General features: G+C 61.1%; 47 protein-coding genes and 1 other RNA gene (1 of these 48 running past the window's edge). 16 read left to right on the top strand and 32 right to left on the bottom strand.

What is annotated here, in order from left to right; translation table 11 throughout:
• Positions 1-3 precede the first annotated feature (3 nt).
• A complete protein-coding gene (locus BLV20_RS15915; RefSeq protein ID WP_092302998.1) occupies positions 4-1,194 on the bottom strand; it encodes a benzoate/H(+) symporter BenE family transporter in 1,191 nt (396 codons plus the stop codon).
• 298 nt (positions 1,195-1,492) lie between these two features.
• On the opposite strand from BLV20_RS15915, the gene BLV20_RS15910 reads away from it, so the two are divergent.
• Positions 1,493-2,257, top strand: coding sequence for a GntR family transcriptional regulator (locus tag BLV20_RS15910; protein WP_092302996.1), 765 nt, complete (start codon positions 1,493-1,495; stop codon positions 2,255-2,257).
• 153 nt (positions 2,258-2,410) lie between these two features.
• On the opposite strand, the gene guaD is transcribed toward BLV20_RS15910, so the two are convergent.
• The 4 genes from guaD to xdhA form a co-directional block, all read right to left on the bottom strand.
• Positions 2,411-3,715 carry a guanine deaminase gene (gene guaD, locus BLV20_RS15905; RefSeq protein WP_092302994.1) on the bottom strand — a complete coding sequence of 435 codons (1,305 nt, stop codon included), beginning with the start codon at positions 3,713-3,715 and terminating at the stop codon, positions 2,411-2,413.
• 24 nt (positions 3,716-3,739) lie between these two features.
• Positions 3,740-4,582: a xanthine dehydrogenase accessory protein XdhC gene (gene xdhC / locus BLV20_RS15900; RefSeq protein WP_092302992.1), complete on the bottom strand. Its 843-nt coding sequence runs from the start codon at positions 4,580-4,582 to the stop codon at positions 3,740-3,742.
• 125 nt (positions 4,583-4,707) lie between these two features.
• Positions 4,708-7,107: a xanthine dehydrogenase molybdopterin binding subunit gene (xdhB, locus tag BLV20_RS15895; protein WP_092302990.1), complete on the bottom strand. Its 2,400-nt coding sequence runs from the start codon at positions 7,105-7,107 to the stop codon at positions 4,708-4,710.
• Complete coding sequence (gene xdhA, locus BLV20_RS15890; RefSeq protein WP_092302988.1) at positions 7,100-8,554, bottom strand: xanthine dehydrogenase small subunit; 1,455 nt, start codon at positions 8,552-8,554, stop codon at positions 7,100-7,102. The genes xdhB and xdhA overlap by 8 nt, the downstream gene beginning before the upstream one ends.
• Before the next feature lie 268 nt (positions 8,555-8,822).
• On the opposite strand from xdhA, the gene BLV20_RS15885 reads away from it, so the two are divergent.
• From BLV20_RS15885 to BLV20_RS15865, 5 genes are all read left to right on the top strand, one after another.
• A complete protein-coding gene (locus BLV20_RS15885; protein WP_009042939.1) occupies positions 8,823-9,482 on the top strand; it encodes a GntR family transcriptional regulator in 660 nt (219 codons plus the stop codon).
• A gap of 2 nt (positions 9,483-9,484) precedes the next feature.
• Complete coding sequence (gene smc, locus BLV20_RS15880) at positions 9,485-12,973, top strand: chromosome segregation protein SMC (protein WP_092302986.1); 3,489 nt, start codon at positions 9,485-9,487, stop codon at positions 12,971-12,973.
• Between the two features lie 260 nt (positions 12,974-13,233).
• Positions 13,234-14,082, top strand: coding sequence for a cell division protein ZipA (gene zipA / locus BLV20_RS15875; protein WP_007922364.1), 849 nt, complete (start codon positions 13,234-13,236; stop codon positions 14,080-14,082).
• 128 nt (positions 14,083-14,210) lie between these two features.
• Positions 14,211-16,577: an NAD-dependent DNA ligase LigA gene (ligA, locus tag BLV20_RS15870; protein ID WP_092302984.1), complete on the top strand. Its 2,367-nt coding sequence runs from the start codon at positions 14,211-14,213 to the stop codon at positions 16,575-16,577.
• 202 nt (positions 16,578-16,779) lie between these two features.
• Positions 16,780-17,946, top strand: a complete 1,167-nt coding sequence (locus tag BLV20_RS15865; protein ID WP_092302982.1) for a zinc-binding metallopeptidase family protein — start codon at positions 16,780-16,782, stop codon at positions 17,944-17,946.
• A 112-nt stretch (positions 17,947-18,058) separates the two neighbouring features.
• Here the strand turns inward: BLV20_RS15865 and BLV20_RS15860 are convergent, their stop codons facing one another.
• Positions 18,059-18,445: a DUF6124 family protein gene (locus BLV20_RS15860; RefSeq protein WP_092302980.1), complete on the bottom strand. Its 387-nt coding sequence runs from the start codon at positions 18,443-18,445 to the stop codon at positions 18,059-18,061.
• A gap of 893 nt (positions 18,446-19,338) precedes the next feature.
• Here BLV20_RS15860 and ffs point away from each other — a divergent pair.
• Positions 19,339-19,435: signal recognition particle sRNA small type (ffs, locus tag BLV20_RS15855), an RNA gene on the top strand.
• 738 nt (positions 19,436-20,173) lie between these two features.
• Here ffs and BLV20_RS31015 read toward each other — a convergent pair.
• The 3 genes from BLV20_RS31015 to BLV20_RS15840 all read right to left on the bottom strand — a co-directional run bounded on the left by BLV20_RS31015 (position 20,174) and on the right by BLV20_RS15840 (position 23,456).
• A complete protein-coding gene (locus BLV20_RS31015; RefSeq protein WP_139192710.1) occupies positions 20,174-20,914 on the bottom strand; it encodes a DUF5343 domain-containing protein in 741 nt (246 codons plus the stop codon).
• A 573-nt stretch (positions 20,915-21,487) separates the two neighbouring features.
• Positions 21,488-22,057, bottom strand: coding sequence for a recombinase family protein (locus BLV20_RS15850; RefSeq protein WP_092302978.1), 570 nt, complete (start codon positions 22,055-22,057; stop codon positions 21,488-21,490).
• Positions 22,058-23,234: 1,177 nt separating this feature from the next.
• The gene (locus tag BLV20_RS15840) at positions 23,235-23,456 is read right to left on the bottom strand and encodes a helix-turn-helix domain-containing protein (protein ID WP_092302974.1); all 222 of its coding nucleotides are present in this window, start codon (positions 23,454-23,456) and stop codon (positions 23,235-23,237) included.
• A 124-nt stretch (positions 23,457-23,580) separates the two neighbouring features.
• On the opposite strand from BLV20_RS15840, the gene BLV20_RS15835 reads away from it, so the two are divergent.
• A complete protein-coding gene (locus tag BLV20_RS15835; protein ID WP_092302972.1) occupies positions 23,581-23,889 on the top strand; it encodes a hypothetical protein in 309 nt (102 codons plus the stop codon).
• Positions 23,890-24,203: 314 nt separating this feature from the next.
• Here the strand turns inward: BLV20_RS15835 and BLV20_RS15830 are convergent, their stop codons facing one another.
• The 3 genes from BLV20_RS15830 to BLV20_RS15820 form a co-directional block, all read right to left on the bottom strand.
• Positions 24,204-25,688 (bottom strand): helix-turn-helix domain-containing protein, encoded by a 1,485-nt coding sequence (locus BLV20_RS15830; protein ID WP_092303178.1) that lies wholly within the window; start codon positions 25,686-25,688, stop codon positions 24,204-24,206.
• Between the two features lie 448 nt (positions 25,689-26,136).
• On the bottom strand, positions 26,137-27,429 hold the full coding sequence (locus tag BLV20_RS15825; protein ID WP_092302970.1) for a site-specific integrase: 1,293 nt from the start codon (positions 27,427-27,429) through the stop codon (positions 26,137-26,139).
• Positions 27,430-27,766: 337 nt separating this feature from the next.
• Complete coding sequence (locus BLV20_RS15820) at positions 27,767-28,633, bottom strand: LysR family transcriptional regulator (protein WP_092302968.1); 867 nt, start codon at positions 28,631-28,633, stop codon at positions 27,767-27,769.
• Between the two features lie 102 nt (positions 28,634-28,735).
• On the opposite strand from BLV20_RS15820, the gene BLV20_RS15815 reads away from it, so the two are divergent.
• The gene (locus BLV20_RS15815) at positions 28,736-29,716 is read left to right on the top strand and encodes a DMT family transporter (RefSeq protein WP_092303174.1); all 981 of its coding nucleotides are present in this window, start codon (positions 28,736-28,738) and stop codon (positions 29,714-29,716) included.
• On the opposite strand, the gene BLV20_RS15810 is transcribed toward BLV20_RS15815, so the two are convergent.
• The gene (locus BLV20_RS15810; RefSeq protein ID WP_175540208.1) at positions 29,650-30,024 is read right to left on the bottom strand and encodes a VOC family protein; all 375 of its coding nucleotides are present in this window, start codon (positions 30,022-30,024) and stop codon (positions 29,650-29,652) included. The genes BLV20_RS15815 and BLV20_RS15810 overlap by 67 nt on opposite strands.
• A gap of 140 nt (positions 30,025-30,164) precedes the next feature.
• Positions 30,165-30,479, bottom strand: a complete 315-nt coding sequence (locus BLV20_RS15805) for a helix-turn-helix domain-containing protein (RefSeq protein ID WP_007922376.1) — start codon at positions 30,477-30,479, stop codon at positions 30,165-30,167.
• A gap of 601 nt (positions 30,480-31,080) precedes the next feature.
• Between BLV20_RS15805 and BLV20_RS15800 the strand changes: the two genes are divergently transcribed.
• Positions 31,081-32,781: a putative bifunctional diguanylate cyclase/phosphodiesterase gene (locus tag BLV20_RS15800; protein WP_092302966.1), complete on the top strand. Its 1,701-nt coding sequence runs from the start codon at positions 31,081-31,083 to the stop codon at positions 32,779-32,781.
• Positions 32,782-32,784: 3 nt separating this feature from the next.
• On the opposite strand, the gene BLV20_RS15795 is transcribed toward BLV20_RS15800, so the two are convergent.
• Positions 32,785-33,558: a substrate-binding periplasmic protein gene (locus tag BLV20_RS15795; protein WP_092302964.1), complete on the bottom strand. Its 774-nt coding sequence runs from the start codon at positions 33,556-33,558 to the stop codon at positions 32,785-32,787.
• Between the two features lie 138 nt (positions 33,559-33,696).
• Between BLV20_RS15795 and dnaX the strand changes: the two genes are divergently transcribed.
• The 5 genes from dnaX (at position 33,697) to BLV20_RS15770 (ending at position 39,466) form a co-directional block, all read left to right on the top strand.
• On the top strand, positions 33,697-35,796 hold the full coding sequence (gene dnaX / locus BLV20_RS15790; protein WP_092302961.1) for a DNA polymerase III subunit gamma/tau: 2,100 nt from the start codon (positions 33,697-33,699) through the stop codon (positions 35,794-35,796).
• Positions 35,797-35,862: 66 nt separating this feature from the next.
• On the top strand, positions 35,863-36,201 hold the full coding sequence (locus tag BLV20_RS15785) for a YbaB/EbfC family nucleoid-associated protein (protein WP_009047931.1): 339 nt from the start codon (positions 35,863-35,865) through the stop codon (positions 36,199-36,201).
• Positions 36,202-36,470: 269 nt separating this feature from the next.
• Positions 36,471-37,505, top strand: a complete 1,035-nt coding sequence (locus tag BLV20_RS15780) for an NADP-dependent oxidoreductase (protein ID WP_092302959.1) — start codon at positions 36,471-36,473, stop codon at positions 37,503-37,505.
• A gap of 66 nt (positions 37,506-37,571) precedes the next feature.
• A complete protein-coding gene (gene recR, locus BLV20_RS15775) occupies positions 37,572-38,174 on the top strand; it encodes a recombination mediator RecR (RefSeq protein WP_009047933.1) in 603 nt (200 codons plus the stop codon).
• Positions 38,175-38,317: 143 nt separating this feature from the next.
• On the top strand, positions 38,318-39,466 hold the full coding sequence (locus tag BLV20_RS15770) for an acyl-CoA dehydrogenase family protein (protein WP_092302957.1): 1,149 nt from the start codon (positions 38,318-38,320) through the stop codon (positions 39,464-39,466).
• Between the two features lie 85 nt (positions 39,467-39,551).
• Here the strand turns inward: BLV20_RS15770 and BLV20_RS15765 are convergent, their stop codons facing one another.
• The 16 genes from BLV20_RS15765 to ccoN (BLV20_RS15690) form a co-directional block, all read right to left on the bottom strand.
• Positions 39,552-40,100: an adenine phosphoribosyltransferase gene (locus BLV20_RS15765; RefSeq protein ID WP_092302955.1), complete on the bottom strand. Its 549-nt coding sequence runs from the start codon at positions 40,098-40,100 to the stop codon at positions 39,552-39,554.
• A gap of 83 nt (positions 40,101-40,183) precedes the next feature.
• A complete protein-coding gene (gene fnr, locus BLV20_RS15760; protein ID WP_009042954.1) occupies positions 40,184-40,918 on the bottom strand; it encodes a fumarate/nitrate reduction transcriptional regulator Fnr in 735 nt (244 codons plus the stop codon).
• Positions 40,919-41,226: 308 nt separating this feature from the next.
• Positions 41,227-42,609, bottom strand: coding sequence for an oxygen-independent coproporphyrinogen III oxidase (gene hemN / locus BLV20_RS15755; RefSeq protein WP_092302953.1), 1,383 nt, complete (start codon positions 42,607-42,609; stop codon positions 41,227-41,229).
• 156 nt (positions 42,610-42,765) lie between these two features.
• The gene (locus tag BLV20_RS15750) at positions 42,766-43,449 is read right to left on the bottom strand and encodes a sulfite exporter TauE/SafE family protein (protein WP_092302951.1); all 684 of its coding nucleotides are present in this window, start codon (positions 43,447-43,449) and stop codon (positions 42,766-42,768) included.
• Positions 43,442-43,672 (bottom strand): cbb3-type cytochrome oxidase assembly protein CcoS, encoded by a 231-nt coding sequence (gene ccoS / locus BLV20_RS15745; protein WP_092302949.1) that lies wholly within the window; start codon positions 43,670-43,672, stop codon positions 43,442-43,444. The genes BLV20_RS15750 and ccoS overlap by 8 nt, the downstream gene beginning before the upstream one ends.
• A 24-nt stretch (positions 43,673-43,696) precedes the next feature.
• Positions 43,697-46,147: a heavy metal translocating P-type ATPase gene (locus BLV20_RS15740; protein WP_092302947.1), complete on the bottom strand. Its 2,451-nt coding sequence runs from the start codon at positions 46,145-46,147 to the stop codon at positions 43,697-43,699.
• A gap of 87 nt (positions 46,148-46,234) precedes the next feature.
• Positions 46,235-46,774 carry a FixH family protein gene (locus tag BLV20_RS15735; RefSeq protein WP_092302945.1) on the bottom strand — a complete coding sequence of 180 codons (540 nt, stop codon included), beginning with the start codon at positions 46,772-46,774 and terminating at the stop codon, positions 46,235-46,237.
• Positions 46,775-46,785: 11 nt separating this feature from the next.
• Positions 46,786-48,201 carry a cytochrome c oxidase accessory protein CcoG gene (ccoG, locus tag BLV20_RS15730; RefSeq protein ID WP_092302943.1) on the bottom strand — a complete coding sequence of 472 codons (1,416 nt, stop codon included), beginning with the start codon at positions 48,199-48,201 and terminating at the stop codon, positions 46,786-46,788.
• Positions 48,202-48,501: 300 nt separating this feature from the next.
• A complete protein-coding gene (ccoP, locus tag BLV20_RS15725; RefSeq protein ID WP_092302941.1) occupies positions 48,502-49,479 on the bottom strand; it encodes a cytochrome-c oxidase, cbb3-type subunit III in 978 nt (325 codons plus the stop codon).
• On the bottom strand, positions 49,476-49,661 hold the full coding sequence (locus BLV20_RS15720; RefSeq protein ID WP_003175465.1) for a CcoQ/FixQ family Cbb3-type cytochrome c oxidase assembly chaperone: 186 nt from the start codon (positions 49,659-49,661) through the stop codon (positions 49,476-49,478). The genes ccoP (BLV20_RS15725) and BLV20_RS15720 overlap by 4 nt, the downstream gene beginning before the upstream one ends.
• A 5-nt stretch (positions 49,662-49,666) precedes the next feature.
• Positions 49,667-50,275, bottom strand: a complete 609-nt coding sequence (ccoO, locus tag BLV20_RS15715; protein ID WP_092302939.1) for a cytochrome-c oxidase, cbb3-type subunit II — start codon at positions 50,273-50,275, stop codon at positions 49,667-49,669.
• Positions 50,275-51,717: a cytochrome-c oxidase, cbb3-type subunit I gene (ccoN, locus tag BLV20_RS15710; RefSeq protein WP_092302937.1), complete on the bottom strand. Its 1,443-nt coding sequence runs from the start codon at positions 51,715-51,717 to the stop codon at positions 50,275-50,277. Before ccoN (BLV20_RS15710) ends, ccoO (BLV20_RS15715) begins: the two co-directional genes overlap by 1 nt.
• Positions 51,718-52,198: 481 nt before the next feature.
• Positions 52,199-53,149 carry a cytochrome-c oxidase, cbb3-type subunit III gene (gene ccoP, locus BLV20_RS15705; RefSeq protein WP_092302935.1) on the bottom strand — a complete coding sequence of 317 codons (951 nt, stop codon included), beginning with the start codon at positions 53,147-53,149 and terminating at the stop codon, positions 52,199-52,201.
• Positions 53,146-53,370 carry a cbb3-type cytochrome oxidase subunit 3 gene (locus BLV20_RS15700; RefSeq protein ID WP_092302934.1) on the bottom strand — a complete coding sequence of 75 codons (225 nt, stop codon included), beginning with the start codon at positions 53,368-53,370 and terminating at the stop codon, positions 53,146-53,148. The genes ccoP (BLV20_RS15705) and BLV20_RS15700 overlap by 4 nt, the downstream gene beginning before the upstream one ends.
• 3 nt (positions 53,371-53,373) lie before the next feature.
• On the bottom strand, positions 53,374-53,982 hold the full coding sequence (ccoO, locus tag BLV20_RS15695; protein WP_062823107.1) for a cytochrome-c oxidase, cbb3-type subunit II: 609 nt from the start codon (positions 53,980-53,982) through the stop codon (positions 53,374-53,376).
• Positions 53,983-53,992: 10 nt separating this feature from the next.
• The gene (gene ccoN / locus BLV20_RS15690) at positions 53,993-55,417 is read right to left on the bottom strand and encodes a cytochrome-c oxidase, cbb3-type subunit I (protein WP_092302932.1); all 1,425 of its coding nucleotides are present in this window, start codon (positions 55,415-55,417) and stop codon (positions 53,993-53,995) included.
• A 99-nt stretch (positions 55,418-55,516) separates the two neighbouring features.
• Between ccoN (BLV20_RS15690) and BLV20_RS15685 the strand changes: the two genes are divergently transcribed.
• On the top strand, positions 55,517-56,215 hold the full coding sequence (locus BLV20_RS15685; RefSeq protein ID WP_092302930.1) for an alpha/beta family hydrolase: 699 nt from the start codon (positions 55,517-55,519) through the stop codon (positions 56,213-56,215).
• Positions 56,216-56,400: 185 nt separating this feature from the next.
• Here the strand turns inward: BLV20_RS15685 and BLV20_RS15680 are convergent, their stop codons facing one another.
• Positions 56,401-57,414, bottom strand: the 3' portion of a protein-coding gene (locus BLV20_RS15680; protein ID WP_092302928.1) for a methyl-accepting chemotaxis protein. The gene runs 552 nt beyond the window's last position; 1,014 of the gene's 1,566 nt are visible here — the last part of the coding sequence; the start codon falls outside the window, past its right edge; its stop codon occupies positions 56,401-56,403.

The raw sequence follows: 57,414 nt of genomic DNA, 5'->3' as shown, positions 1-57,414 counted from the left end.
GGCTCATTCCTTGTTCCAGTTGAGGATCGCCAGGGTCAGCACGCCGGCCACGATGCCCCAGAATGCCGAGCCGATGGAAAACAGGGTCAGGCCTGAGGCGGTCACCATAAAGGTGATCAGCGCTGCCTCGCGCTCCTGCACTTGGCTCATGGCGATACTCAAGCCGTTGATGATCGAGCCGAACAGCGCCAGGGCGGCGATCGACAGCACCAGTTCCTTGGGCAATGCCGCGAACAGGGCCGCCAGGGTCGCGCCGAAAATGCCGGCGATGCCGTAGAAAATCCCGCACCAGACCGCCGCGGTGTAGCGCTTGTCGCGGTCTTCATGGGCATGCGGGCCGGTGCAGATTGCCGCGCTGATGGCTGCCAGGTTGATGCCGTGGGAGCCGAACGGTGCCAGCAGCAGCGAGGCGACGCCGGTGGCGGTAATCAGCGGCGAGGCCGGGACGTTGTAGCCGTCGGCGCGCAGCACGGCGACCCCGGGCATGTTCTGCGAGGTCATGGCCACCACGAACAGCGGGATGCCGATGCTGATGGTCGCCGCCAGGGAGAAGTGCGGGGTGGTCCAGACCGGCGTGGCGACCTGCAGGTGGAATTCGCTGAAGTCCAGCAGGCCCATGCCCCCGGCCAGCAACGTGCCGATCAGCAGCGCAGCCAGCACCGCATAGCGTGGCGACAGGCGCTTGACCAGCAGATAGCTGAAGAACATGCCCAGCACCAGGCCGGTGCGGTGCTGCGCGGCGACGAAAATCTCGCTGCCGATCTTGAACAGGATGCCCGCCAGCAGCGCCGCGGCGAGGGAGGCCGGGATGCGCTTGACCAGGCGTTCGAAACTGCCGGTGAGGCCGCAGAGGGTCACCAGCACGGCACAGGTGATATAGGCACCGATGGCTTCGCCGTAGCTGACGCCGGACAGGCTGGTAATCAGCAGCGCGGCGCCGGGGGTCGACCAGGCGATGGTGATCGGCGTGCGGTAGCGCAAGGACAGGCCGATGCTGCACACGGCCATGCCGATGGAAATGGCCCAGATCCACGAGGAGATCTGCCCGCTGGTCAGCCCGGCGGCTTGCCCGGCCTGGAACATCAGCACCAGGGAGCTGGTGTAGCCGGTCATCATGGCGATGAAGCCGGCGACTATGGCCGAGGGCGAAGTATCGGCCAGGGGGCGTAGCGGCGCGAGGGAGGCGTCGGACATGGAGCGCTATTCCTTTTCTGATGAAGACATCTGTCACCTCAAAGCCCGGCGCAGGGGCATTGGCTGACGAAAGCAGGGCCCAAGCCTAAACGTAAAAGTAACCATTCATTGCAATACAGCCAGGGCGGCAAATGGCCGTACAGTCGCGGCGAAAGCCTGCTGGCCATACAGTTATTGCGAATGCACCCCGTGGGTTGTGTACAATGTGCCATTGTTTTTACGCGATACTTGTCAGCGACCCACTGTGCCGTATTACAGTCACGGTCTATTCGCCGCAGTTCTCCCGACTCGAGTGCCCATGAACGAACAGTTGCAACCCCTCAAGAAACAACCGCGAGCCGGCAAGGCCGGTCGCAGCGGGACCCAGGACGATATTGTCTACGCGCATATCTTCGAGGCCATCCTCGAACAGCGCCTGGCGCCCGGCACCAAATTGAGCGAAGAGGCGCTGGGGGAAATTTTCGGGGTCAGCCGTACCATTATTCGTCGCGCCCTGTCGCGCCTGGCCCATGAGGGTGTGGTGCTGCTGCGGCCCAATCGCGGCGCGGTGGTGGCCAGTCCGAGTGTCGAGGAAGCCCGCCAGGTGTTCATGGCGCGCCGCCTGGTGGAGCGGGCGATTACCGAACTGGCGGTGCAGCACGCCACGGCCGAGCAGCTTTCCGAGCTGCGGCAGATGGTCAACGAAGAGCGCGACAGCTTCTCGCGCGGCGACCGCGGCGCCGGTATCCGCCTGTCTGGCGAGTTCCACCTGAAGCTTGCCGAAGCGGCGAAGAATGCACCGCTGATCAGCTTCCAGCGCAGCCTGGTGTCGCAGACATCACTGATCATCGCCCAGTACGAAAGCGGCAACCGCTCGCATTGTTCCTACGACGAGCACACCCAATTGATCGACGCCATCGAAGCCCGTGACGCGGAACTGGCGGTGAACCTGATGATGCATCACATGGATCACATCGACAGCAAGCTCAACCTCGACGAGGAAAGCGCTTCGGACGACCTGCACGCGGTGTTCTCGCACCTGCTGCAAACCAAGAAGCCGGGCCGCTCTCCCGCCAAGCTCTGAGGCATTGCAGCGGGCCCTTCGCGGGCAAGCCTCGCTCCTACGCGAACGTTGTAATCCGTAGGAGCGAGGCTTGCCCGCGATGACGGCCTGAAAGGCACAAAAAATCCCCCGGAATCCAACGATCACGGGGGATTTTTTTATGCCTGGAACAACCTAGCGCTGGTGCACCAGGTTGCCCGCGGCATAGGTCTGCGCCACGGTGCGGTCGTCGCCCAGGGTCATCAGCACGAACAGCGTTTCGGCGATGCTCTTGGACTGTTTCAAGCGATAGCTCAGCAGCGGCGTGGCGTTGTAGTCGAGCACCAGGAAGTCGGCGTCGGTGCCCGGTTGCAGGGTGCCGATCCGCTCTTCCAGGCGCAGTGCGCGAGCGCCGCCGAGGGTGGCCAGGTACAGCGACTTGAGCGGGCTCAGGCGCGCGCCCTGCAGCTGCATGACCTTGTAGGCTTCGTTCAGCGTCTGCAGCAGCGAGAAGCTGGTGCCGCCGCCAACGTCGGTGCCCAGGCCGACATTCAGCTTGTGCTTCTCGGCCATCGGCAGGTTGAACAGGCCGCTGCCGAGGAACAGGTTCGAAGTCGGGCAGAAGGCCACGGCCGAACCGGTCTGCGCCAGGCGTGCGCATTCGTCGTCGCACAGGTGCACGCCGTGGGCGAACACCGAGCGCTCGCCCAGCAATTGATAGTGGTCATACACGTCCAGGTAGCCCTTGCGCTCCGGGAACAGCTCCTTGACCCACTCGATTTCCTGCAGGTTTTCGCTGATGTGGGTCTGCATGTACAGGTCGGGGTATTCACCGAGCAATTGCCCGGCGAGGGTCAGTTGTTCCGGGGTGCTGGTCGGCGCGAAGCGTGGTGTCACCGCGTAGTGCAGGCGACCCTTGCCGTGCCAGCGCTCGATCAGCGCCTTGCTTTCCAGGTAGCTGGATTCGGCGGTGTCGGTCAGGTAGTCCGGGGCGTTGCGGTCCATCATCACCTTGCCGGCGATCATCCGCAGGTCGAGCTTCTGCGCCGCTTCGAAAAAGGCATCCACCGATTGCGGGTGCACGCTGCCGAACACCAGGGCGGTGGTGGTGCCGTTGCGCAGCAGTTCCTTGATGAAAATCTCCGCCACTTGCTCGGCATGGGTCGCGTCGGCGAACTGGCTTTCGCAGGGGAAGGTGTAGGTGTTGAGCCAGTCCAGCAGTTGCTCGCCATAGGCACCGATCATGCCGGTCTGCGGCAGGTGGATATGGGTGTCGATGAAGCCGGGGGTGATCAGCGCATCCTGGTAGTGAGTGATCTCGATATCGGCGGGCAGGCTGGCGAGTAGTTCGCTGGCGTGGCCGAGGGCGCTGATCTGGCCGTTGTCGACCACCAGCAAGCCATCCTCGAAGTACTCGTAGGAGGCTTCGATGCCGACCTCGGCGGGGTCGGCGATGCTGTGCAGGATGGCGGCACGGTAGGCTTTGCGAGTCAGAGGCATGAGGCAGTCTCGGTTCGTGGCTTTTTAATGGGAGGCATGGCTGCGGCGCGAAGCCGGCAGCAGTTTGGCAATGGGTTCGGCGCGGGCGCTGTGCTGGCCGAAATTGGCGTTATAGGTGGCGATGATTTCGCCGGCGATGGAAATGGCGATTTCCACCGGCAGCTTGCCTTTGACTTCACCCAGCCCCATCGGGCAGCGCATGCGTTGCAGCACGCCGCTGTCGAAACCGCGTTCGCGCAGGCGGTGTTCGAATTTTACCCGCTTGGTCTTCGAGCCGATCAGGCCGAAGTAGGCGAAGTCGTTGCGCTTGAGAAGCGCGGCGGTTAGCTCCAGGTCGAGCTGGTGATTGTGGGTCATGACGATGCAGTAGCTGCCAGGGGGCAGGTCATCGATTTCATCGACCGGCTCTTCGCTGACGATCTTGCGCACGCCATGGGGGATCTGTTCGGGGAATTCCTGTTCCCGCGAGTCGATCCAGCGCACTTTGCACGGCAGGCTGGCCAGCAGCGGCACCAGCGCACGGCCGACATGGCCGGCGCCAAAGACCGCGATCTGCGCCTGGACCTGGCCCATGGGTTCGAACAGCAACACCGTCACCCCGCCGCAGCACTGGCCGAGGCTGGCGCCGAGGCTGAAGCGCTCCAGGTGGGTGTCCTGCTTGCCGCTGGCGAGCATCTCGCGGGCGATCTGCATGGCCTTGTATTCCAGGTGCCCGCCGCCAATGGTGTCGAAACTCTGGCTGGCGCTGATGACCATTTTCGAGCCGGCGTTGCGTGGCGTCGACCCCAGCTCTTCGATGATGGTCACCAGCACGCAGGGTTCGCCGCGGGTTTGCAGGTCGGCGAGGGCGCTGATCCAGTTGTACATGTTTCACCTCAGCATTCGCTGTTGTCTGTTCGGCCGTCATCGCGGGCAAGCCTCGCTCCTACGGACGCGCGAATGGCGCACAACCTGTAGGAGCGAGGCTTGCCCGCGATGCGGCGCACCTCGATCTAGAGCGGGGCCAGTTCAGACTCGGCCTCGACGGCCTTCTTCACCTTCAACTGGCGCATCTGCTCGCAGCCCCACAACACCCGTTCCGGCGTGGCCGGGGCGTCGATCTTCGGCTGGTGCCGGTAATCGCCGAGGCTGGCCACGGCGTCCTTGATCGCGCACCAGGCGGCGATGCCGAGCATGAACGGCGGTTCGCCCACGGCCTTGGAGTGGAACACCGTGTCTTCCGGGTTCTTGCGGTTTTCCACCAGTTTCACGCGCAAATCCAAAGGCATGTCGGCAACGGCTGGAATCTTGTAACTGGCGGGGCCGTTTGTCATCAGCCTGCCCTTGGCGTTCCACACCAGCTCTTCCATGGTCAGCCAGCCCATGCCCTGGATAAAGCCGCCTTCCACCTGGCCGATGTCGATGGCCGGGTTCAGCGAGGCGCCGACGTCATGCAGGATGTCGGTGCGCAGCATCTTGTACTCGCCGGTCAGGGTATCGACTATCACCTCGGCACAAGCGGCGCCGTAGGCGAAGTAGTAGAACGGCCGGCCACGGGCCTGGGCACGGTCGTAATAGATTTTCGGAGTCTTGTAGAAGCCGGTGCTGGACAGCGAGACCTGGGCGAAATAGGCCTGCTGGATCAGCTCCTCGAAGCTCAGGATCTGGTCGCGGACGCGCACATGGCCGTTGTGGAATTCCACATCTTCCTCGCTGACCTTGTACTGCCGGGCGGCGAATTCGACCAAGCGCTTCTTGATGGTTTCGGCGGCATTCTGCGCGGCCTTGCCGTTCAGGTCAGCGCCGCTGGAGGCCGCGGTCGGCGAGGTATTGGGCACCTTGTCGGTGTTGGTCGCGGTGATCTGCACCCGGTCGATTTCCACCTGGAATACCTCGGCCACCACCTGCGCCACCTTGGTGTTCAGGCCCTGGCCCATTTCCGTGCCGCCGTGGTTGAGGTGGATGCTGCCGTCGGTGTAGACGTGCACCAGCGCACCGGCCTGGTTGAGGAAGCTGGCGGTGAAGGAAATACCGAATTTCACCGGTGTCAGCGCCAGGCCCTTTTTCAGGATCGGGCTGTTTGCGTTGTAGCGACGGATCGCCTCGCGGCGCTCGGCGTACTGGCTGCTGGCTTCCAGTTCGGCGGTCATTTCCTCGAGCATGTTGTGCTCGACGGTCTGGTAGTAATGGGTGACGTTGCGTTCGGTCTTGCCGTAATAGTTGGCCTTGCGCACCGCCAGCGGGTCGAGGGCCAGATGGCGGGCGATGGCGTCCATCACTTCCTCGATGGCGACCATGCCTTGCGGGCCGCCGAAACCACGGTAGGCGGTGTTCGACGCGGTGTTGGTCTTGCAGCGATGGCCGTTGATGGTGGCATCGCCCAAGTAATAGGAGTTGTCGGCGTGGAACATCGCCCGGTCGACGATCGAGGCCGACAGGTCCGGCGAGCAACCGCAGTTGCCGGCCAGCTCCAATTGGATGCCGTGCAGGCGACCGCTGCTGTCGAAACCGACGTCGTACTCGATATAGAAGGGGTGGCGCTTGCCGGTCATCAGCATGTCTTCGACCCGCGGCAGGCGCATCTTGGTCGGCTGGCCGGTGAGGTGCGCGATCACGGCGCACAGGCACGCTGGGCTGGCGGCCTGGGTCTCCTTGCCGCCGAAACCACCGCCCATGCGGCGCATGTCGACCACGATCTTGTTCATCGACACGTCCAGCACCTCGGCCACCAGTTTCTGCACTTCGGTGGGGTTCTGGGTCGAGCAGTAGACGATCATGCCGCCGTCTTCGGTGGGCATCACCGAGGAAATCTGCGTTTCCAGGTAGAAGTGTTCCTGGCCGCCGATGTGCAGCGTGCCCTGCAGGCGATGCTCGGCACTGGCCAGGGCCTTGGCCGAGTCGCCGCGCTGATGGGTGTGGCTGTCGAGGACGAAGTGGCGTTTGCGCAGGGCTTCGACCACGTCCAGCACCGGTTCCAGGTCCTGGTATTCGATGATCGCCGCCATGGCCGCCTTGCGCGCGGTGTCCAGGTCGCGGGCGGCCACGGCCAGCACCGGCTGGCCGACGAACTGCACGTCGTCGATGGCCAGCAGCGGGTCGCCGGGCAGCAGCGGGCCGATGTCCTTCAGCCCCGGAATATCCTTGTGGGTGATGACGATGCGCACACCGTCGAAGGCGTAGCAGGGGGTGGTGTCGATGCTGAGGATCTTGGCGTGGGCACGGTCCGAGAGGCGCGCATACACATGCAGCTGGTTGGGGAATTCCAGCCGGTCATCGATGTACACCGCTTCGCCGGACACATGCTTGGCGGCGCTGTCGTGCTTGACGCTGCGCCCGACGCCGGTGGTCAGGTCCTGTTGAAACAGGGCGCTCAGTTCGGCTTGAGTCTTCTCGACTTTGTGATGATTAGACATAAGCGGTCACCCGAGTCTCGATGTGCGGTGTTTGCAGTTCGATGAAGTATTTGCGCAGCAGGTTCCGGGCGCTGAGCAGGCGGTATTCCTTGCTGGCGCGGAAGTCCGAAAGCGGGGTGAAGTCCTCGCCCAGGGCGGCGCAGGCACGCTCGACTGTGGTCTCGTTCCAGGGCGCGCCGAGCAGCGCGGCTTCACAATGCTGGGCGCGTTTCGGGGTGGCGGCCATGCCGCCGAAGGCCACGCGGGCGTCGGCGATCACACCGTTTTCGATGCGCAGGTTGAACGCCGCGCAGACCGCGGAAATGTCGTCGTCCAGGCGCTTGGACACCTTGTAGGCGCGGAACAACTGCTGGGCGCTGGCCCGCGGCACGATGATCTTCTCGATGAACTCGCTGTCCTGGCGCGCGGTGACGCGGTAGTCGATGAAATAGTCTTCCAGGGCCAGGGTGCGGCGGGTGTTGCCTTTGCACAGGACGATCTGCGCGCCCAGGGCGATCAGCAAGGGCGGCGAGTCGCCGATGGGCGAGGCGTTGCCGATGTTGCCGCCCAGGGTGCCCTGGTTGCGGATCTGCAAGGAGGCGAAGCGCTGCAGCAGTTCGCCGAAGTCCGGGTACTCGGCCTTGAGGGCGTCGTAGCAGTCGGAGAGGGGGGTGGCGGCACCGATTTCCAGACGGTCGTCGAAGCGCTCGATGCGTTTCATTTCGGCGACGTTGCCAACGTAGATCATCACCGGCAGTGGACGGTGGAACTGCGTGACCTCCAGCGCCAGGTCGGTGCCGCCGGCCAGCAGCCGGGCTTGCGGATAGGCGTCATACAGGTCGGCCAGGTCGCTGATGGTCAGCGGCACCAGGCAGCGTTTGTCGCCACTGTTGAGCTCGCCGGTGTCGCTGGGGGCGATGGCCTTCAGGCGGGCGATGGTCTCGGCTTCGCGGGCGTCGAACTGGTCCGGCTGCTTGGCGCAACAGGCCTGCTCGGCGGCGGCGAGGATCGGGCGGTAGCCGGTGCAGCGGCACAGGTTGCCGGCCAGGGCTTCGTGGGCCTTGTGCGAATCGGGCTGCTCGGAGTTCTTTTGCAGGGCGAACAGCGACATGACGAAACCCGGTGTACAGAAGCCGCACTGCGAGCCGTGGCACTCGACCATGGCTTTCTGCACGCTGTGCAACTGGCCCTGGTGCTTGAGGTCCTCGACGCTGATCAGCTGTTTGCCGTGCAGCGACGAGACGAAGGTCAGGCACGAGTTGAGGCTGCGATAACGGATGTGCTCCGTGCCCGCGTCGTCGGTCTGCAATTCGCCGACCACCACGGTGCAGGCACCGCAGTCGCCACTGGCGCAGCCTTCTTTGGTGCCGGGCTTGCCCAGGTGCTCGCGCAGATAATTGAGCACCGTCAGGTTCGGGTCCAGGGTGTGCTCGCTACGGAGTTCCTGGTTGAGTAAAAACTGGATCACGGAAGGCCTCGCAGACTCATTATTGTTGTTAACCGACTTGGGCCGAATTTAGTCATGTCTGACTTTTCGGTCAACGATTTTCTGACTTAAGGGTCAGGAAATTGCTTTTTGCCGATCAACACGCGCTTTCAAACAGTATTGACCCTCCCGGGTCACCGTGCTTTTTGCTTATTCCGTGCCAAATTCAGGCCCTTGGGCACTCCGCGATGGGGTAGCAATTGCGCTACACTGCGCCGCTTGTACAGATCGATCAGTTTGAAGGAAAACCATGACGTTCAAGGCGCCGGACAGCCTCGCCGAGCAAATCGCTCACCACCTCGCCGAACGCATCATTCGCGGCGAGCTCAAGCCTGGGGAGCGCATTCAGGAACAGAAGGTCACGCTGGCCCTCAACGTCAGCCGCGGTTCGGTCCGCGAGGCCCTGCTGATCCTCGAGCGCCGTCACCTGATCGCGATCCTGCCGCGTCGTGGCGCCCATGTGACCGAGCTCACCCCGCACAAGGTGCAGAGCCTGTGCACGCTGATGAGCGAGCTGTACATCCTGCTGGGCAATTCGGTGGCCAACGGCTGGGAACTGCAAGCCGACATGGCGCCGTTCCTGCAGATCCAGCAACGGCTGATCGCCGCCTACGAGCGCCAGGACATCCGCAGCTTCGTCGAAGACAGCTTCAACGTGATGCGCGCCGCCTATCCGTTCGCCGACAACCCGTACCTGCAGGAAACCGTCGAGAACCTGCAGCCGGCGATGAGCCGTGCCTATTTCCTGGCCCTGGAGCAGCGCAAGGCGGAAATGAGCGAATTCCTCGACCTGTTCGAGCAACTGCTGGCCGCCGTGCTGGCCCGTGACCTACCGACGATCCGCCTGGTGCTGACGGCCTATGCCCGGCGCAGTTGCGATCTGGTGGTCGCCGCCTTGACGGTTGCCTGAGCGTGCGGCTCAAGTGCATCAAGCTGGCGGGGTTCAAATCCTTCGTCGACCCGACCACGGTGAACTTCCCCAGTAACATGGCGGCGGTGGTCGGGCCCAATGGCTGCGGCAAGTCGAACATCATCGACGCCGTGCGCTGGGTGATGGGCGAAAGCTCGGCCAAGAACCTGCGCGGCGAGTCGATGACCGACGTCATCTTCAACGGCTCCACCAGCCGCAAGCCGGTAAGCCAGGCCAGCATCGAGCTGGTCTTCGACAACTCCGACGGCACCCTGGTCGGCGAGTACGCGGCCTACGCGGAAATTTCCATCCGCCGCAAGGTCACCCGCGACAGCCAGAACAGCTATTTCCTTAACGGCGCCAAGTGCCGCCGTCGCGACATTACCGACATCTTCCTCGGTACCGGCCTGGGGCCGCGCAGCTACTCGATCATCGAGCAGGGCATGATCTCCAAGCTGATCGAGGCCAAGCCGGAAGACCTGCGCAACTTCATCGAAGAAGCCGCCGGGATTTCCAAGTACAAGGAGCGCCGCCGGGAAACCGAAAACCGCATCCGCCGTACCCACGAAAACCTGGCGCGCCTGACCGACCTGCGCGAAGAGCTGGAGCGCCAGCTCGAACGCCTGCACCGCCAGGCCCAGGCTGCCGAGAAGTATCAGGAATACAAAGGCGAGGAGCGTCAGCTCAAGGCCCAGTTATCGGCGCTGCGTTGGCAGGCGTTGAACGAGCAGGTCGGGCAGCGCGAGTCGATCATCGGTAACCAGGAAGTCAGTTTCGAAGCGCTGGTGGCGGAGCAACGCAATGCCGATGCCGCCATCGAGCGCCTGCGTGACGGTCACCATGAGCTGTCCGAACGCTTCAATCTGGTGCAGGGGCGCTTCTATTCGGTCGGCGGCGATATTGCCCGGGTCGAGCAGAGCATCCAGCACGGCCAGCAGCGTTTGCGCCAACTCCAGGATGATTTGCGCGAGGCCGAGCGCGCGCGCCTGGAAACCGAATCTCACCTGGGCCACGACCGCACCTTGCTGGCCACCTTGGGCGAAGAGCTGGAAATGCTCGAGCCCGAGCAGGAAGTCACCAGCGCCGCGGCCGAAGAAGCGGCCGCGGCCCTGGAAGAAGCCGAAACCACCATGCACGGCTGGCAGGAGCAGTGGGACAGTTTCAACCTCAAGTCCGCCGAGCCGCGGCGCCAGGCCGAGGTGCAGCAATCGCGCATCCAGCAGCTAGAGGGCAGCATGGAGCGTCTGGGCGAGCGCCAGCGACGCCTGGTGGAAGAGCGCGCCTTGTTGGCCGCCGATCCAGAAGACGCGGCGATCCTCGAGCTCAACGAACAGCTCGCGGCCAGCGAGGCGACCCTGGAAGATTTGCAGGCCAGCGAAGACGGCCAGGTCGAGCGCCTGGAGCAGCTGCGTCAGGAGCTGCATCAGGCGACCCAGGCCCAGCAGCAGGCCCAGGGCGAATTGCAGCGTCTCAACGGTCGCCTGGCTTCGTTGGAAGCCTTGCAGCAGGCGGCGCTGAACCCGGGGACCGGCGCGGCGCAATGGCTGCAGGAGCAGCAACTGGCCGATCGTCCGCGCCTGGCCGAAGGCTTGAAGGTCGAGGCAGGTTGGGAGCTGGCGGTGGAAACCGTGCTCGGCGCCGACCTGCAGGCGGTACTGGTCGACGATTTTGCCGGTTTCGACCTGGCCGGCTTCGAGCAGGGCGACCTGCGCCTGCTCCAGCTGGCGGGCGAGGGCGCGCGGATACCCGGCAGCCTGCTGGACAAAGTCGATGCCCAGGTCGATCTGGCGCCCTGGCTGGGCCAGGTCAAGCCAGTGGAAAGCCTTGAACAGGCCCTGGCGTTGCGTGGCCAATTGGCGGCCGGCGAGAGCCTGATCAGCCGCGACGGGTTCTGGGTCGGCCGGCATTTTCTGCGGGTACGCCGGGCCAGCGAAGCGGAAAGCGGCATGCTCGCGCGCAACCAGGAAATCGAACAGCTGAGCCTGGAGCGCGACGAGCGCGAAGCCAGCGTGGAAGACCTGGAAACCCGTTTGCAGAACCTGCGTGCGCAACAGCGCCAGCAGGAAAATGGTCGCGAAAACCTGCGGCGCCTGCTGCAAGACGAAGCCCGTCAGCAAGGTGAATTGAAAGCCAAGCTTTCCGCCGGCAAGGCCAAGGCCGAACAACTGGCCCTGCGCCGCACGCGCCTGGATGAAGAAGTGGCGGAGCTGGGCGAGCAACGCGCCTTGGAACATGAGCAAATCGGCGAAGCTCGGCTGCAACTGCAAGAAGCCCTCGACAGCATGGCCCTGGACACCGAGCAGCGCGAGTTGCTGCTGGCCCAGCGCGACAGTTTGCGCGAGCGCCTGGACCGGGTGCGCCAGGAGGCGCGCCAGCACAAGGATCATGCTCATCAGTTGGCGGTACGCCTGGGGTCGCTCAAGGCCCAGCACGACTCGACCCGCCAGGCCCTGGAGCGCCTCGAGCAGCAATCGGAGCGCCTGACGGAGAAGCGCGAGCAGCTCAGCCTGAACCTGGAGGAGGGTGCCGCGCCACTGGAAGAGCTGCGCCTGAAGCTCGAGGAATTGCTGGAAAAACGCATGACCGTCGACGTCGAGCTCAAGAGCGCGCAGATCGCCATGGAGGACGCCGACCGCGAATTGCGCGACGCGGAAAAACGTCGGACCCAGGCCGAGCAGCAATCGCACTTGATCCGTGGCCAGCTCGAACAGCAGCGCATGGAATGGCAGGCATTGAGCGTGCGCCGCAAGACCTTGCAGGATCAATTGCTGGAAGACGGCTACGACTTGCAGGGTGTGCTCGCCACCCTGACCGAACAGGCCAGCGAGAAAGAGGCCGAGGAAGAACTCGAGCGAATTGCCGCACGCATCCAGCGCCTGGGGGCGATCAACCTCGCGGCCATCGATGAGTACCAACAGCAGTCCGAGCGCAAACGTTATCTGGATGCCCAGGATGCCGACCTGGTGGAGGCCCTGGAAACCCTGGAAAACGTGATTCGCAAGATCGACAAGGAAACCCGTAATCGCTTCAAGGATACCTTTGATCAGATTAACGGCGGTTTACAGGCACTCTTTCCAAAAGTTTTCGGTGGCGGCAGCGCTTATTTGGAACTGACGGGCGAAGATCTACTCGATACAGGGGTAACGATCATGGCGCGTCCTCCAGGGAAGAAGAACAGCACCATTCATTTGTTGTCCGGCGGTGAGAAAGCATTGACCGCCCTGGCGCTGGTATTTGCCATCTTCAAGTTGAATCCGGCGCCGTTCTGCATGCTCGACGAAGTTGACGCACCGCTGGATGACGCTAACGTTGGACGCTACGCAAGGCTGGTTAAAGAGATGTCGCAGACGGTGCAGTTCATCTATATCACCCACAACAAGATCGCCATGGAAATGGCCGATCAATTGATGGGCGTGACGATGCACGAGCCTGGCTGTTCGCGCCTGGTAGCCGTGGATGTCGAGGAGGCGATGGCGATGGTGGACGCCTGATATCCGGCGACCAAAGCCGGTATGTAAGTGACAAGTAAGAGGTTTTTACCTGTGCCGAGTACTGGCTGATCGACATATTGAATGAAGCCGTTGCGACAGACGGTGTAAAGTTGTCTTTGGTCGTGCTAGTTTAATGTCAATTTTTCCTCTACGTGGGCAAAAGGCCAGTCAGAACATAGAGTTGGCGCCACGTTTTAAAGCGGTTTGCAGTTTGCTAAACCTCTTATTTTTCAGCATTTTTCATAGAGGCACGGGATTACATGGAAATCGGTCTGCGCGAGTGGCTGATCGTCATCGGCATCATTGTCATTGCCGGTATTCTTTTTGATGGCTGGCGCCGTATGCGCGGCGGCAAAGGAAAGTTGAAATTCCGCCTGGATCGCAGCCTGTCCAACCTGCCGGACGACGACAGCAGTGCCGAACTGCTGGGCCCGCCCCGTGTGCTGGATACCCATAAGGAACCGCAACTCGACGAGCACGACCTGCCGTCGATGAGCGCGCCGGCGCGCGAACCGCGCGAGTCCGGCTCCAAGCGTGGCAAGCGTGCCAGCGAGCCGCAACAGGGCGACCTGAACCTCAACCTGGATCTGGACGGCGGCCCGAGCTTCAGCAGCCGCGACGACGACTTCCCGGATGAAACCAAGGCTTCCGGCTACGCCGACAAAGACCAGCCGCAAGCTGAAGAGGTGCTGGTAATCAGCGTGATCTGCCGTGATGCCGGCGGCTTCAAGGGCCCGGCGCTGTTGCAGAACATCCTGGAAAGCGGCCTGCGTTTTGGCGAGATGGATATTTTCCACCGTCACGAAAGCATGGCCGGCAATGGCGAAGTGCTGTTCTCCATGGCTAACGCGGTCAAGCCGGGCGTATTCGACCTGGACGACATCGACCACTTCAGCACCCCGGCGGTGAGCTTCTTCCTCGGCCTGCCAGGCCCGCGTCATCCGAAGCAGGCTTTCGACGTGATGGTGGCCGCGGCGCGCAAGCTGTCCCAGGAGCTGAACGGCGAGCTGAAGGACGACCAGCGCAGCGTGCTGACCGCCCAGACCATCGAGCACTACCGTCAGCGCATCGTCGAGTTCGAACGTCGCGCCCTGACCCAGAAGCGCTGAGCGCTTCGCGAGCCAGCCGCTCCCGCATGACCCTCGGCCTGCCGGAGCGGGCTCGCGATAGGGCCGAAGGCCCACCCGGACAAATATTGAGCAGCCTAGGCTGCTCTTTTGCTTTATGAGAGAACACCATGACCTCCGTCGAAACCCGCATTCTTGAGCTGCGCGCTGAGCTGGATCAGCACAACTTTCGCTACCACGTACTCGACGAGCCGAGCATTCCCGACGCTGAATACGATCGCCTGTTCCATGAGCTCAAGGCACTGGAAGCCGAACACCCGGAGCTGGTCAGCAGTGACTCGCCCACCCAGCGCGTCGGCAGCGCTGCGCTCTCGGCCTTCACTCAGGTGCGCCACGAAATACCCATGCTCAGCCTGGGCAACGCCTTCGAAGAAACCGACATGCGCGAGTTCGACCGCCGGGTGACCGAGGGTCTCGACCTGCCGGTGGGCGATCTGTTCGGCGGCGGCGCGGCGGTGGAATACAGCTGCGAGCCGAAGCTCGATGGCCTGGCGGTCAGCCTGCTGTATCTGGACGGCGTGCTGGTGCGCGGCGCGACCCGCGGCGACGGCACCACCGGCGAAGACATCAGCGTCAACGTGCGCACCGTGCGCAACATTCCGTTGAAGCTGCATGGCAGTGGCTGGCCGGCGACGCTCGAGGTGCGCGGCGAGGTCTACATGTCCAAGGCCGGGTTTGAGCGGCTCAATGCCGCGCAACTGGAAGTTGGCGGCAAGACTTTTGCCAACCCGCGTAACGCCGCGGCGGGCAGCTTGCGCCAGCTGGACTCGAAGATCACCGCCAGCCGTCCGCTGGAATTCTGCTGTTATGGCATCGGCCAGGTCACCGCTGACATTGCCGACACCCATATCGGCAATCTGCAACAGCTCAAGCAATGGGGCATGCCGGTCAGTCGCGAATTGAAACTGGCCAAGGGCATCGAAGAATGCCTGGATTACTACCGCGATATCGGCGAGCGCCGGAATGGCTTGCCGTATGAAATCGATGGCGTGGTGTTCAAGGTCAACAGCATTGCCTCGCAGCGTGAGCTGGGCTTCCGGGCTCGCGAGCCGCGCTGGGCGATCGCTCATAAATTCCCGGCGACGGAAGAGTTGACCGAACTGCTGGACGTGGAATTCCAGGTTGGCCGCACCGGCGCCGTAACCCCGGTGGCGCGCTTGAAACCGGTCAAGGTGGCGGGTGTCACCGTCTCCAATGCCACCTTGCACAACATGGACGAAGTGGCGCGCCTGGGCCTGATGATCGGCGACACCGTGATCATCCGCCGCGCGGGCGATGTGATTCCGCAAGTGGTGCAGGTGGTGACCGAGCGCCGGCCGCCGGATGCGCGCCCGGTGCACATTCCGCAGACCTGCCCGGTGTGCGGTTCGCATGTCGAGCGCACGCAACTGATCAAGCGCAGCAAGGGCAAGGAAACCATCAGTGAAGGCGCGGTGTACCGCTGTGTCGGCCGCCTGGCCTGCGGCGCGCAGCTCAAGCAGGCGATCATTCACTTCGTTTCCCGCAGGGCGATGGATATCGAGGGGCTGGGCGACAAGACCATCGAACAGCTGGTGGACGAAAAACTCATTGGCTCGCCGGCCGACCTCTACAAGCTCAAGTACGAACAGATCATCGACCTGGAAGGCTTTGCCGAGGTCTCCAGCAACAAGCTGCTCAAGGCCATTGCAGACAGCAAGAAACCGGGCCTGGCGCGCTTCATCTACGCCCTGGGCATTCCCGATGTGGGCGAAGAGACAGCCAAGGTCCTGGCGCGCTCCCTGGCCTCTCTGGAACGCGTGCAGCAGGCCTTGCCGGAAGTGCTGACCTATCTGCCGGATATCGGCCTGGAAGTGGCTCACGAAATTCATAGCTTCTTCGAGGACAGCCATAACCAGCAGGTGATCAGCGCTTTGCTCGATCCGCAGCAGTGCGCGCTCGAGCTGCAGGACCAGGGCGACCTGGGCGCCGAGTTCGCTGCCAGCACCACCCTGGGCGGCATGCTCGACAAGCTGGACATTCCATCGGTGGGGCCGGGTGCAGCGCAGAAGCTGGCGGACAAGTTCGCGACCCTAGACGGCGTGGTCAAGGCGGACTGGCTGGACATGCGCCAGACCCTGCCGGAGAAGCAGGCCAAGGCGGTGCGCGAGTTCTTCGACAACCCGGAAAACGCCGCTCGGGCGCTGGCCATCGAGGCGCAGCTGCAAGCCTTCGGCATGCACTGGCAGAGCGAAAAGAAAGTGGTGGAAGGGCTGCCGCTGGCCGGCCAGACCTGGGTGCTCACCGGCTCGCTGGAACTGATGAGCCGCGACGTGGCCAAGGACAAGCTGGAAAGCCTGGGCGCCAAGGTCGCCGGTTCCGTTTCGGCCAAGACCCACTGCGTGGTAGCCGGCCCCGGCGCCGGCTCGAAGCTGGCCAAGGCCAACGAGCTGGGCCTCAAGGTGTTGGATGAAGACGCCTTCGTGGCCTTCCTCGGCGAGCACGGTATCTCGGCATAACCCTGTGGCCGTTGCCGAAGGCTGCGATCGACCGCGCAGCGGGCGTTGCTCTGTCGGACGCCGGAAGGTCCTGCGGACCTTGTCGCAGCCTGCGGCAGCGGCTACATGGAATGGCGTTCCCCCGGCAGGAACGCCCTGAAGGCGATGGAACAATCGTCTCCTTCCCATGATCTAGTCTTGGCACGCCCAGGGAGAGATCGTCATGCACCGCTTCTTCGAACAGCTCAGTTCCCGTATCGCCGCGCCCTTTGTCCGTGAGAGCGGCCGCAACAGCAAGGTCTGGCCGTGTCGCTGCGGGCAGTCGCTGTTCTTTCGCAACAGCCAATGCCTGGCCTGCTCGGCGGCCTTGGGTTATCAGCCTGAGCAGAGTCGCTTGTCGTCGCTGCAGCCAGGGCCGGAGACCGATACCTGGCGGCTGGACGTCGATCCGCAAGCCGGGCTGTTCCGGCGCTGTGCCAACCTCGATACCCCGGCGGCCTGCAACTGGCTGCTGCCTGCGCATGCTGCCGGCACCTTGTGTGTGGCGTGCAGGTTGAACCGGACCATTCCCGATCTTGGCGTGCCGGAAAACCCCGAGCGCTGGCGCAAGGTGGAAATCGCCAAGCGCCGCCTGGTGGCGCAACTGGTCAGCCTGGGGTTGCCGCTGATCGCCAAGGCCGAGGATGAAGAGGCCGGCCTGGCTTTCGATTTTGTCGGTGTCGATTTGCAGGGCAGGGCACCCATGACCGGCCACGCCAACGGTTTGATCACCCTCGATATCAAGGAGGCCGATGACGCCTATCGCGAGCAGGTTCGAGTGCAGATGCACGAACCCTATCGCACCTTGCTCGGCCATTTTCGGCATGAGGTGGGGCATTACTACTGGGATCGCCTGATCGCAGGCAGCCATTGGCTGGAGCCCTGTCGCGCGCTGTTCGGCGACGAACGCGCAAGCTACGCCGAAGCCCTGGACCGGCATTATCAACAGGGCGCGCCCAACGATTGGTCGCAGACCTATGTCAGCGCCTACGCCACCATGCACCCCTGGGAGGACTGGGCGGAAACCTGGGCCCATTACCTGCACATGATGGACGCGGTCGATACCGCGCTGGGCTTCGGCATGAGCGCCCGGGAGATGGACTTCGACTACCAGCCATTCCCGCTGGATGCCCTGTACGACCCGCAGCACCCGGGCGGCCCGGCGTTCCTGTCTTTCATCAACGCCTGGATCGAACTGGCGGGCATGCTCAACGAGCTGTCGCGCAGCATGGGCCAGCCGGACTTCTATCCCTTTGTGTTACCGCCAGCGGTGATCGCCAAGCTGCACTTCATCCACCTGGTGATCCAGCAGGCCGGCGGCAAGGCCGACGAAGCACTCGAACAAGCCTGACGGCACGGGCTGCTTCTGTAGGCGTGAAGCTTGCTCGCAATGCAAGCGACTCGGCCCGGCAGAAGACCGTGGCGATGCTTTCGCGAGCAAGCTTCGCTCCTACCAAGGGCGGTTAGCGGCTGGTGCGCACGCCATCGAGCAAGGCATCGACCACTGCGCGAGCCATCTCCACGGAATGCACCATGGACCAGATCAGCCCGCGTTCGATGCCGCTGCCCTGTTCGGTGATTTCATCCGAGACTTCTTCGGCGCATTTGAGCAGTAGCGAGACATGCATCAAGGCTTCTTCGGCATTCACCCCGGCCTGCACCGCGAACAGCGGCCGTTGTTGGGCGTCCTGCAGGCCGAAGGGCTGGCTGCGGGTTTCTTGCAGTTGCGCCAGCAGCGGTTGCTTCTGGTCATGGAGCGACAGGAGCAGGGAGGCATTGGCTGCATCCAGTTCCGGATCGCGTAGTCGGCGCGGGGCAGTGAAGGGTGGGTCGGGGACGAGCTTTTTCATGTGGGTACCTACGACTCTCTGAAAGGTGAAAGCCGCCAGTCTCGCTTCCACACGAGAGGGTGGCAGCCATGCGTGGGTGTGGAAGACCGGGGAGTCCTTGGTACCCAAAGCCCGGCGCACTCGAAAGTGCCCCACGCATGGTCGCCATAACACGGATCTGCGGACATAAAACGCCAGCAGCCGCTGTTGAGCGCTGTACCAATGACTCTTCCAGACTTCCACATCCGGGTCGCTGAAATTGCAGCGACCCCCGCAGACTGCCCGATCAAATTCAGGGGTACAACCCGCCCAAAGGCGTTCCGGAGTTTCTAGGAAACCCCTTACAAAACAAAGCGAAAAATCGACGGCCAGCTCGCCGCAAAACTGCCATCTCACTTATACGCGGTCCTTGTAGCCGCTGCCGCAGGCTGCGATCGGGCGCGAAGCGCCCGCCAGGCCGGGAGGTGCGGTGTGTCAGGGAAATGGAGGGGGCAGGTTGGGCGTCTCCTGCGGAGCCGATCGCAGCCTGCGGCAGCGGCTACAGGGTCGGCGTTGCGTTACAGGGCGGTGTTGCATTTGGGCTGGAAGTTGCGCCCGCAGCAATGGGTCTGGAACGCGGTGCGGTGTTTGCGGCGCGCTTTGTAGCCGCTGCCGCAGGCTGCGAACGGGCGCGGAGCGCCCGCCAGGCCAGGCGGCGTGGTGGGGCAGGGAAATGGAGGGTGCGGGTTTGGCGTCTCCTGCGGAGCCGATCGCAGCCTGCGGCAGCGGCTACAGGAATCGACAAGCAAGTGGGGTAATGATCCAAGTGCTTGAAGCGGTTCAGATTTTTTAATCCTTACAGAGCGGTTGTAACTTCGCCGCAGATAGGTACAATGGCGCGGCTCGCCGTCAGGTGAGCGTCGTTATGGTGACCCCATTGGTCCCCTCGCAACGATCAGCCGTGAACCCGGTCAGGCCTGGAAGGGAGCAGCCGCAGCGGTGACATTGTGTGCCGGAGTGTGGCTGGTGGGGTTGCCACCTATCTAAAAAACCGTTGTAAATCAACGTGTTATTAGTCAAAAATTCTCGAAGTGTGACAGCGTTTAAGTACATCCAAGTGGTGCACTGTGCTGGCGATTTTAACCTTTCCGTTTTTCGTATGCTATCAGAGCAATCCTGATTCTCCGTCGCACGCAGAAAGTCCCGTGATAACGGATGGCGTTTATTTTTTGTGTTTGTTGTCGAGACTCTAGGGCGATCACCCCTTGCATTGGCTCAGGGTGATCGTATTCCTGGGGGGGGGGAGAAGCGGAGGAGCAATCTCCTCCGGCTACTCTTTGTGCGACTCACATGGTTGGACAGCTACGCCAATGGGAGCACACATGCTCGAGACGCCCGAAGCGCATCCGAGTATATGTAGTCACAAACACTGATTTGACTGGAGACATACGTCACCTCGTACACAGGTTTGTGAGGGCGATAGGAAATTACCCTTGTTGTGCTACACTCCAGCTGCTTGGACACAACGGTAATCGGTAGAGGGACGCCCTCGACTTCCTTGCCGTATCGCCTTCCCGTAGAGCTTGTATGCGATCTTTAACCATTTACCTTTTCCAGAGGTGGTTATCGAAAGCAGCAATCTCAGCGAGAGAGCAGTGTCTGCCACCGCCTCGATTCAAGTCCTTCGACCAGATGGATACCTTGAATCGGGGCGTTTCTTTTATTGGCCACCTATGTCGGCAGAATTGACATAAGTGGCGCAGACTCTTCTCATATCAGTTCATCCTCCGCCTTTGCGGGTGGCGATGCTGCCATTGTGTCTCGATAGTTTTGAAGGATGAACTCAGTCATCTTGATAACTGATGCCCACTGCCTTGCATCCATGTTGTCCGGCAAATTAATTGATCCATCATTCATGCCCATGATTGGTATAGGGATGTGGATCATTCCGGGCTTGGCATGGGGGTGGGGGTGGTGTGACGATGTGCTGGGCGTTGGCGCTAGTTCCGCAGTGGCTGGCAATGGTTTTGCTGTTTTTTTCTTGGCGGTTCCGACCGGAGCTGCGGGGGCCTTTACGTGAGGGCTGACGAAAATACCCGCGCTTTTAGCGGCACTGAGGAAAAAGGCGACAGATTTTGTAAGCGTCGATCCGGAAATATCGTATTGACGAAACTTGTCGGCCATTTGATTCGATGTTGCATTACGAAGGTTGAATGTCCCATCGGAAACAAATGTGTAGGAGCGTTCAATCATTTCTTTGAGTAATGATTTCGTTTGATCCTGATCTGCAGCGATATACGACTCAAGTAGAGTTGTAGGGGCATGCTTCTCATCAATCAGGTCGAACCATTTGAAGGTTGCAAGCAGTGCTGATTGTTCTGATCCAGAGCGTTTCTGTAGCGTGCTTCGGTCAATAACCGCAGGCATAACCTCGTGATCTTTCAGTTCATTCAACAAGCTTTCAAAGCTGCGGTACGAGGTGTATGGGGGCCGGACAATTTTGTCGTTCATGTCTGCGAATCTGCTGTCATGGTTGGCTATGTGCTTATCTTAGTTTCCGCATTGTGCAGTCTGCAAGTGGGTTTTCTCCGTTGTTCGCCTTTATGCGTTAACTGATAGTGTTGTTTGAGAAGGTTGCTGATAGTTATTTATATATAAATCAATAAGTTAGTATGATTCAGCATAGGATATTTTTTTTTGCACAAAAATCATAGATTCGTGGATTTTTTCACTGGTCGCTGATTTTTGTGTGTTTCAGGCGAGTTTTTTCGGTTGTCTGGGCTGCAAATGAGGACTGGCCGCATCGTCGTGTGATTCACGCGGTAGTATGAGGGGGGGGCGGATCGAGGGGGCGTGCTGGAAATATCCCTGCCCCGCCAAAATTTCGGGTGCACTTCGAAAGTCGTTTGGTTTTGCGGTAGGAAAAATAATCCGGTGGTTTTGCCCGAGGTGCTTAGCCAAGTGCGAGGGGGGTAAATGAGAGCCGCTGCTTTTCTAAAATAAGTTGAAGCAACCATCTCCAGGTCATAGATGTGACGAAGCCCGCCGAAGCGGGCTGAGTGAGGCTACAAAACGAGGGAAGGATCAAGCCTTGTTCCAGTGACGCTTGACCGTGGCGATGCCGATGGATAGTTCTGCCGCTACCTGAGCCTGTGTCCTGTCTTGTGCCTTCAAACGTTGAACTGCGGTGGTGGTGTCGGTTGCCTCTGGACGTCCCAGCTTTTTCCCTTCTGCTTTGGCACGAGCCAATCCCGCCTGAGTACGCTCAATCAGCAAGTCACGTTCAAACTCAGCCACTGCACCCAACACCTGCATGGTCATCTTGCCTGCTGCTGATGTGAGGTCTACGCCGCCAAGGGCGAGGCAGTGAACACGGATGCCGTTAGTAGCCAGATGTTCAACGGTTTGACGCACATCCATGGCGTTACGGCCTAGACGGTCAAGCTTGGTAACGATCAGTACGTCAGACGATTCCATACGCTCCAAAAGCTTCTGGAAGCCGGGGCGCTCCTTGGCTGCAATGCTGCCTGAGATTTTTTCCTCGACTACTCGCTTCGATTGCACATCAAAGCCAGCGGTTTTGACCTCTTGCACTTGGTTCTCTGTGAACTGGCCTGATGTCGAGACGCGGGCATAAAGGAAGGTGCGGGACATCGGGCTTCTCCAGAAGGGATCATTTAACGTGGCATCAATGTATCAGGGTATCGATAAACGATAAACCCTATTTAGATGATGCCAAATTGAGGCCTGATGGACAGGATCGTTTAACGACCGTTTGATGATCCCGATGAAATCAAACGCAGCATCACCTACCTTGACCTATGGCAAATTGATGCTATCTGTTCTTGCGGGGTTGGAAGTTACAGAGAGCAAACTCAATGCGATCGCTTCTCATCCACTAGTTTCAGAACCAACGCCACCAAGGACAGAATATGTTTACTGATATCAAGCCCGGACCAAAGCCTGCACGAGACGACGGCAAAGACGACAGAAGGCGTCATGTAAACCCAGAAAACAAACCGAAGCATCCAACCCTACCGGTTCATAAGCCATCCAAGTAAATGGCAGGTCGGTTCAGATACATGCAGTGGGGCGACCAGCAGGGTTATGCCAATTCGTTTTGGTATTTGAATTGGAGCTGGGTTCGCTCCACTGCTTGGCGACACCGTAAAGCTAGCCTGCACTTACAGACGCTACTCTTGCAAAGGTATTCCTTCCAACATGCAGCAACTCTGACAAGGTCAGAGATGGGGGGGCGGAGATGCATCGGCAGCATGCACGACTCTCGATCATTGGCAGAATAGTGTTTGCTTTGAGCATTAGAGCCCAATATGCGGAGCAATGGAAAATGGCCTATTCTCGAAATTCCATCACTACGGACTAACAATGGAGGTTGAATATGGCGAGCATACTTATCACCTACGATCTGAGAGCGCCCGGTAGGAATTACAATGAATTATACGAGGGAATAAAGGCGCTAGGATCATGGTGGCACTGTTTAGACTCAAACTGGATTGTCAGCACTAACCTTACAACTGTTCAAGTTAGGGACCGGCTCGCAGTCTATTTAGATGGAAACGATAAATTGCTAGTCGTGGCCTTGGCAGGCCAAGGAGCGTGGGTAGGGTTTGATAAGGAGTGCTCAGACTGGCTCGCACAGAACCTATAGGAGGCTCGTAGGGCTATAGCCGTGAGGCGGTTCCTCACGGTACTGGCTCACACATAGCTTCAAACCGCTCCTTGTGGGGCGCATCACAGAATCTAATTGCAGCCAAAGCCTGAAACGCCTGACCAATACCGTCATAGGAGATTTCGGTAATAGGTAATTTACCTAAAGGCCCTCAAGCAGCTCCGACAGCGATACTCCCAATCCATCGGCAAGAACTTTGGCGGCATCCAGACTAGGGTTGGCGGTCCCGGTCTCAATGCGAGACATGTATGTCCGAACGAACCCGCACCGATCAGCAAACGCTTCCTGACTGAAGCCCTGATTGGTGCGAAGCTCTCGAATTCTTTGGCCGAAGCCCTTTCTCAGATTTTGATTTGGTTGCATTCCCAGATGATGGTCGGATGTATCCTGGTCGTGAACACACTGATTGATGACACACCAAGTGATACAATGGCATCATCACCAATCGATCAACTGCGATCAGCTTGCACCTCAAAAGGGATGACCCATGAACGAAAAACTGTTTTTTCTAACCAGCCAGAAGAAAAACACGAGTCACATCTTGCACCTGCTGCTCTGTATCCCAACTTTTGGCCTGTGGCTGATCGTGTGGTTCATCGTTGCTTCGAGCAATCAAAGCCACAACAAGAAACTCGACAAGCAAATCAATCAGATCATGCACTACAAGACGCAGGGTCTGAGCGATTCCGACACCTACCGACAGATCAAGTCAGATAAATTGACCAGTGATGTCATTCAAGGAAGGGTGATATTCGTGGTTCTGGTTGTTGTGTTCCTCTACTTCTACCTGCGGTAGTTGTCCCACACTGAAAGCGGAGTTGGTTGGAATGCTCTCTCTGCTCCGCTAGAGTGTTTGCACCGAAAGCTGGGCTTAATTGGTTGCACATCAAGGCGGTAAGCCTTGGAGGTTAGGGGATGATATTTATTATCATTCATCCCCAATTTTATAAGTAGATAATCAATATTGAATGGATCTCATGATTCAGAGTTGGGGTGATGTAGTGTGAAGCTGCACATCTTTCCTAATAAGCCTCTTAGGATCAATGTGCAAAATCTTCGATGCACAATGGTTGAACATCTACAGGGTTGCGATGTGCAACAAGTTTGGTATCAAGCGGCCTGATATAAGCGCCAATCTTTTCTCCAATTCGAAACAGTGTTCCGATGAACGCCCGTGATGCTTACAATTTCGGTGTTCTTCTTGTCTTGTGCAAACAGCTCGAATACTTGTCGCTTCCGTGGGTCCTCGGTTGTTCTGCGATCCTCAACCACAGGGCAGATTTCTGACAAACTCCAGTCGATCATGGCATGTGGCATGTAACTGGATACAACGTATTCAGCCACTCGCCCATCCTGCACGAACAGTTGTATCGGTTTCGTGTTACCCCTGTCTCGTATCGCTGTCCTAGTTACCGCTTGCAAGCTAGGCTCCAGAAATCTGGTAACCATGAATCCTTGGCGAAATACGCGATCATACTTTACGGCCAAAAACTCTAGTGCACGCTCGTCCGATGGTGATGGGTTCCCACCAAACAGGAGGATCGCATCAGTTTCACCCTGATACTCGTTCAAGCCTCGACTGTCGATTGAACAGTGGTGTACGGACCCTTTGGATAGCCACCTGAAGCTTGCCCACTTATTGCAGAACAGCAGCGGAACTCCAGTAGCCCGCTGGAGGGCAGCTTTGAGAATTACATCAATCACTAGAAGCTCGCCCTGCTTCTGCTCGCCAGTGGTGCCACTCTCACAAGCCGTCACTGTTACCGCCGCCTTGCTGTAAATGCGTCCCTTTGGCATGAAGGGGTAAATTGTGATTGGCGAGGCGTAGCCTTCAAACTCAGGCGTGAAGTCCGACCTTTCATAAGTGAACCCGTGCACCTGAGCGAAGTCATCAAACAGGCTGCCCTCAACTGTGGCCGCAAGAACGTGCACTTCTTCCGCCGCTGCAAATGCGCTCCAGCACGTTGACTCAACTACTGCTCGGACATACCTATTCCCATTAGCCATCTCAGTATCGATGAACACTGGATGCTCATCCTTCAGGCATTCATAAATGCGGGCTCCTTCGCTGCTCAACATCGACGTGCGTTCAGCCCCTGCTGAAACTGCCTTAAAGGTCGCTAATGCTGTTTCAATCGCGTCAGCACAACCTTCTCGAATGTGGAGGCGTCCATCCCGCTCCTCGACGTTCACGAACAGCTGGGCCAGCTCCGAAGGCTCGAATGGGTATGCTGGAAAGTCGGCTACGACAGGTAGCTCATCGACAACAAACACCCAGCCCGAGAGCAAGTCAGGTTTTGCCGAGAAAATGCTCTGATGAGTCGTGATCACCAGTTCGTTTGGCTTCTCACGCAAGGTCTGGTTTAGCTCGGAGCTAACATGATCGAAGGTGTTGGAGTTGATAACTTGGTAGGGCGTCCCCATAGGTAAGCGATCAATGAAGCTATCGGTCAGGGTGAGAGTAGGGAGTGCAAGAACAATGGAGCGTCCCGCAGAAAGCAAAGACGGAATCTGGCTAATGAGTGCTTGTGTTTTGCCCGCTCCTGGAGCGGATACAGCGGTATGAATTACTTTATTTAGGGCGATACTGGTCATCTTCATTTCTCCTTTTCAGTTCATGTCATAGGCATTCCTCTCGGGTATTGCCGGTTTGGTTTGGTAAATCGCAGACACAAAAAAGCCCCATCTAAAACGCTGCATGAACAGTGTTCGTGTGAGGCTATTCGAGTTGTCGATCTGTCCGTTGAGACAAGCGACATCATACACTTTCTAGATAATAAGTCAATCCCGCTATTGACTTCTTCAACTGGCTGGCTTTTCAGAAAACCTACTTTCGGAGCGAGAAAGGCCCTTTGCTTAGTTTAGGCAACATGTACGCCCATAAATACTGGGTGTAACGGCAGTGGGTGTCCAAGTAGTGGCAAATCTGATGCATGTTTTACCGAAGTTAATTGCCGGTATCCGAAGGTTTTTTTCCGTGCCTAAACGTCAATGTTGGGCACTGACGTGCTAGTCAGTCGCCCAGTTAGTTATCGTTGGTTGGTCAGGCGATGTGCTGTAGAGCTTCTGCCATCGCTTTCAGTGGCGCTCTACTGCCATAGACGCCGAATGTCACCGCACTGTCTTCATGGCCAACGATCCGTTTGATCAGCGAGTCTTGCACGCCAGCATCTCGTAGTTCATCTATCAGTGTGTGGCGAAAAGAGTGAAAGGTCTTCTTTGGGTCGGTAATCCCTCGTTTTGTCTTGTAGCGTCCGAACCATTTTGAAACGGCATGGCCAAGCTTTCCCCGTACTGGCTCAAGCTCAGGGAACAACCGGTCTATCCCGCTGGCCTTGATCGACTCAACATGCCGCAGCAGGCCAAGTTCGAACAACGCGGGGTGGAGGGGCAGCAAGCGTCGGCTGCTGGAGTTCTTCAGGTTCTGGCCTTCGCTGCTGTCATCAATCCGAATGCATTGAATTCCCTGTTGCTGGATGAAGTCATCGACGCGCAGCTGACACAACTCTTCCAATCTTGCACCCGTGTAGCGGCCCAGCAATGGTATCCAGTACCGCCAAGGGTATTTATGAGACTCCGCCTTAAGTCCATCCAGATTGAGCAGGGTCGTCAGGTCGTGTTGTTCAAATGAAAGTCGTGCGTCCTTGGCTGATCCTGTCTTTACCTTCAGACCTGCTAATGGATTGTCCGCGATGTAGCCATTGGCCTTGCACCAGTTGAGAAAGGCAGAGAGTTTGCGTAGCCGGTTGTTCACCGTTACCGCAGAGATCGTCTTGTATGTGCTAGCTGATTCGACAACCTGTCGCAGGGTCTTACCTTCGAACTCGGGGCGTAGGCCAAAGTATTGAGGGCATCGGCTCAGCCGTTCCTTCAGTAGTCGGGCTTGCTGGGTATCGAAGTCTTCGGCGGGCATGTCACCCATCAACTCGAATAAATCGCGTAGAGCGCGCTCCACCTCGAAGGTGCTGACAGTTCGCCACGTGCTGCCACGTTTGCCTTCTTCTATATAGAGCTTCGACAGACTAGACAGTGTTGGGCCATTAGCGGCCGATCTCGTTGGCTTGGCTATGGCTTGGTGTGAGCTGCGTATTGAGAACGGGGTAGGGCACGTATCTCTCCATCCAGTGCAAAGCCTACGCAGCGTTGGGATGTCTGCCAGAGGGTGTTCGGATAGATGTCCGTGTACCTGCTGGGCAAGGGAAGCAGCGAGGAACAAGGCGCTCTGACGCTCGCGAATGTTCAAGCTCAAACGCAATGTGTGACAGCGTGGGAACAGATGTTTTGGAAGGCGGAGATTCAAGTAATAGCAGGCGCCGCGACGGACAATGTAGGTCATGTGTGACACTCGTGTGTGACAGCAATGTGTGACAGTGCTGGCTACACCCCGAGTTTTTGACGTCTTTCAGTGGTGTGTTCCGCACCTGATTCCAAGTGCGAGAGTCCCCGAGCAAAACCCCGTCAGCCCAGACGCAGTGAGCCTTTCAGCGAACTGCGAAGCATGCTTGCATGCCACCTCGGTCAGGCCTGGAAGGGAGCAGCCGCAGCGGTGACATTGTGTGCCGGGGTGTGGCTGGTGGGGTTGCCTCCATAACGCCTTCTGTCGGTCCTCGACGAATATTCTGAATATCCCCCCTGTTTTGATTCGGTTCTGGCTTTTTCGCCAGTCGCTCGTTTCATTTCCCCAATCGCTCCTGCAACAACTGCGCAAACGCGTCCCGTGCGGTGTGGCGTTGTATTTCCTTGTTCCAGACAAAACGAATGTCGATCGGCTGCAGGTCGGCGAAGCGATAGCGCGCCAGGCCAGCGGACAGGGTGTAGCGCTCGAGCACGCCTTCCGGGGCCAGGGTCATGCCGGCGCCGGCGCTGACGCAATCGATGATGGTGCCCCAGCTGGCATAGCCGATGAGGGTCGCTGTCACGTCGTGGGCGTTCAGCCAGTGCTCCAGGGCGCGACGGTAAGGGCAGTCGCCGGGCCACATGAACAAGGTCTGGCCCTGCAGGTCTTGCGGGTTCAGCACGGGCGTGGCCTCGGCGCTGGTGACCAGCACCAGTGGCTCGTTGTAGAGGGCGGTGCGCTGCAGTTTCGGGGGGATGGTGTCGACCGCGACCAGGGCGCCGTCGATCCGGTGGTGTTGCAGTTCTTCGAACAGTTGCGACCAGGTGCCGGTGACCAGCTCCAGGGTGACTTGTGGAAAGCGCTGGTGGAATTCCGCCAGCAGTGGCGGCAAGCGCCCGCCGGCGCAGGATTCGATAGCGCCGATGCGCAGGACGCCGCTGGGCTCGGCCTTGCGGTCGACGGCGCGCTTGGCTTCGTCCACCAGCGCCAGGATGCGCTCGCTGTAGCCGAGAAAGATTTCCCCGTCGGGGCTGATCTTCAGCCCGCGGCCGGCGCGAATAAACAGGTGGGTGCCCAGCTCGCTTTCCAGTTGCTTGAGGCGGTTGGTGATGTTGGAAGGCACGCAATGCAGTTGCTCGGCTGCCCGGGCAATGCTGCCGGTACGGGCCACGGCTTTCACCATCTTCAGTTGGCTCAGTTCCATTGCTCATTTCCAGTGAGGTGTTGGCTCAGTATCCGTTAATTGTGGTGAGTTGTGGCGGGCGAGAGACTGCAGGCCTTCCTTGTGCTGCTGAGTGCCTGTCTCTTGAACGTCTCACCTCTGAAGCTGGTTTTGGCGACCGCCGCGGTCATTTTGTGCTGGGCCTATTCGCCGGTGGGTATCCACATCGGGCTGGAAGGCTACGAGCCTGGTCATCTGGCGTTGCTGCGCTTTCTGATTGCCTCACTGTTCATGGGTGCCATTGCGCTGGTGAAAAGAATCTCCCTGCCGCACTGGCGGGATTTGCCCTGGTTGCTGGTGCTGGGCTTTTTTGCCATCGCCCTGCATCACGTCAGCCTCAATTACGGTCAGCAGGGTTTGAGTGCGGGGGCTTCCAGTGTGCTGGCGCAATCGGCGCCGATTTTCAGCACCCTGATTGCGTTTTTCTGGTTGAAGGAGTCGGTCAGCGGCTGGCGCTGGGGTTGCGTGGGGTTGGGCTTGCTCGGGGCGGTCGTCGTGGTGTGGGGCGACCAGGGCGTGGCGTCGATCAGGCCCCAGGGGTTGCTGGTGCTGCTGGCCGCTTTCTCCTGGGGTTTGTACTTCGTTTTGCAGCGGCGCTATTCGGGGCGTTACGACCTGCTGACCACCGTTTGCTACATGGTCTGGGCCGGCACCTTGCTGTTGAGCCTGTATTGGCCGGGGCTGGCGGTCGCGGTGGTCCAGGCGCCGTGGCGGGTGAACCTGGCGGTGGTGCTGCTGGGGCTGTTTCCCAGCGCGCTGGCGTATTTGGCGTGGGCTTATGTATTGGCGCGGGTCGAGGTCAGCCGGGCGTCCATCGCCATGTACCTGATACCGCCAATCGCCATGCTTTTGGCGGCGCTGGTCCTGCATGAGCGAGTACATGGCGCGGTGATCCTGGGGGCGGCGATCGTGCTCGGCAGTGTGATGGCGATGCAGCTGGAGGGGCGCTGGGCGCGGCGCCGCTCCATGCTGCCGGGTGTGGTCGGCAAGGCTCCCGTTCACTCCGGGGCGGGGCAAAACACCCTCAGCCGATGCCCGTCGGGGTCCAGGACGACGAAGGTATAGCCGAAGTCCAGGCTGGTCGGAGGCTGGGCGATGCTTACACCGGATTCGGCCCATTGGCCGTGCAACAGATCGACGGCTTGAGTATCGGCCACGGCCAGGGCCAGTTCGCCGCCACCGCCGGTGACCTGGGCGGCGGGCTCGACATCGTGCCTGGCCCAAAGGCCGAGCTTGAGCCCCGAGTCGAGTACGAACAGGGTGAAGGCCGGCGATAACGCGACCGGTGGCCTGTCCAGCAGGCGGCTGTAAAAGTTGGCGCTGGTGGCGGGGCTGTCGACGTAAAGCAGAAGGTAAGTGCTGGTAGCGATCATCTGGACTCCTGGGAAGGTTGGGCTGTGCGCCAGCTTAAGGGGCGCCGCTGTCAGTTCCTGTCAGGAGTCGCCTGGCGGAAATAAAGAGGAGGCAGACTATCGGCTTCGATAAGTCTGCCTCCTCTTCGTGTTGCTCGGCTCTAAGGCTTGGACAAGGCCAGGTCTACCGCTGCTATCAGCTTTCCCAGGTCCTTCGGGGTGGCTTTGTGAATGACACCGAACAGATACGCCCGCTGTTCGTCTTCGTCGCCCAGATCTGCGAAAAAGGCTTTCAGCTTCACCCCGAGTACATCGGCCAGCAGGAACAGGGCTTCCACACTGGGGGTGTAGGTGCCGGTTTCGAAGCGGCTGATGGTTTTAGGGTCAAAACCGGTTTTTTCGCCTAGTTCAGCCTGAGTAAGCCCCGCTACCTTGCGGTAACGCCTGATGGCTGGACCCAAACTTGAAATTTGCATCGCTCAATTCCCATTTAGAATCAAGAACTTAACGATAAATCTTTGCATTAGGCAACGCCATGATTCATCACCTTGCCTTGCAAAATGTGATGCAATTCGTAGAATCGACGCTTCGGACAGGCATTTGGTGATCTAGTTTCAGAAGATGAACTGATGAAACAAGAACTCATTGCATTTTTCCTTGTTCACCAGAATCGAGGGTATGGCGCAGGCGCGAGCATCTCGCTGATGGTTGCCAGTGTCCCACCCGCCAAATTCGGCTGATCCATAACTGATTTTAGTTGATCTTCGTCGATTCGAAGGTCAACCCCGATGTCAGTCGCTTTACGGTTGCAATTTGTGTCAGGTGGGGCGAGACGGTGCGCCATTTCCGCGGGTCGGCCTTTTGCCGGCTTGTCTGGCTGGCATTGTCGAAGGCTGTCTATGGAGTTCTAACGTGCGTCTGAATGTGCCGGTCACCTCTGTTAAGCAGATATTTTCGGACCAGCAGCCCAGGCCTGCCTGGTGTTGCGAAAGCAGTGAGGATGAACGCCCAAACATCTCTTCCGGGCCTTGTGCCTTGGTCGAGCGGTTAAACCGCTAGCGACAGTGAGCCAGACTCATGGATGAGAAATATCGCAGGGCCGTGGATGCCGCCGCCATTTTTTCCGAGACCGACCTGACCGGCCGGATTACCTACGTCAACGACCAGTTCTGTTCGATTTCCGGCTACAGCCGTGAAGAGCTGCTGGGCGCCAATCACCGGATCCTTGGTTCCGGCCTGCACCCTCCCGAATTTTTCAGCACCATGTGGCGCACCATTGCCCTGGGCCAGGTGTGGAAAGGCGAGATCTGCAACCGGGCCAAGGACGGAACCTTGTATTGGGTCGACAGCACCGTCGTGCCCTTGCTCGACGAGGCCACGGGGCGGGTCCAGCGCTATGTGGCGATCCGTTTTGATATCAGCGAAAAACGCCAGCTGCTGCACTCGCTGCAATGGCGGGTCGGCCATGACGTGCTGACCGGCTTGCCCAACCGTTCCTTTCTATCCGACCTGCTCAACCAGGCACTGGATTACTCGCGCAGGGAAAACATCGCGCTAGCGGTATGCATGCTTGATCTCGACGGCTTCAAGGCCGTCAACGATGGCTATGGGCATGCCAGCGGCGACCTGCTGCTGGTGGAGGTGGCGACGCGCCTGCGCTCGATCATTCGCGGCGAAGACGTGGTGGCGCGGCTGGCTGGCGACGAGTTCGTGCTGATCCTGCGCCATGTGCGTGATATTCGTGAGCTGCGGGCAGCGCTGCACCGAGTGCTGGGGGTGATCGCCACGCCGTACCTGATCCAGGACAAGGAGATCAACGTCTGCGCCAGCATCGGCGTGACGCTGTTTCCCGCCGACAACGATGATGCCGACACCTTGCTGCGGCATGCCGACCAGGCGATGTATGTGGCCAAGCAGAGCGGGCGCAATCGCTTTCACTTGTTCGATGTGTCGCGGGACCGCGAGGTCAAGGCTACCCACCAGACCGTCGAGCGGGTCAGGCAGGCAATGGCGGCCGGCGAGCTGTGCCTGCATTTCCAGCCCAAGGTCAATATGCGCAGCGGCGAGGTGGTTGGTTTCGAGGCGTTGCTGCGCTGGCAGCATCCGCAGCGTGGCATGGTCGCACCTCGGGAGTTCCTGCCGCTGGTGGAGGAGACCGACCTGATCGTCGATATCGGCGAGTGGGTGATGGAGCAGGTCATGGCGCAGTTGCGGCAATGGCAACTGGCCGGGCAGCGCTGGCCGATCAGCGTCAATATCGCCGCGCGGCATTTCCAGCGAGCGGATTTCGTCGATCGGCTCAAGGCGGTGCTCGAGCGCCATCCGCAGATTGCCCCGCAACTGCTGGACCTGGAAATCGTCGAGGCGGTGGCGGTGGAGAATATCCAGCACGTCAGCGCTTGCCTCGAGGCCTGCCAGGCGCTGGGGGTGCAGTTTTCGCTGGGGGATTTTGGCACCGGGCATTCTTCGCTGAGTTACCTCAAGCGCTTGCGCACCCAGACCATCAAGATCGATCGCATGTTTGTGCGCGACATGCTGCACGACAAGGGCGACCTGGCGTTGACCCAGGCCTTGATCGGCCTGGCCCGGGCGTTTGACCGCCAGGTGGTGGCCGAGGGCCTGGAAACCATGGAGCACGGCGAGCTGCTGATGTCGCTGGGGTGCGATGTGGCGCAAGGCTATTTCATTGCCCCACCCATGCCGGCCGCCGAGGTGCCGGGCTGGGTGGCGACCTTCCTACCGCCGCTGGAATGGTGTCCGCAGGACCAGGTCGGCTGATACCTAAGGTGCCTCGTAGCTCTGCGGGGCGCTCTCGGTCGGCCTGCGGCCGGTGTACAGGCCGATGATGTCGTCGATCTCCCCCGACATTTTCATCCGCAACAGGGTGCGCAGCACTCGCTGTACCGGCAGCGCCGGATCGTTGCGGACGACGCAGCCGACCGCCTGTTCCTGCAGGACGGCCACGCCGTGCAACTGCTGTTCCGGTGGTAGCGTCTGATTGAACCAGTCCAGCGTCCATTGGTTGCTCACCGCGTAGCGGTAGCGGCCGGCCCAGAGTTTTTGCAGCACCTGTTCCTGGTTACGGGCGTCGTCGCGGACCAACTGGCGGCTGTCGAACAAGGGTTGCAGCGAGGGGTAGGTGTAGCTGAGGACGGTGCCGATGGGCTGCGTCGGCAAGTCTTTGGGCATGAGCGGCAGCGCATGTCGCTCGCGGCTGACAAGCAAGTCGCGCTGGACGAACAGCGGAACGCTCCAGAGGTAGTCGCCGGGCTGGTCGGGCAGCCAGGATTGGGCGGCGTAGCAACGGATATCGATCTCGCCATGGTCCATGGCCGCCTGGACGCGGGCCCGGGCCAGGACATGAAACTCGGCGGGGCTGCCGACCTGGGTGGCGAGGCTGGCCATCATGTCGTGGAGAATGCCCTGGTTGGGCCGGCCGCGTTCGATCTGTACCACGGGCATGGCCCAGCTGTCGGGGACCGAGAAGCGCAGGGCGGGTTCTGCGGCATAACCATTCATGACCACCAGCAGAAAGGCGCCCAAGGCTAAACGCATAGAGTCTCCTGCGGGAAAAGGCCACCGACGGGCCTTGCTCAGAGCAGCTTAGCCAGATTAGACGAGCGCACCGGATGCAATTTCGCCCTTGCTCCGCTAGCATTACGGGCTTCCGCTTCCCAGTCGCGACGGTTTTCGATGAGTTATCAGGTTCTTGCACGTAAATGGCGTCCGCGCTCGTTTCGCGAAATGGTCGGCCAGACCCATGTGCTCAAGGCTCTGATCAATGCCTTGGACAGCCAGCGGCTGCACCATGCCTATTTGTTTACCGGCACCCGCGGGGTGGGCAAGACCACCATCGCGCGGATCATTGCCAAATGCCTGAACTGTGAAACAGGTATCACCTCCACGCCTTGTGGCACCTGCTCGGTATGCCGCGAGATCGATGAGGGGCGCTTCGTCGACCTGATCGAGATCGACGCCGCGAGCCGGACCAAGGTCGAGGACACCCGCGAGCTGCTGGACAACGTGCAGTACGCGCCGAGCCGCGGGCGCTTCAAGGTCTACCTGATCGACGAAGTGCACATGCTGTCCAGCCACTCGTTCAACGCCTTGTTGAAGACCCTGGAAGAGCCGCCGCCCTACGTCAAATTCATTCTGGCGACCACTGACCCGCAGAAACTTCCTGCAACGATTCTTTCGCGTTGCCTGCAGTTCTCCCTGAAGAACATGACTCCGGAGCGAGTGGTCGAGCACCTGAGCCATGTGCTGAGCGTCGAGAACGTGCCGTTCGAAGACGACGCGCTGTGGCTATTGGGCCGCGCCGCCGATGGCTCGATGCGTGACGCCATGAGCCTCACCGACCAGGCCATTGCCTTCGGTGAAGGCAAGGTCATGGCCGCCGATGTGCGCGCGATGCTCGGCACGCTCGATCACGGCCAGGTCTACGACGTCTTGCACGCGCTGATCAACGGCGATGCCAAGGCCCTGCTGGAGGCCGTGCGCCACCTTGCCGAACAAGGGCCGGACTGGAATGGCGTGCTCTCGGAGATTCTCAATGTCTTGCACCGCGTGGCCATTGCCCAGGCCTTGCCGGACGGTGTCGACAACGGGCATGGCGACCGCGACCGGGTACTCGCCCTGGCCCAGGCGTTGCCGGCCGAAGATGTGCAGTTTTATTACCAGATGGGCCTGATCGGCCGGCGCGACTTGCCGCTGGCGCCAGATCCTCGGGGCGGTTTCGAGATGGTCCTGCTGCGAATGCTGGCCTTCCGGCCAGCGGATTCGGCAGATGCGCCGAGACAGCCGCTAAAGCCAGTGGGGATCAGCCAGGCCACAGTTGATTCCGCCCAATCCGTGGCTGGCGCAGCCGTTGCTGCACCGGTAAGTATTGCCGCCGCGCCAGCCGTGGCTCCGGTGGTCGAGGCTGCTCCTGCGGTTGCTCCTGTCGCGGCACCTGTTCCCGCTGCGCCCGTGGCGCCTGTGCCGCAACCGCTGGCCGAGGTGCCCCAGCCGGCGCCTGTCGCCGCCGAAGAGGTGATCGACCTGCCGTGGAACGACCCGGTTGAGCCGGTCGTCGAGCAGCAGCCGGCCGTCGAGCCAGTGCTGGAGACCGCGGCAGAGCAGCCTGAGCTGCCCCCGATGCCGACACCGACGCCGGACAGCGTGGTGCCGGATGCGCCGGAATGGGTCAGCGCCCCGGTGCCGGAACCCAGCGTCGCCGAGGTCGATGCGGCGACACCGGGCATCGACCTGGACGACGAACCGCCGCTGGACGAAGACTACATCGAGCCGGACATGGATTCGGCCTACAGCTATCTGGACGAACTGGCCAGTGAGCATGCCGCCGATCCCGAGCCGGAACCCGAGCCACTGCCGGCTGCCCAACCGGCCACCGGCCTGGCCCTGGAGTGGCTGGAGCTGTTCCCGAAACTGCCGATTTCCGGGATGACGGCGAGCATCGCTGCCAACTGCACCTTGATCGCCGCCGATGTCGACAATTGGTTGCTGCACCTGGACCCGGCTCATAGCGCCTTGTTCAACGCGACCCAGCAGCGGCGCCTGAATGACGCCTTGAACCAGTATCACCAGCGCACGCTGACGGTGAGCATCGAGCTGATCAAGCCCGAGCAGGAAACCCCTGCCCAGGCCGCTTCGCGCCGCCGGGCCAATCGCCAGCGCGAAGCCGAGGAGTCGATCCACGGCGATCCGTTCATCCAGCAGATGGTGCGGGAGTTCGGTGCGGTGGTCCGTCACGATACTATTGAACCTGTCGAGGCCCTGGCCAGCCAGGGTTAATAACTGAAGGGCGCCGGGCCTTGAGGCCGGGCGCTGTTTTTATCCAAGTACTTTGAGGTGATTCCCATGATGAAAGGTGGCATGGCCGGCCTGATGAAGCAGGCGCAGCAGATGCAGGAAAAAATGGCCAAGATGCAGGAAGAGCTGGCCAACGCCGAAGTCACCGGCAAGGCCGGTGGCGATATGGTCACCGTGGTCATGACCGGTCGTCACGACATCAAGCGCGTGAGCATCGACCCAAGCCTGCTCGAAGGCGTCAGCGAAGATGACCGCGAAGTGCTGGAAGATCTGTTCGCCGCCGCCGTCAACGACGCCGTGCGCAAGATCGAAGCCAACAGCCAGGACAAAATGTCCGGCATGACCGCTGGCATGCAACTGCCACCGGGTATGAAACTGCCGTTCTGATTCGCGCCAGCGCATCGGTAGGACTCAAAAATGCCAGGCATCGCGCCTGGCATTTTTGTTTGTGCTGCCTGTAGCCGCTGCTCCAGGCTGCGATCGAGCGCGCAGCGGTCATCATTCAGGCGATGGGGGCTGGCTGGATGATTGCGCTTGCCGTGCAATCGATCGCAGCCGCGGCAGCGGCGTGGGAAGAGAAACATCGAACGCCGAGCGCTATACGATGGTCTGCACTCTGTATGGCCTGATTCAATTCTCGATAAGGAGTCGCTCTGATGTCGCAAGCATTGATCCTCAACCAGCGCATTGTTCTGGCCTCCCGACCCCAGGGCGCGCCCGTGCCGGAGAATTTCCGCCTGGAGCGGGTGGCGCTACCGGACCTGGCGGACGGCCAGGTGCTGCTCAAGACTCTTTACCTGTCGCTGGACCCCTATATGCGGGGGCGCATGAGCGATGCGCCGTCCTACGCCGCTCCGGTGCAAATCAACGATGTGATGACCGGCGGCGCGGTCAGCCGGGTCGAGCGCTCGCTGCATCCGAAATTCCAGGAGGGCGATCTGGTGGTGGGCACCACCGGGTGGCAAAGCCACAGCATTTCCGACGGTCGCAACCTGATGCCGGTGCCAGCGGGTTTGCCCAGCCCTTCGATGGCCCTGGGCGTGCTGGGCATGCCCGGCATGACCGCCTATTTAGGGCTGATGGACATCGGCCAGCCCAAGGCCGGGGAAACCCTGGTAGTGGCCGCGGCGTCGGGCGCCGTCGGTTCGGTGGTGGGGCAAGTGGCGAAGATCAAGGGCTTGCGCGTGGTTGGCGTGGCGGGCAGTGCCGAAAAGTGCCGCTATGTGGTCGAGGAGCTGGGATTCGACGCGTGTGTCAACCATCACAGCCCGGACTTTGCCGACGAATTGGCACAGGCCTGTTTCAGCGGTGTGGACATCTACTTTGAAAACGTCGGCGGCACGGTGTTCGACGCGGTGTTGCCATTGCTCAACCCCAAGGCGCGTATTCCGCTGTGCGGGCTGATCGCTCAGTACAATGCCCAGGAACTGCCGCCGGGGCCCGATCGCCTGCCACTGTTGCAGCGCCAGCTGTTGACCAAGCGCGTGCGCATCCAGGGGTTTATCGTGTTCGACGACTATGGCGACCGGCAACCGGAGTTTGTCAGCGCCATGGCGCCCTGGGTGCTGCAAGGCAAGGTCAAGTTCAAGGAGGATGTGGTCGACGGCCTGGAGCGCGCGCCGCAGGCCTTCATCGGGCTGCTGGAGGGGCGCAACTTCGGCAAGCTGGTGGTGCGGCTCGCCCCGGACTGAGCATTTGACGCTAATCGGAGGCGCGGGTATAAACCGCGTCTCGTCGTTTTGTCGGACTTTCTACCCATGAGCTTCAGCCCCCTGATTCGCCAACTGATCGATGCCCTGCGCACTTTGCCAGGCGTGGGTCAGAAAACCGCCCAGCGCATGGCCTTGCAGCTGCTGGAGCGCGACCGCAGCGGCGGTACGCGGTTGGCCCAGGCGTTGAGCCAGGCCATGGAAGGCGTGGGGCACTGCCGCCTGTGTCGTACCCTGACCGAGGACGACCTGTGCCCGCAATGCGCCGATCCGCGCCGTGACGACACATTGCTGTGCGTGGTCGAGGGGCCGATGGACGTCTACGCGGTGGAGCAGACCGGTTATCGCGGTCGTTACTTCGTGCTCAAGGGCCACTTGTCGCCTCTCGACGGCTTGGGGCCGGAGGCCATCGGCATTCCCCAGTTACTGGCGCGGATCGAGGAGCAGGGCAGTTTCACCGAGGTGATCCTAGCCACCAACCCGACGGTGGAAGGCGAGGCGACCGCCCATTACATTGCCCAGCTATTGACCAACAAAGGCCTGATCACCTCGCGTATCGCCCATGGCGTGCCCTTGGGAGGCGAGTTGGAGCTGGTGGACGGCGGCACCCTGGCGCATTCCTTTGCCGGGCGCAAACCGATCTCCCTGTAAGCGTTTCGGCCCGCTTCAGTCGTTGCAGGCAAGCTCGGTCCAAGGGCTTGCTCTCTAATTGCGTTCCATCGCCTGAACGCGGCCTCTCTTGAAAACCAAGCAAGCGCTAGGTAAGTTTCCTCAACCTTCAGAGGAGCTTGCCGATGTCTGCCTGCCAGGAATACTTCGACCCTAGCCATCAGTTGGTCCGCGACAGCGTTCGACGCTTCGTCGAGCGGGAAATCCTCCCGGACATCGATCAGTGGGAGGAGGCGCAAGGCTTTCCCCGCGAGCTGTACCTCAAGGCCGGCGCGGCCGGCATCCTCGGTATCGGTTATCCCGAGGCCCTGGGGGGCAGCCATGAGGGCGATCTGTTCGCCAAGATCGCCGCCAGCGAGGAATTGATGCGCTGTGGCTCCGGTGGCCTGGTGGCGGGCCTGGGCTCGCTGGACATCGGTTTGCCGCCGGTCGTCAAATGGGCGCGGCCCGAGATTCGCCAGCGGGTGGTGCCGCAGGTACTGGCAGGGGAGAAGATCAGCGCCCTGGCGGTCACCGAGCCCGGCGGCGGTTCGGACGTGGCCAACCTGCAGACCCGGGCAGTGCGCGATGGCGATTTTTATCGTGTCAGCGGCAGCAAGACCTTTATCACCAGTGGCGTGCGCGCCGATTTCTATACGGTGGCGGTGCGTACCGGCGAGCCAGGTTTCGCCGGCATCAGCCTGCTGCTGATCGACAAGGGCACGCCAGGGTTCACCGTCGGCCGGCAACTGAAGAAAATGGGCTGGTGGGCGTCCGATACCGCCGAGCTGTCTTTTGACGATTGCCGGGTACCGGCCAACCAGTTGATCGGCGTCGAAAACATGGGGTTTGCCTGCATCATGGGCAACTTCCAGAGCGAGCGCCTGGCGCTGGCCCTGATGGCCAACATGACCGCGCAGCTGGCGCTGGAGGAGAGCCTTAAGTGGGCCCGTGAGCGTGAGGCCTTCGGCAAGCCCATCGGCAAGTTCCAGGTCATCAAGCATCGGTTGGCGGAGATGGCGACGGCGCTGGAGGTGTCCCGCGAGTTCACCTATCGCCAGGCCGCGAAAATGGCGGCGGGCCAGAGCGTGATCAAGGAGATTTCCATGGCCAAGAACTTCGCCACCGACACCGCCGACCGCATCACCCACGATGCCGTGCAAATTCTCGGGGGGCTTGGCTATATGCGTGAGAGCCTGGTGGAGCGGCTGTATCGCGACAACCGTATCCTGTCCATCGGCGGCGGCACCCGGGAAGTGATGAACGAAATCATCAGCAAGCAGATGGGGCTCTAGGCCGGCAGAAGGCGTGGGGCGCTATCTCTGTAGAAGCGAAGCTTGCTCGCGATGGCGCCGGCCCGACAACCCAAGTGGCGGCGATTTAACGCTCGCTCAGCGAGAACTGGGTCAGGCAGAAGGTGGGAATGCCCATGTCTTGCAGGCGTTGCGAGCCGCCTAGCTCAGGCAAGTCGATGATGGCGGCGGCTTCGTAGACTTTGGCCCCCATGCGGCGCACCAGATTGGCTGCGGCGATCAGGGTGCCACCGGTGGCGATCAGGTCATCGAACATCAGCACCGAATCACCTTCGCACAGGCTGTCGGCATGAGCTTCGAGAAAGGCTTCGCCGTATTCGGTCTGATAGCCTTCGGCAAGCACGTCGGCGGGCAGTTTGCCTTGCTTGCGGAACAGGATCAGCGGTTTGTTCAATTGGTAGGCAATGATCGAACCGATCAGGAAACCGCGCGCATCCATGGCGCCGATGTGGCTGAAATCTTCTTCGACATAACGCTGGGCAAAGGTGTCGGCGACCAGGCGCAAGGCCTTGGGCGACTGGAACAGGGGAGTGATGTCACGGAAGATCACGCCCGGCTTGGGGAAGTCGATGACGGGGCGGATCAGGGATTTGATGTCGAAGGAGTCGAAGGCCATCGTGGCGGTGTCCTGGCGGGCATGAAGTGGAGCGCGCCAGTATAGCCCCGACCGAGCCGCTTGGCTCGGGCGGGGGCTCTGCCTCAGCCTTCCAGAGAGCCGCCGGCGAGGGCGCACAGCTGGATCGGGTCGAGAATGTGCACCTCTTTGCCTTCAGCGGCGATCAGCGCGTTCTGCTGGAAGCGGGTAAATACCCGGGACACGGTTTCCACCGCCAGGCCCAGGTAATTGCCGATTTCGTTGCGCGACATGCTCAAGCGGAACTGATTGGCCGAGAAGCCGCGAGCGCGGAAGCGCGCCGACAGGTTGACCAGGAAGGTGGCGATACGCTCGTCGGCGGTCTTTTTCGACAGCAGCAGCATCATCTGCTGGTCGTCGCGGATCTCGCGGCTCATCACCCGCATCAGTTGGCGTCGCAGTTGTGGCAACTGCAGGGCCAGCTCGTCGAGGCGTTCGAAGGGGATTTCACAAACCGACGTGGTTTCCAGGGCCTGGGCGGAGACCGGGTGGATCTCGGTGTCCATGCCGGACAGGCCGACCAGCTCGCTAGGCAGGTGGAAACCGGTGATCTGTTCTTCGCCGCCGTCGCTGAGACTGAAAGTCTTCAGGGCACCGGAGCGCACTGCATAGACGGAGTCGAAGGCGTCGCCCTGGCGAAACAGGAATTCGCCTTTTTTCAGTGGGCGGCCGCGTTTAACGATTTCGTCCAGCGCATCCATGTCTTCCAGATTCAGAGAAAGTGGCAGGCAGAGGGGGGCCAGGCTGCAATCCTTGCAATGGGCCTGGTTGTGAGCGCGCAGTTTTACTGGCTCGGACATTCAATAGAATCCTTGTGGGAAAACACACATAAGCCGTAAGGGTAACTCACGGGAGGAGGTTCCGGCCAGTCCGTGCCGTATTGGCGCTTAGTCGTAAAGGTGTCCGTTTGTGATCTCCAGGCCACTGCGGAAAGGCTGCGCTCGTGCAATCCGTTCAAGGTATTTCCAGCGCTGGCCATTACTTGCGCTCGCCGATTGTCTCGGCGTCAAGTATCAGGCTTGCCTGGGTTCTATCGCTGACGACAGTCTTTGCCGGATGCCTGCGACAAGTTGTCGCGCGCGGCGTTCGGTTTCCTGCTTGTTGCGCGTTAGATGACCCGAGAAAAACGCTGTCGATTCTGCTGCTCCAGATAAGTGTCAAACACCATGCACACCGAACGTACCAGCAGGCGCCCGGCCGGCAGGACTTCGATGCCCTCGTTGTTCAGCTTGATCAGTCCGTCTTCGGCCATGGCTTGCAGTTGCGGCCATAGTTCGCCGAAGTAACCACGAAAATCGATATTGAACTGTTGCTCGATGGCCTCGAAGTCGAGGCTGAAATTACAGATCAACTGCTGGATCACCGCGCGTCTGATGCGGTCGTCCTGATTGCACACCAGGCCGCGGCTGGTAGCCAGTTGTGCGCCGCCCAGCAGGTTCTGGTACTGGTTCAGGTCACTGCTGTTCTGGCAGTACAGATCGCCGATCTGGCTGATGGCCGAGACGCCCAGGCCGATCAGGTCGCAATGGCCATGAGTGGTGTAGCCCTGGAAGTTGCGCTGCAGGGTCGACTCTTCCTGGGCAATCGCCAGTTCGTCGTCGGGCAGGGCGAAATGATCCATGCCGATATAGCGATAACCCGCGGCGGTCAGTTGCTCGATGGTGCGTTGCAGCATCTGCAGCTTTTCCGCTGGGGCCGGCAGTTCCTGGCTGTTGATCCGTCGTTGCGGCATGAAGCGTTCTGGCAGATGCGCGTAGTTGAATACCGAGAGCCGGTCCGGCTGCAGGTTGATGACTTCCTCGACCGTGCGGGCGAAGTTGTCCGGCGTCTGCTTTGGCAGGCCGTAGATCAGGTCGATGTTGATCGAACGAAATTGCAGGGTGCGCGCTGCTTCGATCACTGCGCGCGTTTCCTCCAGGCTCTGCAGGCGATTGACCGCGCGCTGCACCGCCGGGTCGAGGTCCTGCAGGCCGATGCTGACGCGATTGAACCCCAGCTCGCGCAGCAGGCCCATGGTCGACCAGTCGGCTTCGCGCGGGTCGATCTCGATGCCGTAGTCGCCCGAGTCGTCGTCCAGCAGGTTGAAATGCTGGCGCAGATGGCCCATCAGTTGTCGCAGTTCGTCATGGCTGAGAAAGGTCGGGGTGCCGCCGCCGAAATGCAGTTGCTCGACCTTCTGGCCGGGGTCGAGATGACAGGCGATCAGCTGGATTTCCTGCTCCAGGCGTTGCAGGTAGGGCAGGGCGCGGCCGCGGTCCTTGGTGATGACTTTGTTGCAGGCGCAGTAGTAGCAGATGTTCGCGCAGAACGGTACATGCACATATAGCGACAGCGGACGCAGCGCCTTGCGGCTTTCGCGCAGGGCGTGGAGCAAGTCGAAAGTGCCCACCTGGCTGTGGAATTGCACAGCGGTCGGGTAGGAGGTGTAGCGTGGTCCCGCCAGGTCGTAACGGCGGATCAGATCGGTATCCCAACGAATGGCGTCGAGCATGCGGGAATTCCCCCGGTAGGCTGGCAGTGTCAGCGAGTCTAGGAGGTTCGTGCCCGGGCCATCTTGATTTGCATCAAGGGTGGCAGGTGGATGGTGCCCGCCAGGCGGGCCTTGCGTCGTTGTTGCCGATGGCTGGATGCATCGCGAGGCTTGGCCTCAATGTCCCATCAACCAATGCTGATGTGGGCCGGGCAAGGTCCAGATACCGAACAGGATCACCAGCAGGCCGCCGGCCATGCGCACGCTACGCCGGCGCAGCAGGGCGGTGATGCGCTCCGCCGCAAGCCCGGTCGCCAGCAGCACCGGCCAGGTGCCCAGGCCGAAGGCCAGCATCAGCAGCGCGCTATCGAGGGCGTTGCCCTGGCTGGCGGACCACAGCAGGGTGCTGTAGACCAGGCCGCACGGCAGCCAGCCCCAGAGCGCGCCCAGCAGCAAGGCGCGCGGCAGGCTCGACACCGGCAGCAGGCGGTTGGCCACAGGCTGTATATGCCGCCACAGGCCGCGCCCGAGGCTTTCGATGCGGGTCAGGCCGCTCCACCAGCCGGCCAGGTACAGGCCCATGGCAATCAGCAGCAGGCCGGCCAGGATGCGCATGGCCATGGCCGCCGGGCTGCTGGCCACGGCCCAGCCGGCCAGGCCGATCAGCAGGCCCGCGGCGGCATAACTGAGGATGCGCCCCAGGTTATAGGCCAGCAGCAGGCGAAAACGCCGGCTGCGTTGTTCCTGGGGAATGGCCAGGGTCAGGGCGCCCATCAGGCCGCCGCACATGCCCAGGCAGTGACCGCCGCCGAGCAGGCCGAGGATCACCGCGGAAACCAGCAGCGGTGCCAGCTCAAGCATGAGGGGGTGCCTGGTCTTTGTGCGGCGGCTGGTCGGCCGTCGGTTGGCCTTTGGCCTCGTCGATCGCGGCGGTGTGCTTGGGGTCCTGGTCGTCGAACAGAATGCTGTGGGCGGGGCCGTCGAGGTCATCGTACTGACCGCTGTCGACGGCCCAGAAGAAGATATAGATGGCGATGGCCACGATCAGCAGCGCCGCCGGAATCATCACGTAGAGAGCTGGCATGGGTAGGCTCCATGCCCGCGCGGCTCAGGCCGGCAGCGGGCGAGTTTGGGTCGTGGCATCGGCCTGGGGCTGGCCCGGCAGGCGAGTCAGGCGCAGGGCATTGAGTACCACGGTCAACGAACTGATGGACATGCCGATGGCGGCCCATACCGGAGTGATCCAGCCGAGGGCGGCGAACGGCAGCATGAGGCCATTGTACAGCCCGGCCCATAGCAGGTTCTCGATGATTATGCGGCGTGTGCGACGGGCCAGGCTGAAGGCCTGCACCAGCGCATCCAGGCGGTTGGACAGCAGCACCGCGTCGGCGCTGGTCTTGGCCAGGTCGGTGGCCGAGCCCATGGCCACGCTGATATCCGCCGCGGCCAGCACCGGGACATCGTTGACCCCATCGCCGAGCATCAGCACTTTTCGGCCCTGGCGATGCAGTTGTTGCAGCACTTGCAGCTTGTCATCGGGGCGCAGGCCGCCGCGTGCCTCGTCGATACCCAGTTCGGCGGCGACGCTGGCGACCATTGGCGAGCTGTCGCCCGAGAGCAGCAGGGTGTTCCAGCCGCGCGCCTTGCATGCGGCCAGCAGTGCCGGCGCATCGCTGCGCAGGCGATCGTCGAGGACAAACCAGGCCAGCGGCCCCTGCGTATCGCCCAGCAGCAGCCATTGGCCGGCTTCGTCGGGCATGGCCGGGATTGGGCAGGCGCTGAGCTCGCAGACGAAAGCGGGCTGGCCGATACGCAGGCGCTGTTCGCCCACCAGGCCTTCCAGGCCCAGCCCGGGCGTGCTCAGGACTTCTTCGGCGGCCAGCGGTGCACGGCCGAAGGCGCGGGCGATCGGATGCTCGGAGCGGTTCTCCAGGGCTGCGGCCAGGCCCAGGCATTGCTCGCTGCCGAGGTCGCCCAGAGGGCGAATCGAACGCAAGGCCAGGCGCCCCTCGGTGAGGGTGCCGGTCTTGTCGAAAATCACCGTGTCGATCTGGTTCAGGCCTTCGAGTACATGGCCGCGGGTCAGTAGCAGGCCGAGTTTATGCAGGGTGCCGGTGGCGGCGGTCAGCGCGGTCGGGGTGGCCAGGGACAGCGCGCAAGGGCAGGTGGCGACCAGCATCGCCAGGACGATCCAGAAGGCCCGAGAGGCGTCCAGTTGCCACCAGAGCAGGCCAATGGCGGCCGCGGCGATCAGGGAGAACAGCAGGAACCATTGCGCGGCACGATCGGCGATCTCCGCCAGGCGCGGCTTTTCCGCCTGGGCCCGGTCCAGCAGGCGGACGATGGCCGACAGGCGTGTGTCCTGTCCCAGCGCCAGGACTTGCACGGTCAGCGCGCCCTCGACGTTGAGGGTGCCGGCGGTGACCCCATCGCCAATGCTGCGCGGTTGCGGCAGGTATTCGCCGGTGAGCAGGGATTCATCGATGCTCGACTGGCCATCGAGGATCTTGCCGTCGGCCGGCAGGATGGCGCCGGGATGCACCAGCACCTGGTCGCCCAGGCGCAATTCGCTGAGCAGGATGCGTTCGCTCTGGCCGTCGGCGCCCAGGCGCAGGCACGAGGCCGGCAGCAGGTTCACCAGTTGCGCGGTAGCGGCGGCGGTGCGTTCGCGGGCGCGGCGCTCCAAGTAGCGCCCGGCCAGCAGGAACAGGGCAAACATGCCCACCGCGTCGAAGTACAGCTCGCCGACGCCGGTGATCGAGGTCCAGATTCCGGCGATATAGGCGGCGCCAATCGCCAGGGACACGGAAACGTCCATGGTCAGGTGGCGGGTGCGCAGGTCGCGCAGGGCGCCCTTGAAAAACGGCGCGCAGCTGTAGAACACGATCGGCGTGGTGAGAAACAACGCGACCCAGCGCAGGATGGTGTGCAGCTCGGGGCTCAGGTCGATATTGAATTCCGGCCAGGTGGCCATGGTCGCCATCATCGCCTGGAACCACAGCAGCCCGGCCACGCCCAGCTGGCGCAGGGCCAGGCGGTTTTCACTGGCCAGTTGCTCGGCGGCACGGTCGGCCTGATAGGGGTGCGCGGCGTAGCCGATCAGCCGCAGCTCGCTGAGCACCTGGCTCAGCGGCAACTGGCTGTCGGCCCAGCGCACATGCAGGCGATGGTTGGACAGGTTCAGGCGCGCCTCGGCCACTGCCGGCAGGCTGCGCAGGTGTTTTTCGATCAGCCAGCCACAGGCGGCGCAGCTGATGCCTTCCATCAATAAAGTGGTTTCAGCCAGCTCGCCCTCATGCCGGACGAAGGGTTGCTGCACGTCAGCCCGGTCGTACAGGGCCAGTTCGTCCACCAGTTGCACCGGCAGGGCTTCCGGGTTGGCCGAGGCTTCGCTGCGATGGTTGTAATAGCTTTCCAGGCCGCCAGCGACTATGGCTTCGGCCACCGCTTGGCAGCCCGGGCAGCAGAACTCGCGGGTAGCGCCAAGAACGACGGCAGTGAAGCGGCTGCCGGCGGGAACGGGCAGGGCGCAGTGGTAGCAGGGCAGTGGCGTGGTCATCGCAGGTCTTTGTTCTATGGGCGGACCTCATCGCCGGCCGGCCATTGCCCGTGGAGGCAGCAGCCGGCCGGCGATGTCAGAGGGCGCTTACTTGTCCAGGTGTTCCGCACCTTGCAACGGTTCGTCACCCAGCAGCAGGTCCTTGTCGTGGCTGACCTGTTCTTCCTCGAACATGCGCCAGGTCTTGTCACCTTCGACGCCCAGCAGTTCGACGAAGCGGCGGCCATCGACCTTGTCGCTCAGCTGGCCTATGTAGCGGCCTGGCTCGGTTTCGCTGCGGGCGAGGGTGATCTTGCGGTCTTTTTCCGGCTGGGTCGGCGAGATCAGGTTCAACTCCAGGGTGGCGGGCGCGCTGTTACCGTTCAGGCGCAGGTCGACTTCGCCGGTGAGATCGTCCAGGTGCACGCTGGCGCGCATTTGCAGGGTCTGGGCCAGGAGTTCGCGGTCCAGGGAACGATTGATGCCTTTGCCGGCCTCGTAGTAGTTGTCATTGACCAGGTTGTCCGGGTTGTTCACCGCAATGGTCACCATGGACAGGGTCAAGGCTACCGAGCAGGCCAGGATGCCGATGATGATCCAGGGCCAAAGGTGCTTGTACCAGGGGCTTGTGGCGGTCGCTGCAGGCATGATGGCTTCTCTTAACGAATTTGTGGGCCGATGAACCGGCTCTTGGCTTCAACGTGGACGCTTTCGTCGTCGGCGTCCTTGAGGATGAATTTCACCTCGTTGGTACTCGACGGCAGTTGTTCCGGCGAGCTCGACAGTTCGACCGGCATGCTGACGATATCGCCTGCCGCCACCTTGATCTCGCGCTTGCCTTGCAGCTTGAGGTCCGGCAGGCCGGCGGCGTCCAGTACGTAGGTATGATCGCGCTGGTCCTTGTTCATGATCTTCAGGCTGTAGACGTTCTCGATCCGGCCTTCGGCGTTCTCGCGATAGAGCACGCGGTCCTTGCTGACGTCGAAGCCTACCAGCGAGCGCATGAAAAATGCCGTGACCAGCAGGCTGATCATCGCCAGTAGCACCAGCGCATAACCGATCAGGCGTGGACGCAGTTTATGGGTTTTCTGCCCGGACAGGTTGTGTTCGGTGGTGTAGCTGATCAGGCCGCGCGGATAGTCCATCTTGTCCATGATGCTGTCGCAGGCATCGATACAGGCGGCGCAGCCAATGCATTCGATCTGCAGGCCGTCACGGATGTCGATGCCGGTCGGGCAGACCTGTACGCACATGGTGCAGTCGATGCAATCGCCCAGGCCCATGGCCTTGTAGTCGGCGCCTTTCTTGCGCGGGCCGCGACCTTCGCCGCGACGTGGGTCGTAGGAGACGATCAGGGTGTCTTTATCGAACATCACGCTCTGGAAGCGGGCGTAGGGGCACATGTAGATGCACACCTGTTCGCGCAGCCAGCCGGCGTTGCCATAGGTGGCGAGAGTGAAGAAGCCGACCCAGAAATATGACCAGCCATCGGCCTGGCCGGTGAAAAAGTCGATCACCAGCTCGCGGATAGGCGAGAAGTAGCCGACGAAGGTCATGCCGGTAACGAAGCCGATCAGCAGCCAAAGGCTGTGTTTGCTGAATTTGCGCAGGAACTTGTTGGCGCTCATCGGCGCCTTGTCGAGCTTGATGCGCTGGTTGCGGTCGCCTTCGGTGACCTTTTCGCACCACATGAAGATCCAGGTCCAGACGCTTTGCGGGCAGGTATAGCCGCACCAGACGCGCCCGGCGTACACCGTGATGAAGAACAGGCCGAAGGCGGCGATGATCAGCAACCCGGACAACAGGATGAAATCCTGGGGCCAGAAAGTGGCGCCGAAGATGAAGAATTTGCGTTCCGGCAGGTTCCACCAAACGGCCTGATGGCCGCCCCAGTTGAGCCAGACCGTACCGAAATACAGCAGGAACAAAGCCGCACCGCCTACCATCCGCAAGTTGCGAAAGAGGCCAGTGAAAGCGCGTGTGTAGATTTTTTCCCGAGAGGCGTAGAGATCTACGCTGTTGTTCGAATTCTTGGCAGGCGGGGTAACGTCATGTACCGGAATCTGGTTGCTCATCATTGCATCCCACGGCAGTGGAGAAATGCCCCGGTCAGTACGTGCCGACCGCGATCAAATAGGGTGTTGCAGTGGCGCAATGATACGCCTGTCGCTCTAGCTCAAGGGTGCGACCTTTGGTCGCGTTGGGGGAATTCAATTGATGGTGTAATGACTTGAATCAATTGACTTGTGAATTATGGACGCTTTTCGCCGTGGCCGCGTCCCATTGCGTAGCGCAATGGGGGGAAGGGGCGAAACAAAAAGGCCCCGCCAATTTCCATTGGCGGGGCCTTTTTTTGTTACTCGAAGGTGTCTGCCTTACTCGGCGTCCGCCGGCTTGTCGCTGTGCGACAGGCTGTAGACGTAAGCGGCCAGCAGGTGAACCTTGTCGTTGCCTTGCATCTGTTCCTGGGCAGGCATCTGGCCCTGGCGGCCGTAACGGATGGTCTGCTGCAACTGGGCGAAGCTCGAGCCGTAGATGAACGCGCCCGGATGAGTCAGGTCGGGTGCGCCCATGGCTGGGGTCCCTTTACCGGCTGGGCCGTGGCATGCCACGCAGTTGGCGGCGAAGATCTTCTGGCCATTGGCCGGGTCGGCCTTGGCGCTTTCCGGCAGCTTGCGGCCATCGAGGTTGGTCAGCACATAGGCGGCCACATCGCTGACGCCCTGCTCGCCGATGACTTCGGCCCAGGCCGGCATCACCGCGTGACGACCGCCCATGATGGTGGTCTTGATGGTTTCCGGCTCGCCGCCCCAGCGCCAGTCGGCGTCGGTCAGGTTCGGGAAGCCATAGGCGCCCTTGGCGTCGGAACCGTGGCAGACCGAGCAGTTGGAGGCGAACAGGCGGCCACCCATCTTCAGCGCTTGCGGGTCCTTGGCAACTTCTTCGATCGGCATGGAAGCAAATTTGGCGAAGATCGGACCGAACTTGGCGTCCGACTTGGCCATTTCCTTTTCCCACTCGTGCACGCCAGTCCAGCCGGTCTGGCCGTTGGCGAAAGGGGTCTGCTTTTCGGTATCCAGGTAGTTATAGCCTGGCAGCAGGCCTTTCCAGTTACCCAGGCCCGGGTACAGAACCAGGTAGCCCAAGGCAAAGATGATGGTGCCGACGAACAGCATGAACCACCACTTCGGCAGCGGGTTGTCGTACTCCTCGATCCCGTCGAAGGAGTGGCCGACTGTCTCGTCGGTCTGCTCGGCGCGCTGGCCCTTGCGGGTCGACAGCAGCAGCCAGGTCAGGGCGAAAATGGTACCCAGACTGAGGACTGTGACGTACAGACTCCAGAACGTAGTCATTCTTTGTTACTCCTAGAAGCTTGCTCGACGTGCTTGATGGCTTCGGGATCATCCGCGAACGGCAGCAAGGTCGCGTCTTCGAACTCGGACTTGCGCTTGGGGCTGAACACCCACAGCGCCAGGCCGATGAAGGCCACCATCACCACTACGGTGCCCAGGCCACGAATCATCCCGATATCCATCTAAATCACCGTTTGCTTTTGATGATGGTGCCCAGGCCTTGCAGATAGGCCACCAGCGCGTCCATTTCGGTTTTGCCCTTCACGGCATCCTGGGCACCGGCGATGTCTTCGTCGGTGTAAGGGACGCCGAGCGTGCGCAAGACTTCCATTTTTTTCGCGGTGTCTTTGCCGTCGAGCTTGTTTTCTACGAGGAACGGATAAGCCGGCATTTTCGACTCAGGCACCACGTTGCGCGGGTTGTACAAGTGCGCACGCTGCCAGTCATCGGAGTAGCGGCCGCCAACGCGGGCCAGGTCCGGGCCGGTACGCTTGGAACCCCACAGGAACGGGTGGTCCCACACGCTTTCACCGGCGACCGAGTAGTGGCCGTAGCGTTCGGTTTCTGCACGGAACGGACGGATCATCTGCGAGTGGCAGCCGACACAGCCGTTGGCGATATAGACGTCGCGGCCTTCCAGTTCCAGGGCGGTGCGCGGCTTCATGCCTTCCACCGGCTTGTTGGTGACGTCCTGGAAGAACAGCGGGACGATCTGGGTCAGGCCGCCGATGCTGACGGCGATGACCATGAAGAAGGCCAGCAGGCCAATATTCTTCTCTACTGCTTCATGCTTCATCAGTGAGCTCCAACTACAGCGATCTGAGCAGCGGCTTCAGCTTCAGCCGGGTTCGAGGCGCGAACGGTACGGAACACGTTGTACGCCATGAACAGCATGCCGGCGGCAAAGAACGCACCGCCCAGGGCACGCACGATGAAACCAGGGTGGCTGGCCTGCAGGGCTTCGACGAAGGAGTAGGTGAGGGTGCCGTCGTCGTTGATTGCACGCCACATCAGGCCCTGGGTAATGCCGTTGACCCACATCGAGGCGATATAGAGCACGGTACCGATGGTAGCCAGCCAGAAGTGGGTGTTGATCAGGCCGATGCTGTGCATCTGCTGGCGACCGAAGACTTTCGGAATCATGTGGTACAGCGCGCCGATCGAAATCATCGCCACCCAGCCCAATGCGCCGGCGTGTACGTGGCCGATGGTCCAGTCGGTGTAGTGCGACAGCGAGTTGACGGTCTTGATCGCCATCATCGGACCTTCGAAGGTCGACATGCCGTAGAACGCCAGGGATACCACGAGGAAACGCAGGATCGGGTCGGTGCGCAGCTTATGCCAGGCGCCCGAGAGGGTCATCATGCCGTTGATCATGCCGCCCCAGCTCGGAGCCAGCAGGATGATCGACATGGCCATGCCCAGCGATTGCGCCCAGTCCGGCAGCGCGGTGTAGTGCAGGTGGTGCGGGCCGGCCCAGATGTACAGGGTGATCAGCGCCCAGAAGTGCACGATGGACAGGCGATAGGAGTAGATCGGACGCTCGGCCTGTTTCGGCACGAAGTAATACATCATCCCCAGGAAGCCGGTGGTCAGGAAGAAGCCCACGGCGTTGTGGCCGTACCACCACTGGATCATGGCGTCGGTCGCACCCGAATAGGCCGAGTAGGACTTGAAGAGGCTGACCGGCAGGGAGGCGTGGTTGACGATGTGCAGCATCGCGGTAACCACGATGAAGGCACCGTAGAACCAGTTACCCACATAGATGTGCTTGGTCTTGCGCTTGACGATGGTGCCGAAGAACACCAGACCGTAGGTGACCCAGACGATGGCCAGCAGGATGGCCAGGGGCCATTCCAGTTCCGCGTATTCCTTGGTGGTGGTGTAACCCAGCGGCAAGGTAACGATCGCGCCGACGATCACGGCTTGCCAACCCCAGAAGGTGAAGGCCGCCAGGCTGTCGGAAATCAGTCGCGTTTGGCAGGTTCGCTGCACGACGTAGTAAGAAGTGGCAAACAACGCACATCCACCGAAGGCAAAAATCACCAGGTTGGTGTGCAGCGGGCGCAGGCGTCCAAACGTCGTCCACGGCAGACCGAAGTTCAACTCCGGCCAGACCAGTTGCGAGGCGATGAAGACACCGAGCCCCATGCCAAGGATCCCCCAGACCACCGTCATGATGGCGAACTGGCGGACTACCTTATAGTTATAAGCAGTCGGACTGATTGCTGTGCTCATTCTAAGGTTCCACGGTTTGGGTGTTTTATTAGGAGTAAAAATCGGCCGCAAGTATGGAGAAAGCGGGGGGTCATTGCAACGCGCCATGACCTGGGTCAATGCTTTCAAAAGCTGATTCTGCGGCCTTTCCATACGCGGAGTAAGGACAAAATCGGCCCCGGACAAAATGTCGCAGCGGATGAAAAAGGCGAGGGGGACAGGTCAGTTGTAACCGGGTATGTGGAAGACGATTGGACCCGCGACAAACGGTAGGTGGCGCGACAGCCGGTATAAACCAGCCTTTGCGGCCTGTCATCGCAAGACGGCTTCGAATGGAGCGGCTACTTCTGGTCTGTGACCGGCCATTGCCAGTCCACTGCAAAGCAGCTTAGACCCGATTTCGGAGACTGGAAAGATAGGGGATAGAGGGGGTGCGACACTTGGTCGCGCAGAGGCAGGGAACTGCCGCATCCGAGTGATGCGGCAGTAGGGGGGGGGGCGATTACTTGCTCGGGTTTTCACTCGGCGGCTGGCTGGCCGCATTGTGGGACAGGCTGTAGACGTAGGCCGCGAGCAGCTGGACCTTGTCGTTGCCGAGCAGTTCGCTCTGCGCTGGCATGTGGCCCTGGCGACCGTGGCGAATGGTCTGTTGCAGTTGGGTCAGGCTGGTGCCGTAGATGAAGCCTGCTGGTTGCGTCAGGTTTGGCGCCCCCATGGCTTCGGTGCCCTGGCCATTGGCGCCGTGACAGGCCACGCAAGTGGCGCTGAACGCTTGCTTGCCGGCGGCAAGGTCGGCGCTGCTGTCGGCGGGCAACGGCAGGCCGGCGAGATCGTGACGCACATAGGCCGCAACGTTCTTCACCCCATCCTCGCCCAGCACTTCACCCCAGGCCGGCATGGCAGCCATGCGGCCGCCCATGATAGTGGCCTTGATGGTGTCGGCGTTGCCGCCCCAGCGCCAGTTGTCGTCGGCGAGGTTGGGAAAGCCGAATGCGCCCTTGGCATCCGAGCCATGGCACACCGAGCAGTTGGAGGCGAACAGGCGGCCGCCCATTTTCAGCGCCTGCGGGTCCTTGGCCACTTCTTCCACGGGCATGGCGGCGAACTTGGCGAAGATCGGGCCGAACTTGGCGTCCGACTTGGCCATTTCCTTTTCCCATTCCTTGGTCTGGGTCCAGCCGTCTTCATAGCCCGGCAGGATGCCTTTCCAGTTACCCAGGCCCGGGTAGAGGATCAGATAGCCTACGGAAAACACCAGGGTCCCGGCGAACAGCAGGAACCACCATTGCGGCAGGGGGTTGTCGTACTCCTCGATGCCATCGAAGGCGTGCCCCATGGTCTGGTCGACGCTGCCCTTGGTTTCGCCCTTGCGCGTGCCGATCAGCAGCCAGGTCAGGCCGATCAGGCTGCCTATGGTCAGTACGCAGATGTACGTACTCCAGAAGGTGGTCATGGCCGAATGCTCCTTGTTGCATGCTCTTCGGATTGAGCGTCATCAGATGGATTGCTGTGCACTTGCGGCGAAGGTTCGTCGGCGAAGGGCAGCAGGCGCGCCTGGGCGAACTCCGGGTTGCGCTTGGCGTTGAAGACCCAGATCGACAGGCCGATGAAGGCAACCATCACCACCAGCGTGCCGAGCCCGCGGATCATGCCGCTATCGAGTTCAAGAACCATGGCTCACCTCTTGCTCTTGATCGCAGTGCCAAGCACTTGCAGGTAGGCGACCAAGGCATCCATTTCGGTCTTGCCCTTGAGGGAGGCGACGGCACCGGCGATATCGTCGTCGTTGTAAGGCACGCCGAGGGTGCGCATGGCGCGCAGTTTGGTCTCGGTGTGGCTGCTGTCGACCGGCTGGGTAACCAGCCATGGGTAGGCCGGCATCTTCGACTCGGGCACGACGTTGCGCGGGTTGTACAGGTGCGCACGGTGCCAGTCGTCGGAGTAGCGGGCGCCGACGCGGGCCAGGTCCGGGCCGGTACGCTTGGAGCCCCACAGGAACGGGTGGTCCCAGACGCTTTCACCGGCGACCGAGTAGTGGCCGTAGCGTTCAGTTTCGGCGCGGAACGGACGGATCATCTGCGAGTGGCAGCCGACGCAGCCTTCACGGATGTAGATATCGCGGCCTTCCAGCTGCAGGGCGGTGTAGGGCTTCATGCCTTCCACCGGCTTGTTGGTGACGTCCTGGAAGAACAGCGGAACGATCTGGGTCAGACCGCCGATGCTCACGGCAAACACCATCAGCAGCATCAGCAGGCCGACGTTTTTCTCGATGACTTCGTGTTTCATGGCGGACTCCTCAGGCCATCTGCGCAGCGGCGTTGACTTCGGCTGGCACTGCGGCACGCACGGTGCGCCAGGTGTTGTAGGCCATCAGCAACATGCCGAAGAGGAAGATCGCGCCACCGGCCAGTCGCACGATGAAGCCTGGGTGGCTGGCCACCAGGGTTTCGACGAAGGAGTAGGTCAGCGTTCCGTCTTCGTTGACGGCGCGCCACATCAGGCCCTGGGCGATGCCGTTGACCCACATCGAGGCGATGTAGAGCACCGTGCCGATGGTAGCGAGCCAGAAGTGCGCGTTGATCAGGCCGATGCTATGCATCTGCTGGCGACCGAAGACTTTCGGAATCATGTGATAAAGCGCGCCGATCGAGATCATCGCTACCCAGCCCAAAGCGCCGGCGTGCACGTGGCCGATGGTCCAGTCGGTGTAGTGGGAGAGGGCGTTGACGGTCTTGATCGCCATCATCGGACCTTCGAAGGTCGACATGCCGTAGAACGCCAGGGATACCACCAGGAAACGCAAGATCGGGTCGCTGCGCAACTTATGCCAGGCGCCCGAGAGGGTCATCATGCCGTTGATCATGCCGCCCCAGCTCGGTGCCAGGAGGATCAGCGACATCACCATGCCCAGCGACTGCGCCCAGTCCGGCAGCGCGGTGTAGTGCAGGTGGTGCGGGCCGGCCCAGATATACAGGGTGATCAGTGCCCAGAAGTGCACGATGGACAGGCGATAGGAGTACACCGGCCGTTCGGCCTGCTTGGGCACGAAGTAGTACATCATCCCCAGGAAGCCGGCGGTCAGGAAGAAGCCCACGGCGTTGTGCCCGTACCACCATTGCACCATGGCATCGGTCGCACCGGCATACACCGAATAGGACTTGGTCAGGCTGACCGGCAGTTCCAGGTTGTTGACGATGTGCAGGATGGCCACGGTGATGATGAAGCCGCCGAAGAACCAGTTGCCGACGTAGATGTGCTTGGTGTTGCGCTTCATCACCGTGCCGAAGAACACGATGGCGTAGGCCACCCAGACGATGGTGATGAGGATGTCGATCGGCCATTCCAGCTCGGCGTATTCCTTGGAGCTGGTGTAGCCCAGCGGCAGGCTGATAGCCGCCAGAAGGATGACCAGCTGCCAGCCCCAGAAGCAGAACGCGGCGATTTTCGGCGCGAACAGCTGGGTCTGGCAGGTGCGTTGCACCGAGTAGAAGGAGCTGGCGAACAGTGCGCAGCCACCGAAGGCGAAGATCACCGCGTTGGTGTGCAGCGGGCGCAGGCGACCGAAGCTGGTCCAGGGCAAGTTGAAGTTGAGTTCGGGCCAGACCAACTGGGCAGCGAGAAAAACCCCGAGCCCCATGCCGACGATGCCCCACACCACCGTCATAATGGCGAATTGGCGGACCACCTTGTAGTTGTAGGCGGTACTGATAGAAGTGTTCATGGTTCCCCATCCACGGTTCAGCTGAAGTGAAAGCGACTGCGCACGGCAAGGCGCGCTCACTTCTTCTGGAGTTATAGGCAGACTAAAAGCGAGGTAAGCATGGGCAAACGGCAAGGGGCTGTTATTGACGGGGATCAATGGGCGCAATGCGTGCGGGAACGGGGCTGGCTCTGGGATGTCGCGCAGCCGCCGCTGGCCGGCGAACCGCTGACCCTGATCCTGGCCCATGGCGCCGGCGCGCCGATGGACAGTGCTTTCATGGACGATATGGCCACACGCCTTGCGGCGCATGGGGTCAACGTCCTGCGCTTCGAGTTTCCCTATATGGCTCAACGTCGTCTCGATGGTGGCAAACGGCCGCCTAACCCGGCACCGAAGCTGCTGGAGTGCTGGCGCGAGGTATATGCCCAGGTGCGACCTCATGTCGCTGGGCGGCTGGCCATCGGCGGCAAGTCCATGGGTGGGCGCATGGCCAGTTTGCTCGCCGACGAGCTGGGCGCCGATGCGCTGGTGTGCCTGGGGTATCCGTTTTATGCCGCTGGCAAGCCGGAGAAACCGCGGGTCGCCCACCTGGCCGAATTGCGCACCCCGACTTTGATCGTCCAAGGCGAGCGCGATGCCCTGGGTAATCGGGCGACGGTCGAAGGCTATGCGCTGGCGCCGGCCATCGAGCTGTTCTGGTTGGCGGCGGCCGACCATGATCTGAAACCGCTCAAGGCCTCGGGCTTCACCCATGAGCAGCATCTGGAAGCGGCGGCGCGGAAGGTTGCTGAGGTTTTACGCCAGCTCAATGGCTGAACGCTTTTTCACTGTAGGAGCGAAGCTTGCTCGCGATGGAGCTTGGCAGTCGCCACCGTTGTCGCCTTGAGAACAATCGCGAGCAAGCTTCGCTCCTACAGATACAGAGGACGCGCGCGGGGCTGGAAAAAACGCAATAAAAAACCCGGAAGGCGAACCTTCCGGGTTTTTTGTCTGGCTTCGATCTAGCGGTTGAAGCGTTCGACCAGCGAGTACTGCGTGTTGGCGGTGCGGGTCAGTTCTTCGCTGAGCTGCGCCGAGTGCTGGGCCTGCTCCGAAGTCTGGTCCGCCAGTTGGGCAATGGTGCTGATGTTGCGGCTGATTTCCTCGGCCACGGCGCTTTGCTCTTCGGTGGCGGCGGCGATCTGGGTGGTCATGTCGGTGATATTGGCCACCGCCTCGCTGATGCCGACCAATGCCTGGTCGGCCTCCAATACCCGGGCCACGCCTTCCTCGGCCTGACGATGGCCGGCGTCCATAGTCTGCACCGCCGTGGTGGCGGTTTGCTGGAGCTTGGCGATCAGGTTGTGGATCTGCCCGGTGGATTCGCTGGTGCGTTGCGCCAGTTGGCGAACCTCGTCGGCCACCACGGCGAAGCCGCGACCCATCTCCCCGGCGCGGGCCGCTTCGATGGCCGCGTTCAACGCCAGCAGGTTGGTCTGGTCGGCGATGCCCTTGATCACATCGACCACGCCGCCGATTTCGTCACTGTCCTTGGCCAGCTGGGTCACGGTCAGGCCGGTTTCACCCACCACTATCGACAGGCGCTGGATCGCTTCGCGGGTTTCCCCGGCGATGTCGCGACCACGCCCGGTGAGGCGGTTGGCTTCCTGGGTAGCGTCGGCGGTGCGTTGCACATGGCTGGCCACTTCCTGGGTGGTGGCGGCCATCTGGTTGACCGCGGTGGCCACCTGTTCGGTTTCCACGCGCTGGCGTTCCAGGCCGCTGGAGCTGTTGTGCGCCAGGGTGTCGGACTGGCGAGCCTGCTCGTTGAGGTGCTCGGCGGTGTCCTGCAGGCGGGTCAGGCAGGTTTTCAGGCGCGCTTCCTGGCTGAGGATCGACATCTCCAGGCGCGCCTGGGCGCCGCGGCTGTCGGTGTACATCTGAGCGATCAGCGGGTCGGAGGTGGTCTGTTCGGCCAGGCGCAGCAAGCGCTTGAGACCGCGCTGTTGCCAGCTCAACCCGAGCAGGCCGAGCGG

This window comes from Pseudomonas sp. NFIX28, assembly GCF_900107395.1.
Taxonomy (GTDB): Bacteria; Pseudomonadota; Gammaproteobacteria; order Pseudomonadales; family Pseudomonadaceae; genus Aquipseudomonas.
The sequence above is the reverse complement of the archived record's forward strand: the minus strand, read 5'-3'. Positions and strand labels throughout refer to the sequence as shown.

Bases quoted from the DNA above. Each gene is read 5' to 3' on its own strand.
- ccoN (WP_092302932.1), bottom strand. From the start codon at position 55,417: ATGAACACTTCTATCAGTACCGCCTACAACTACAAGGTGGTCCGCCAA.
- recR (WP_009047933.1), top strand. From the start codon at position 37,572: ATGAGCTTCAGCCCCCTGATTCGCCAACTGATCGATGCCCTGCGCACT.
- hemN (WP_092302953.1), bottom strand. From the start codon at position 42,609: ATGCTCGACGCCATTCGTTGGGATACCGATCTGATCCGCCGTTACGAC.
- BLV20_RS15700 (WP_092302934.1), bottom strand. From the start codon at position 53,370: ATGGTTCTTGAACTCGATAGCGGCATGATCCGCGGGCTCGGCACGCTG.
- BLV20_RS15865 (WP_092302982.1), top strand. From the start codon at position 16,780: ATGCACCGCTTCTTCGAACAGCTCAGTTCCCGTATCGCCGCGCCCTTT.
- BLV20_RS31015 (WP_139192710.1), bottom strand. From the start codon at position 20,914: ATGAACGACAAAATTGTCCGGCCCCCATACACCTCGTACCGCAGCTTT.
- ccoO (WP_062823107.1), bottom strand. From the start codon at position 53,982: ATGAAACACGAAGTCATCGAGAAAAACGTCGGCCTGCTGATGCTGCTG.
- BLV20_RS15800 (WP_092302966.1), top strand. From the start codon at position 31,081: ATGGATGAGAAATATCGCAGGGCCGTGGATGCCGCCGCCATTTTTTCC.
- BLV20_RS15685 (WP_092302930.1), top strand. From the start codon at position 55,517: ATGGGCAAACGGCAAGGGGCTGTTATTGACGGGGATCAATGGGCGCAA.
- BLV20_RS15780 (WP_092302959.1), top strand. From the start codon at position 36,471: ATGTCGCAAGCATTGATCCTCAACCAGCGCATTGTTCTGGCCTCCCGA.
- ccoP (WP_092302935.1), bottom strand. From the start codon at position 53,149: ATGACCACCTTCTGGAGTACGTACATCTGCGTACTGACCATAGGCAGC.
- BLV20_RS15840 (WP_092302974.1), bottom strand. From the start codon at position 23,456: ATGCAACCAAATCAAAATCTGAGAAAGGGCTTCGGCCAAAGAATTCGA.
- BLV20_RS15750 (WP_092302951.1), bottom strand. From the start codon at position 43,449: ATGCTTGAGCTGGCACCGCTGCTGGTTTCCGCGGTGATCCTCGGCCTG.
- BLV20_RS15910 (WP_092302996.1), top strand. From the start codon at position 1,493: ATGAACGAACAGTTGCAACCCCTCAAGAAACAACCGCGAGCCGGCAAG.
- BLV20_RS15820 (WP_092302968.1), bottom strand. From the start codon at position 28,633: ATGGAACTGAGCCAACTGAAGATGGTGAAAGCCGTGGCCCGTACCGGC.
- ligA (WP_092302984.1), top strand. From the start codon at position 14,211: ATGACCTCCGTCGAAACCCGCATTCTTGAGCTGCGCGCTGAGCTGGAT.
- BLV20_RS15740 (WP_092302947.1), bottom strand. From the start codon at position 46,147: ATGACCACGCCACTGCCCTGCTACCACTGCGCCCTGCCCGTTCCCGCC.
- BLV20_RS15735 (WP_092302945.1), bottom strand. From the start codon at position 46,774: ATGCCTGCAGCGACCGCCACAAGCCCCTGGTACAAGCACCTTTGGCCC.
- BLV20_RS15810 (WP_175540208.1), bottom strand. From the start codon at position 30,024: ATGATCGCTACCAGCACTTACCTTCTGCTTTACGTCGACAGCCCCGCC.
- BLV20_RS15885 (WP_009042939.1), top strand. From the start codon at position 8,823: ATGACGTTCAAGGCGCCGGACAGCCTCGCCGAGCAAATCGCTCACCAC.
- BLV20_RS15915 (WP_092302998.1), bottom strand. From the start codon at position 1,194: ATGTCCGACGCCTCCCTCGCGCCGCTACGCCCCCTGGCCGATACTTCG.
- ccoS (WP_092302949.1), bottom strand. From the start codon at position 43,672: ATGCCAGCTCTCTACGTGATGATTCCGGCGGCGCTGCTGATCGTGGCC.
- BLV20_RS15835 (WP_092302972.1), top strand. From the start codon at position 23,581: ATGAACGAAAAACTGTTTTTTCTAACCAGCCAGAAGAAAAACACGAGT.
- BLV20_RS15770 (WP_092302957.1), top strand. From the start codon at position 38,318: ATGTCTGCCTGCCAGGAATACTTCGACCCTAGCCATCAGTTGGTCCGC.
- BLV20_RS15720 (WP_003175465.1), bottom strand. From the start codon at position 49,661: ATGGATATCGGGATGATTCGTGGCCTGGGCACCGTAGTGGTGATGGTG.
- ccoP (WP_092302941.1), bottom strand. From the start codon at position 49,479: ATGACTACGTTCTGGAGTCTGTACGTCACAGTCCTCAGTCTGGGTACC.
- ccoN (WP_092302937.1), bottom strand. From the start codon at position 51,717: ATGAGCACAGCAATCAGTCCGACTGCTTATAACTATAAGGTAGTCCGC.
- ccoG (WP_092302943.1), bottom strand. From the start codon at position 48,201: ATGAGCAACCAGATTCCGGTACATGACGTTACCCCGCCTGCCAAGAAT.
- zipA (WP_007922364.1), top strand. From the start codon at position 13,234: ATGGAAATCGGTCTGCGCGAGTGGCTGATCGTCATCGGCATCATTGTC.
- dnaX (WP_092302961.1), top strand. From the start codon at position 33,697: ATGAGTTATCAGGTTCTTGCACGTAAATGGCGTCCGCGCTCGTTTCGC.
- guaD (WP_092302994.1), bottom strand. From the start codon at position 3,715: ATGCCTCTGACTCGCAAAGCCTACCGTGCCGCCATCCTGCACAGCATC.
- BLV20_RS15850 (WP_092302978.1), bottom strand. From the start codon at position 22,057: ATGTCCCGCACCTTCCTTTATGCCCGCGTCTCGACATCAGGCCAGTTC.
- xdhB (WP_092302990.1), bottom strand. From the start codon at position 7,107: ATGTCTAATCATCACAAAGTCGAGAAGACTCAAGCCGAACTGAGCGCC.
- BLV20_RS15830 (WP_092303178.1), bottom strand. From the start codon at position 25,688: ATGACCAGTATCGCCCTAAATAAAGTAATTCATACCGCTGTATCCGCT.
- BLV20_RS15795 (WP_092302964.1), bottom strand. From the start codon at position 33,558: ATGCGTTTAGCCTTGGGCGCCTTTCTGCTGGTGGTCATGAATGGTTAT.
- xdhC (WP_092302992.1), bottom strand. From the start codon at position 4,582: ATGTACAACTGGATCAGCGCCCTCGCCGACCTGCAAACCCGCGGCGAA.
- BLV20_RS15805 (WP_007922376.1), bottom strand. From the start codon at position 30,479: ATGCAAATTTCAAGTTTGGGTCCAGCCATCAGGCGTTACCGCAAGGTA.
- fnr (WP_009042954.1), bottom strand. From the start codon at position 40,918: ATGTCCGAGCCAGTAAAACTGCGCGCTCACAACCAGGCCCATTGCAAG.
- BLV20_RS15860 (WP_092302980.1), bottom strand. From the start codon at position 18,445: ATGAAAAAGCTCGTCCCCGACCCACCCTTCACTGCCCCGCGCCGACTA.
- BLV20_RS15765 (WP_092302955.1), bottom strand. From the start codon at position 40,100: ATGGCCTTCGACTCCTTCGACATCAAATCCCTGATCCGCCCCGTCATC.
- BLV20_RS15825 (WP_092302970.1), bottom strand. From the start codon at position 27,429: ATGACCTACATTGTCCGTCGCGGCGCCTGCTATTACTTGAATCTCCGC.
- BLV20_RS15785 (WP_009047931.1), top strand. From the start codon at position 35,863: ATGATGAAAGGTGGCATGGCCGGCCTGATGAAGCAGGCGCAGCAGATG.
- ccoO (WP_092302939.1), bottom strand. From the start codon at position 50,275: ATGAAGCATGAAGCAGTAGAGAAGAATATTGGCCTGCTGGCCTTCTTC.